This window comes from Anaerospora hongkongensis (assembly GCF_004339805.1).
Taxonomy (GTDB): domain Bacteria; phylum Bacillota; class Negativicutes; order Sporomusales; family DSM-15969; genus Anaerospora; species Anaerospora hongkongensis.
The window spans coordinates 115,343-173,013 of sequence record NZ_SLUI01000007.1; the positions used below are offsets into that span (position 1 = coordinate 115,343).

The following is a 57,671-nucleotide window of genomic DNA, read 5'->3' on the forward strand; positions in this document are numbered from 1 at the left end:
GGAAGTATTGTCCGGCCTGCTCTATGGCAGTGATTCAAAATAGAAAGGAAGTAATGTGAGAATGATAGCCAAACGGAGAAAAAGCAAGATTGCCTTACTGAGCCTCAGCATCATGACCGCTCTCAGCATGCAGGCCTATGCCGAAGAGGAACAGTTCCAACTGAGTGAAGTGGTAGTTACTGCCACAAGAACGGAGCGGGCAATCAAGGATACACCGGCCAGTGTAGAGGTAATTACGCGAAAAGACATGGAAACAATGGGTGCCGATAGTGTTGTTGCAGCCTTGAAGCTTGCAATGAATATTAATCTTTCTGAAGCAGGCATGACAGGGAATCAGGTAAGTGTACGGGGAATGAATACCAATCAGTCTCTAATTTTGATTGATGGGCGGCGTATGGCTGGTGAAGATACGGCAACAACAATGAATTTTTATGAACTAAACCGTATCAATATCAACAATGTCGAGCGGATCGAAATTGTAAGGGGACCTGTTAGTTCTTTGTATGGATCAGATGCTTTAGGTGGAGTCATTAATATCATTACGCGCAAACCGGAGAAACCGGAAACAACGATTGGACTTTCCAATAGCAGCAAGCAGCAGAATGCCGCCTTTCGCTTTGACCTAGGTAAAGAAGGAAAATGGGCATGGGCTGTAGATACTCTTTTTACCGACATTAAGGAAAAGTCCCGAACAGATAGTACCAATATGTATGGGCCCCGCCAATTTTACAATATTAGTGGTACATATGACATGGCTGAAGGTAAGAATCTCGACGTATTTTTTGAAAGAATGAGTGAGCATTTAAAATCTGATTTCGATGACGACAGCAGAGATTTTTATACCAATAAACGTAATTCTTATGGAGTAAATTATCGGGGAACGAATTCTCGCGGTAATTATGAATTACGGGCGTATAGCAATGAACTGGAGAAAAATAACGATACCTTGCTTGCCGATGGGACCTATAGTGATTTCGACCGGGCAAAGTATAAAACATGGGTAATTGACGGCAAGAATACGATGCAATTGTCAGCAGATCATATCTTTACTTTTGGGGGAGAATATCGGTCCGCCGACTACAGGGGAACCCGGCTTGAAGATAACGGGGATCATGCTTCGACTATCATTGAGCATGGGATCAGCAAACCTATATCGGAGAAACAAATTGACTATCAGGCTGCCTATATTCAGGATGAATGGAAAGTGAATGACAAGCTGTTAATAATTCCTTCTTTGCGATATGATGACAGTGATAAGTTTGGTGATAGCATCAGCCCGAAAATTGGCATGACATACAAGCTTGACAATAATTACCGCTTAAAAGCTAATTATGGTAAAGGATTTAAAGCGCCGAGCATTAGTGAATTGTACATGAAGATGACTCATCGTCCTATTCCAAGCATGACCGTTATTGTTATCGGCAATCCCGATCTCAAACCGGAAGAATCAAAAACTTATGAATTTAGTCTCGAAGGAGAGAAGGGCGCTAACTTCGGAAAACTGACGTATTTTCATAACGATGTAACTGACCTGATCAGCACACAAACCACCCGGGTTGGCATGGTTTATACTTCAAAATATATCAATGTTAATAAAGCTAAAATCGAGGGCATTGAGCTGGAGGCCGGTCGCAAGCTAAATAATAGCTTTACATTAAAAACCGCTTATAACTATTTGGATGCGAAGAATGAAATCAGTGGTGAGCGATTGGATAGCCGGGCTAAAAATAAATATTCGGTGCAGCTCCATTATGCAGATCCTGGTAAATCAGGCATCAGCGGGATTCTCTGGCACGAATGGGTGCGGGATTACCGGTATGTAAATAACGATTATAGCTACAACACTCTGAATTTTACAATGAATAAGCAATGGAATGCCAAATACAGCACCTATTTCGGTATCGATAATATGCTCGACAAAAAGATTGATGAGTTGGTACTTGAGGGACGCTTGTGGAAAATCGGCATGAATATTACTTTATGATAAAATGGAATACAATTGTAGTTGCTTTGCTGGTGAGTTCGTCCCTGCTGATCGGCACATCCATAACAGAAGCGGGAAGTAAAGCCGATTATCGGATATACGATAATCGGTCCGGCAAAGACCTTAGTATGAATAACCTAACTAGGACTAGTAAGGACTACGATGTCGTGGTATTCGGTGAATATCACGACAATCCCGTCCTGCATCGTCTGGAGAAGGAACTGTTGACTGCAGTTTACGAGCAGTATCCCAATGTGGCCGTATCTTTAGAAATGTTCGAACGGGATACGCAGCCGAGCTTGAATGCGTATCTGGCAGGCCGCGTGAAGGAAGCGGTTTTTCTGGAACAGTCGCGGCCCTGGAAGAATTATGGCAGTGACTACCGCCCCCTTGTCGAGTTTGCGAAAACCGAAGGGCTGCCAGTCCTTGCCGCTAATATTCCCCGCTTTATAGCTGCTCAGTATGCTCGCACTGGGACGCTGGCGCTTGAGGAACCGATGCGGCAATACCTGCCGCGCATACACAGTGCTCCTGACGGCGAATACCGGCAGCGGTTTTTCGGTCAGATGCAGGCTATGAGCGACAAACACAGTGCAATGCCGGTGACGGAGAAGCAAATGGAAGCCTTTTATCGTGCCCAGTGTCTAAAGGATGATACAATGGCGGAAAGTATTCTCGATCATCACCGCCGCTATCCGGACAGGAAGATTATCCATTATCAGGGAGATTTCCACAGCCGCTACCGGCTAGGCGTTGTGGAAAAGCTGCAGGCGCTGGCACCGGAGTTGAAAACACTGGTCATTACGCCTGTTTATGTGGACGACTTTCAAAGACTGTCCGAAAAAGCGCGGACTTTCCAGGCAGATGGTGACATTGTGGTATTTGTACAGCAAAAGGAACTGTCTCGTTAGTGCTTGAGCTGGGAATAAGCAAAAAGAGGGTGTCGCATGCTTTTTGAAAAAGTAAATGCGACACCCCTTCTTCCTTTGTACGGCTTTCTACTTTTTTCATCGAAACAAAAGTAGAAAAAATCCGAATTTCTTAACGTAAGCATTTCCCATCCTGCGGACCGCATTTTTCCAGAAGGGCCGAAAGGAAACGAAGATAATAGTTACACGTTCTTTTAGCAAACAGCGCTTTTTTACCCAGACAAACTTTGCATGGCTTTGATTTACTGTGGTAAGATATGACTATTACTAAAGAGGTTCTGTCGTCTCTTGGAAATCGGAGGTTTCTTATGTCTATCTGGTCAAAATTCATTCAATATTATAAACCGTACCGCTGGTTGTTTTTTACGGATTTAGCCTGTGCATCAGTCGTTTCCTTAGTGGATATTGCCTTTCCGCAAATTCTCTATTATCTTACTCATGGTGTTTTTACCCGGAGTGCGGTAGAAATCAAACAGGTTTTAGGTACGGTAGCTTTCGGCATGCTTGCCTTGTATCTACTTCGCTACGCCTGTCAGTATTACATTACGACCTGGGGCCATATTATGGGTGCCCGGATGGAAAGCGATATGCGGCAGGATTTATTTGATCATTATCAGCGGCTGTCTTTTTCTTATTATGACCGAAATAATACCGGTGAAATGATGTCCAAGCTGGTTTCCGATCTGTTTGACATTTCTGAGCTGGCTCATCACGGGCCGGAAAACATTTTTATCTGTACCCTGAAGATTGTCGGATCGTTTGCCTTATTAATGTTCTTGAATGTCAAAATGACGCTGATTCTCTTGCTGGTGACTTTGCTGATGGTTTGCTTCAGCATTTATAAGAACAAAAGAATGAAAGCTGTTTTTATGGACAACCGCAAACGGATAGCCGGAGTGAATTCACAGGTACAGGACAGTCTTGCCGGTATTCGTGTTGTCAAATCCTTTGCCAATGAGGAGCTGGAACGGGACAAATTCTGTACTGCTAACCTGCAGTTTCTGGATTCCAAGGTCAGCAGTTATCGCATTATGGGCAGTTTTCATGCCGGCAACGGCCTCTTTCAGGGCTTATTGTATATGGCCGTGCTGGTGAGCGGCGGCTATTTTGTTGCTGAGGGGACACTGCAGGTAACCGATTTAGCGGTATATGCCTTGTATATCGGCATCTTCATGAATCCGATTGATGTACTGATTAATTTTACCGAGCAATTTCAAAAAGGGTATTCCGGCTTTAAGCGATTTATGGAAGTGGTGAGTACGGTGCCGGAAATCCTGGAAAAGCCTCATGCCCTGTCTTTGCAGGCGGTAAAAGGCCACATCGAATACCGCGATGTTTCCTTCCGCTATGATCAGGATACACAAGTGCTGGATGGTGTGAATATTACCATTGAGGCAGGAAAAACAGTTGCGCTGGTAGGCCCTTCCGGGGGTGGTAAAACAACCCTTTGTTCTATTTTGCCCCGTTTCTATGACGTAAGCGGCGGCGCCGTTTTAATCGACGGCCATGATGTAAGGGATGTGACATTGAAGTCGCTGCGCAGTGCGATAGGGATTGTCCAGCAGGATGTATATATGTTTGCCGGAACGGTACGGGATAATATCGCCTATGGCAAGCCGGAGGCAAGTGAGGCAGAGATTATTGAGGCGGCGCAGAACGCTAATATTCATGATTTTATCATGAGTCTGCCTGACGGCTATGACAGTTATGTCGGCGAACGGGGAACCCGTCTTTCCGGCGGGCAAAAGCAGCGTATTGCAATTGCCCGCGTATTCTTAAAGAATCCACAGATTCTCATTTTGGATGAAGCCACTTCCGCATTGGATAATGAGAGTGAACGCTATATTCAGGCCTCGCTGGAGCGCCTCTCTAAGAATCGCACGACAATTGTCGTAGCCCACCGGCTGAGCACGATCCGCAATGCCGATGAGATTATCGTCATTAATCACAACGGCATTCAGGAACGGGGCAGTCACGACGAATTACTGGCCGAAAACGGACTGTACGCCAAATATTATAATATGCAGTTTGAAGGCTTGGACGAGCTGGAATAGAGATTTACCTGCTGAGCAAGACTGCAGTGACCCAAATCTTCAATGTATCGGAAATCACCATTTTGCGCACGGACAGCCTGAAATCTCGGTCTTCTAAACGAATAACCCGGTTATCGATTACGGCAGTTAGTAAATCCGGATTCAGGTTGGTGACTTCTTTGCCGAAGAGCGGGTAGTATTGCTCTTTTACATGGATCATTAAAGCGTCCTTGTCCGCTTGATCCCCTGTCAACTGGAGATCAACCTCAATTTTTTTGATGACCGTTGCTTTCTTCTTTGACGATACTTCTAATTTTTCCAGAAGGGCATCTTTTTCCTTAACCGCTGTTTGCAGAGCATGGATATGCTGATAAGCAGTATCGAGTTCGTGGCCGGTATACGCTGTCACGAGTATAGCTCCTGCACACAGACCGCCTAAAAAGCCGGTCAGAAGAAAAATAAAATAAGATTTGCGGTTGGCCATTATTCGCTCCAGCTCTGACCGCAGCGTTTAATCAGCATGATAAAGCTAAAACCGGCATTGGCTCCGGCCAGCGCTGCCAGCACATAGGCAAGCTCTTTGGCAACGGAGCGGATATTGCCGCGAAAAAACCCCTGGTCTAAGGCCTCAAGTGATTGAAATGTTCCTCCCAAAGCAGCGGCAACAGCCCAGATTTTGAGGGAATCGGCAACTGTCACCATTGTTTTAACCGGCGGATGGTGGCTGATTACTGCTGCCAGTCCGGCAAACAGGCTTGCGCCGACCATTACGCCCAGGGCAATAAAAAAGTTGATGACCAAGGTACTGATAAAGGCAGACATATAAGACCGGTACCTCCTCGATAAAACGGCTATAGTTAATATATAGTCGCCAGGGAAAAATCCATGCTAACTACTCACAGCAAAACTCCTGCCGGTCTTTGTACTGGCAGGAGTTTTGCTGTGAGCTTAGAAGTAGTTTCTTACAGACAATCATTGTTGTTAAGCAGTCCGCACTGAGGAGGAATTGAGGTTGAGTAAAAAATATGTGTTTATCTGTTATCCGAAATGCACTACCTGCCAAAAGGCGCAAAAGTGGCTTGATGCACATGGTATTGCCTATGAGCAGCGCAATATTAAAGAAGAAAAACCAACAGAGGCTGAGTTAAGGGAATGGTGGCGCCAAAGCGGTCTGCCGCTGCGCAAATTTTTTAACACAAGCGGCTTGTTGTATAAATCACTGGAATTGAAAGACAAACTGCCCGGTATGTCTGAAGCCGAACAGCTGTCTCTGCTGGCGACGGACGGGATGCTCGTCAAACGGCCGCTGTTCGTAACAAGCTCAAAAGTCTTAGTGGGATTTAAAGAGCAGGAATGGGAGCATCTGGATACCTAATAGAATAAGAAGCAAGAAATTTGCGGGGTGATTGGCATGGAAATCAAACTTGATGATTTAACCGGAGAGGAAACGGCCGCTTTTATCAGAGGTCATCTACAGGATTTGGCCCGGCATTCCCCTCCGGAAAGCAGGCATGCTTTGGATCTGACAGGTCTGAAACAGCCGGATGTTACATTATGGAGCGCCTGGGAACAGGGCCAGCTGCTGGGCTGCGGAGCGCTGAAAGAACTGAATAGCTGGCATGGGGAAGTGAAATCCATGCGGACGAATACGGCACATTTGCGCAGCGGGGTGGCAAAACGCCTGCTTGCTCACATCATCCAAACAGCGCGGCAGCGGGGCTATAAGCGGCTAAGTCTGGAAACCGGTTCTATGGCCGCTTTTGAACCGGCGCAAAGACTGTACGCTAGCATGGGCTTTCAGTATTGTGAACCTTTCGCCGACTACAAAGAAGATCCTAATAGTGTATTTATGACCAGGGAATTATAAAAGCGAAAGAGCCTGCTCTCCAATCGTGAGAACAGGCCCTTAACAGTTAATGCAGCAGATGCGACAGCTTTTTATAGATAAGGATGGTAATCAGTGATACCAACAGCCCTTTTAGAAGGTTGAACGGGATAATGGCAAATAGGATGAAGGTCTTTAAGTTAATGATAAAGGGATTAACGGCATGTCCCATGTTGACTACCGCTTCGCCGGGAAAATTCAGTACTGCCTGATAAAGCGGAATCAACACCCAGTAGTTTAACGCTGCCGCCGCCACTGTCATGGCAATTGTTCCGGAAAGCAGTGCAGTGATGGCTCCTTGCCGGCTTTTATAGCGCCGGTAAATAAAGCCTGCAGTCAGGACGAAGGCGCTGCCAACCAAAAAATTTGCCAGTTCGCCGATGCCTGCTGTCTGTGAATTGGTCAGGTGCAGCAGGTTTTTCAGCAGCATTACCCACAAACCGGCAAGCGGGCCCATGGAAAAAGCGCCGATGATTGCGGGGATTTCACTTAAATCCATTTTTAAAAAACCGGGCATAAATACGATGGGAAAATCCATGAGCATGAGGATAACGGCAGCACCGGCCAATACGGCAGTCCGGGTCATATACATAAATTGCAGTTGCACAGGTAATTTCCTCCAGGGATCTGAGCTTATAGGGCTCATTATACTTTTTTTTCACCAATAGCGCAATGTCCGGCATAGGCAAATCATAGCCAGTCAGCTTTACAGAGTAATGATTAATTGTTATAATTTGTATAATGAAATTATGAAGATTTTATTATGGCAGAAGCCATAGGTGTGTTTTACATAGGATTGGTAGAAGAATATAGGTACAGGAAACTGTGGTATGAAGCCATTGGGGCGAGTTATTTGCCCAAGGTCTTTTTGCCACTTTTTTTGTGGCAATTCATGGTTATAGAAAAATATAAGCTGGGGGAGAAATGGATGAAGAATAAAAAAATAGCGCTCATGTTACTATTCGTATTTTTAGTTACGCTGGCCGGGTGTGGGAAGGCTGATAAAAGTGCTGCCACGACAGTAAAAGATAGTGTTGTGATTGCCATGGATGCCGAATCAGAGCCGGCGGCCGGCTTTGATCCGATTATGGGCTGGGCTGCCGGTGAGCATACGCATGATCCTTTAATTCAAAGCACCTTGCTCATTACCAAAGATGACATTACCATTGGTTATGACTTGGCGAAAGACTATACCATTTCTCCTGATGGCCTTACCTGGACTTTCAAAATTCGTTCGGATGTGAAGTTTACGGATGGCGTTCCGCTGACCGCCAAAGATGTGGCATTTACTTATAATCATGCAATGCAGCAGGCAACTGAGACGGATTTATCGATGTTACAATCCGTGGAAGCAGTTGATGATACTACTGCTGTTTTTCATTTGAATACGCCTTATTCGGCATTTGCCTATACGGCTGCTGTGGTCGGAATTGTGCCTGCTCATGCCTATAACGCCGCAACGTATGGCAAAAATCCGCTTGGTTCCGGCCGGTACATTCTCAAACAATGGGATAAGGGCCAGCAAGTTATTTTAGAAGCAAACCCGAATTACTATGGCGAAAAGCCCAAAATGAAAAAAGTAACCATCGTGTTTATGTCCGAAGATGCCGCTTATGCAGCGGCTAAAGCCGGGCAGGTCGATGTGGCGCATACGGCTCCGGCCTATACTGTGAACCCGATTAAAGGCTATAACATTCTAGCATTTAATTCTGTAGATATTCGCGGGCTTAATCTCCCTGCGATTCCGGCGGGAAAGCAGACACCTGCCAGGAAAAATGGCGAAACTTATCCTGCCGGCAATGACGTTACTGCCAATTTAGCTATTCGCCAGGCCATTGCCTGTGCGATTGACCGGGAAGCCATTGTCAAGAATGTGCTGTATGGCTATGGTTCGGTAGCTTATACGGACAGCCTTAATGAACCATGGGAAAACGAAGCGATGAAAGTGGCCTATGATCCGGCAAAAGCCAAAGCGATCTTAGAGGCAGACGGCTGGAAATTAAATGGTGAGGGTATTTATGAAAAGCAGGGCTTAAAAGCCGAGTTTGATCTGCTTTATATTTCATCGAATTCTGTGCGAACCGGTATTGCTATGGCAGTCAAAGAAATGCTGCAGCAAGTTGGCATTAAAGTGAATCCCGTAGGATCAAGCTGGGACAAGATTTCGACATTATGCTATGCAACCCCGCATGTATTTGGTGCCGGACTACACTCGCCTACCGGCGTGAGAAGCCATTATTATACCGGTAAAAACTATGCTTCTTATTCCAATCCGACAGTAGATCAATACATTGATCAGGCCTTAGCAGCGAATTCTGTAGAAGGCTCTTATGAATTTTGGAAGAAGGCGCAATGGGATGGGCAGACCGGTGTTACACCGCAGGCTGATTCCCCCTGGGTGTGGCTGGTGGAAATCAAGCACATCTATTTTGCCAAAGAAAACCTAAATGTGGTTGATAACAAGATTCATCCCCATGGCTATGGCTGGACAATTGCGAATCATGTTCATCAGTGGTCTTGGAAGTAATGAGGTATGAATGATGGATATAGGACCGTACTCCGGTATTGCTAAATATATCGGAAAAGGGATCGTTAAAATAGCTACATTGTTAATTGCCGTGAGCATTCTTTCTTTTATCCTGGTTTCCATGTCTCCGGTCGATCCGGTGCGCGCCTATATTGGCGAAGTTGGTATAGCTAATATGAGTGCCGAAAACCTGGCCAGACTAGAGGCCTATTTTGGTTTGGATACGCCTCCGGTTGTGCGGTATTGGAATTGGTTTACCGACTTTTTGCAGGGGAATATGGGAATATCCCTGTTTTACCGTCAGCCGGTTGCCAGTGTTATTCATGTCAAATTTATGAACTCCATGGCCCTAATGGCGGCGGCCTGGATTTTCTCGGGCGTATTGGGCTTTGCATTGGGAATTACGGCTGGTTTTTATCGCGGCCGCTTTATTGACAGAGTAATCAAAGGCTATGCATTACTAATTGCCAGTACGCCAACATTCTGGCTGGCTTTAGTTTTGTTGATGGTGTTCGCTGTATGGCTGCAGCTTTTGCCAATTGGTTTAAGTGTGCCGATTGGGGTAAATGCCGCAGAAGTTTCTGTTTTTGACAGCTTAAAACATTTAATTCTGCCGGCTTTAACCTTAAGTGTCATTGGCATTGCCAATATAACACTGCATACCCGGGAAAAAATGATTGATATTATGGCGGAAGATTATATTCTTTTTGCCAAAGCACGGGGCAAGAGCAGGCTTGCGATTATTCGCAATCATGCGCTCCGCAATATTATGCTGCCTGCAATAACCTTGCAATTTGCCTCGATTAGTGAAATTTTTGGCGGTTCTGTCTTGGTTGAACAGGTTTTTTCTTATCCAGGCCTGGGTAAAGCGGCTGTTGCTGCCGGATTAGGCGGTGATGCACCGCTTTTACTGGGAATTGCGGTAATTAGTGCAGCATTAGTATTTAGCGGCAATTTTATTGCGAATATTTTATATGGGATCATTGACCCTAGGATAAGGCGGGGAAGCACCAATGAATAAACCCGTTTCTGTAACTGTTTTGCAGAGATATCATCGGAACGGCTTCAATCAACGGAGTCGGACGATTGTATATTTGGCTGGTGCCAGTATGTTTTTATTCGCAATTACGGTGCTCGGTACTTTGCTGGGCGATAAAGCGATTACCACAGATTTTACCCAAAAGAATTTGTTACCCCAATTGTCCCACCCGTTCGGTACCGATTGGCTGGGCAGAGACATGTTGTCCCGCACTTTGAAAGGGCTGTCTATCAGTATTTATATTGGTCTTTTTGCTTCCAGTATTAGTGCCGCTATTGCCGCTGTTTTGGGAGCTGCTGCGGCCACCTTAGGAAAAAAAGTAGATGCAGTCATAACCTGGTTTATCGACTTAGTAATGGGGATTCCCCATCTGCTGCTGCTGATATTGATTTCCTATGCTTTAGGGCGAGGCACGTTTGGCGTTGTTGTGGCCGTCTCAATCAGCCACTGGCCGGTTCTGACCCGCATTATCCGGGGGGAAATCCTGCAGCTGAAAGAAGCCAATTATATTAAAATTGCAGAAAAGCTGGGGCAAAGTAAGCTGAAAATTGTGGTGAAGCATATGCTGCCCCATGTTTTTCCCCAGTTTCTGGTTGGGTTAGTACTGCTTTTCCCTCATGCTATTTTACATGAAGCAGCGCTTACTTTTTTAGGCTTTGGTTTGCCGCCGGAGCAGCCCGGTATTGGCATTATTTTATCAGAAAGTATGAAATATCTGGCGCTGGGGATGTGGTGGCTGGCACTTTTTCCAGGCGCATTTTTACTGCTGACCGTCTTTCTCTTTGATAGGATTGGCGAAAGCCTGCGCAAGATAATTGATCCGCATAGTGCCCATGATTGATGAGGGGAATGATTGTCCTATATGCATACTAAACCTATTTTGCAGATCAAAAATTTGTCTGTTTCGTTTACTCAGTATGAACAAGGCTTGCGGCAATGTGAGTTAAATGTGATTCGTGATTTGCAGGTTTCTGTTCATGAGGGTGAGCTTGTTGCCGTAGTAGGAGCCAGCGGTTCGGGGAAGAGTTTACTGGCTCATGCTGTGCTGGGTATTTTACCGCGTAATTGTAATGCTGAGGGCGATATCTGGTTTGAGGACGAGCTATTGTCCCCCCGGCGCATTGAAGAGCTGCGTGGCAAAAAGATTGTGTTGGTACCACAAAGCGTAACATACCTTGATCCGTTAGAAAAAGTCGGCAAGCAAGTGAGGCGGGAGCGCAATGAAGCGGATATTCGCCAAAAACAAGAAGAACTGTTTGCGTTCTATAAACTGCCGCAGCAGACTGCTGAGCTGTACCCTTTTGAATTATCCGGCGGCATGGCACGCAGAGTGCTGCTTACCACCGCTATGATGGAAACTCCCCGCTTGATCATCGCCGATGAGCCTACTCCCGGCCTGCATCTGGAGGCAGCTAAAAAAGCCATGCGCCATTTTCGTGAATTTGCCGACCAAGGCAATGGCGTGCTCCTTGTGACGCATGATATTGAATTAGCGTTGGAAGTAGCCGACCGCATTGCTGTTTTTTACGCAGGGACTACTGTTGAAGAAGCGCCGGTAGCAGATTTTCAGTCTGTTGAAACGCTGCGCCATCCTTACACAAAGGCCTTATGGCACGCTTTGCCTCAGAATGGATTTCAGCCTATTTCCGGTAACCAGCCGTATGCCAAAAATATGCCGCAGGGGTGTCCTTTTGGTCCCCGTTGTCTTAAATTTACAACAGAATGTGAAGGGACCATTCCGGAGCGGATGATACGCCTTGGAAAAGTTCGCTGCCTTCATGCGGAGTAAGGAGTGAATGTAAGAGTGCTAGAAGCCAAAGGTATCTCATTTGGTTATAAAAAGGGAATTCATTTGTTTACTAACGTGCACTTGGCAGTGGAGAGTCATGAACGAGTCGGTATTGTGGCTCCCAGCGGTTTTGGAAAAACCACCCTTTGTCAGATTTTAGCAGGCTATCTTAGACCTGTCAGTGGTCAGGTATTATTGGATGGCCAGGATATTCATGCCAGGAAAGGGTATTGTCCCGTTCAGATGATTTGGCAGCATCCGGAGAAATCCGTCAATCCCCGGCTGCGGATGAGGGATGTCATTGCAGAAGGTGATGAGATTGAGGAACGGATTCTGACGGGGTTAGGAATTGAACGGGATTGGTTTACGCGTTTTCCCGGCGAATTATCAGGCGGAGAACTGCAGCGTTTTTGTATTGCCAGAGCGTTGGGAAAACGGACAAGATTTCTCATTGCAGATGAAATCAGCACGATGCTTGATCTGATTACCCAAAGTCAAATATGGAACTTTTTGTTGGCTGAGGTCGCCCGTAGAAATATTGGTCTTATTGCTGTTACCCATAGCAAGTCATTGCTGGAGCGTATCGCAACCAGGCAGGTTATACTTGAGACAGATGTGACTGAATAAGTTCAGTAATTTTCAGGATGGAATCCTCCTAGCTGGGCAAACTAATCAGAAAAAGCTTTTTTGCAGGCAGGAGTGAGCATATGTGGCTCATTTTGGTATTTAGGATATGTCTTTTGACTGGTTTTCTGGTATCTGTATGGAAATGGGGAGACTGGAAAAACTGGAAAAACTATTACCCATCTGTATTATTTGTCATGGTGGTCAATTTAAGTGTCAGCTACCTGGGGTATCATCATTCTTTCTGGATTTTTAACCCCGATGTTCTTGTCGATACACAGACGGTGGTGGAGCTGTTAAATACGTATATTTCTTTACCGGCAACAACACTGTTGTTTTTATCCTATTGGCCCCGTCAAGGCTGGGGCCGGCAAGGGAAGTATCTTGCATTGTGGGTTTTCCTTTACGGGGCTATTGAAGGAATCGATCATTACTTTATTCATGGAATTTCCTATGGTAATGGCTGGTGCTATGGTTATTCCTTGCTTTTTGACTGTGCCATGTTCACCACAATTGCGGTTCATTATATACGGCCATTATGGGGCTGGATCATGACTTTTACGGCAGTTGCCAGTGTTGTAATCGCCTTTAAAATATTTTTATCGGAAATGAAATAAGCTAAAAAAGCTGCTGCCCGGCAGTTTTTTTTATTTTAGCTGTGGGAACTTTTTCACTTGTGCTGCAGGAATTCCTGGTAATTACACAGAAAATTTGCAATAAATGACAATCCTGCCTGGGAAAATGAAGTGCGGTAAGGTGAGGCGAAAAAATGCTGGATACACAATTGCAGGTTTTTAAATGTGTGGTCGATAAAGGTAGTTTTTCCTTAGCAGCTCAGGAACTATATATGACGCAGTCATCGATCAGTCAGCAAATCCATGCACTGGAATGCCATTACGGCGTAAAACTTTTTGACCGGCTTCACCGCCGGATTGTGATAACCGAGGCGGGACGGGCGCTCTATCCTTATGCGGTGGAATTAGAGCGCCTCTATCAGGATGCCGATAAAAAGCTCCGCGGTCTGATGGATGTAATCAGCGGACGTCTTGCTATTGGCGCCAGCCTTACCATCGGTGAATATCTGCTGCCGGAAAATCTGGTACAATTCAGCCAGCTCTATCCGCTCGTCAATATTTCCATGACCATTGAAAATACAGAAAAGATCATTAGCAAGGTAATGGATGGCAATTTAAGCCTGGGGTTTGTGGAAGGCTTGTATGAACCGGTTGCCGCATTGGCTGATTACTGTTTCAGCGGAGATCAGCTGGTGATTATTGCCTCACCTGACTATGCTGCAGCCGGACACTGTGTATCCCTGGCCGATATATTACGCGAACGCTGGGTATTGAGAGAGACGGATTCGGGTACACGCCGCGTGTTTGAACAGTTTGTTCAGCAGCATGGCAGCCATGTGCCAGACCTCAATATTACGATGGAGCTGAGCAGCACGGAAGCCATTAAAAATGCCGTTAAAGCAGGTATTGGCCTGGGAGTAATGTCCTGTTTGGCGGTGGCTAATGAAGTCAAACGGGGCGAATTAGCGATAATTGACCTGCAAGAAGGCGCGATTAAACGTAATTTTACGATGCTTTGTCACAGAGATAAGTTTCAAACACTGGCTGTGGAGAAGTTCAGTGCCTTTATCACTAAGAAGTAGGACATGTTTATATATTCCGAATTTTCGCATTAAAAAAACCGATGTCAAACATCGGTTTTTTTAATTTTACAGGCCTGGCTCAGCCCCCTAGAATGAACTTAGGTCCTTGGTAAATTTTTCACTATTTGGAGGTGAAAAATGTGTTTATGGTAACCGTTGCGGAGGAGCTTTGCGTTGGCTGCGAAGAATGCGCCAAATCCTGTCCGGCCCATATTTTCATCGTAGAAGGTGGCAAAGCCATTGCCGGTGCAGATGAATGTTTAGGCTGTCAGAGCTGTGCAATGGTATGTCCGGTGGGCGCTATTACTGTAGAGGAATACTAAATCGATTTTATGGAGGTGGACGCTGCATGGATGACAGAAAGACACCCTTGCTGGATGAATTGGAAAAGGGAGACTGGCCGAGTTTTGTAACCGAAATTAAGCGCGCAGCCGCAAAGAACAAAAGTGCCGCGGATCTATTGGCTCAACTGGAATCTTCTTACGAAGAAAATATTGGCCATTGGAAGCATGGCGGGATCGTAGGCGTAAAGGGATATGGCGGCGGCGTGGTGGGCCGTTATTCGGATGAGCCGGAGAAGTTTCCTCATATTAAGGAATTTCATACGATTCGCGTTAACCAGCCTGCCGGTTTTTTCTATACAACCAAGAAACTTCGTCAATTAGCCGATATTTGGGATAAATACGGCAGCGGACTTTATAATTTACACGGCTCCACAGGTGACTGTATTCTGCTTGGGACAACAACGGAAAATCTTCAGCCCTGCGTTGATGAACTGGCGGATATCGGCTTTGATCTTGGCGGCTCCGGCGGGGCCTTGCGGACACTGTCCTGCTGTGTAGGCGCAGCTCGCTGTGAAAAGGCCTGTATAGACAGTATGCAGATTATTCATGACCTGACACTTCATTATCAGGATGCCATCCACAGACCAGCCTGGCCTTATAAGTTCAAAATAAAAGTTTCTGCCTGTCCCAATGACTGTGCGGCAGCTTCTGCCCGGTCCGACTTAGCCATTATCGGCATATGGCGGGATGCGATCCGTATCGATAATGAAGCTGTGCGGGCCGCTGTTGACAACGGCTTTGATATCTTTAACCGGGTTATCCGCAAATGCCCGAGTGAGGCTTTGCTGTGGGACACAGAAAAGAAAGAACTGACTGTCTGCGCCGAAGACTGTGTTCACTGCATGAACTGTATTAATATGATGCCCAAAGCGATCAGTATTGGCCGTGAGCAGGGCGCAGCCCTGATGATCGGTGGTAAAGCGCCTGTAGTAAAAGGTGCTATGCTGGGCTGGGTGCTTGTTCCTTTCATCAAGCTGGAGCCGCCTTATACGGAACTGAAAGAAATTATCGATAAAATTACCGACTGGTGGGCTGATCACGGCAAAAACCGGGAACGGGTCAGTGAACTGATTGTCCGCATGGGTCTGGCTAATTTCCTGGAAGCAGTAGGACTTAAGCCTCTGCCGCAAATGGTGCATGAACCGCGGAGCAATCCCTACATTTTCTGGAATGCAGAGGAGGTAGAAAAACGTGGCTAGAACTGACTTTGGACCACCCGATTACCGTGAAATGGTTCCACCGATTATCAAAGAAAACTACGGTGACTGGAAATACCATACTGTTCCCCGGCCAGGCGTATTAAGGCATGTCAGCAACAGCGGTGCCGTACTGCATTCAGTGCGCGTAGCCTCGCCTCGTCTGGTCAGCAGTGAATGGATTCATGATATTTGTGATATAGCCGAAAAGTACTGTGACGGTTATCTCCGGTTTACTACCCGCAATAATGTGGAGTTTCTCGTAGCTGACGAAACAAAGCTTGAGCCGCTGCTTGCCGAACTGGATGAGAAGGATTACCTGATTGGCGGAGTGGGGCTTTCAATCAGTAATGTGGTGCATACGCAAGGCTGGATACACTGTAAGAGCGCTGTTACCGATGCTTCGGGCATTACCAAAAGCATCATGGATGAAATGACCGGCTACTTCACCGGTAAACAGAAAGTACCGGCCCGGCTGCGGATTGCTGTTGCGTGCTGTGTGAATATGTGCGGTGCCTGTCATTGCTCGGATATTGCCATTGTCGGCATTCACCGCACTGTACCCCGTATTAATGACGAAATGGCCAGCCGGATCTGCGAAATTCCGACTACCGTTGCGTCCTGTCCTACCGGAGCTATCCGTCCGAACCCCAAATTAAAGAGTGTCGAGATTAATCCGGAAAAATGCATGATGTGCGGTAACTGCACAGTTGTCTGCCCAGCCATTAAAATTATGGATCCGGTTAATGACGGCGTTTCTATCTGGGTGGGCGGCAAAGTTTCCAACGCCCGTACGGCGCCAATGTTCTCCAGGCTGGCAATTCCTTTCATTCCGAATGAACCGCCGCGCTGGTCTACCGTAACCGCTGCCGTAAAAAATCTGGTTGAAGTATGGGCGGCGAATGCCCGTGACGGGGAAAGAATGGGTGAGTGGATTGGCCGTATTGGCTGGGAACGCTTCTTTAAGCTGGCGGATCTGCCTTTCACCGATAAGCATATTGATGATTTCACGCACGCTAAGACGACGTTCCGTTCCACTACTCAATTCAAATTCTAGCAATAATGCTGCAAGAACGGCAGGAGGGTTAATATGCTGTTGTTTATCGGCCAAATATTTCCCTACATTGCCATGGCTGTACTCATCTTAGGGATGGCCTGGCGGGTGCGGAGCTGGCTGAAGGTTCCGGTGCCGTTTCCAATTACGATATTTCCCGCCCCTGGTACTTCGCTGGGGCGGATAAGCGCGGTAGGTAAGGAGCTGCTGCTGTTTAGCAGTTTACGCCGTGGGGATACCGGTTTATGGTTTTGGGCCTGGGTTATGCATGTGGCGCTGGCCATGATTATCGCCGGACATATCGTGGGTATTTATTATGTAACACATCAGTTTACTCTGATCGGCTTAACTGAACAGGCGAGTTCTCAAGCTTCTGCGATTATTGGCTCCATAGCCGGTGTCGGTTTGCTGCTGGCCCTTATTGTCCTGTTGTACAGACGGGTAGCTATTCCGGAAGTCAAGCGCCTGTCCGACCCTGCTGATTATTTTGAATTGCTGTTATTACTGGCGATTGTAGTCACTGGCATGCATATGAGAACGGTAAGTGAGATCAACCTGCCAGCTATTCGCGAATATCTGGGCGGACTGATCATGCTGCATCCGGTAGCGATACCGCCGGAACCGATTTTCATGAGTCATTTCTTTCTGGTTAATAGTCTAATGATATACTTACCATTTTCCAAACTGGTACATATGGCAGGCTTTCTTGTCAATCGTGCCATGCTGGTGGAAGCTCCACCCAGCTATCCGGCAAGCTCCGGTGCAGCAGGGAGAAGCTCTCAGCCTGCTCATATCGTAAAGGGGGGCACTGAGCTATGATAAAGCCGCCTATGCATGTTGCTAAAGCAAAAGAGACCGCAGCAATAGGCTTTCCCCTGACCGCGGAGCCGGATCAGCCAGACCGGGCAATCGAGCGGCTGGATCGCTTGCGGGAGTCAATGCGGTCGGTAATGGTCATGCTGGAAACCTGTACGAAATGCGGGCGGTGTGCTGAACAGTGCCATAGCTATCTTGGTACTGAGGATTACTATAACGTTCCTGCCGCCAGGGCGGAGCTTATGCGGCGGGTATATAAGCGTTATTTTACGCTTCAGGGGAGACTGTTTGGCCGCTTTGCCGGCGCTGAGGAATTGGACGGTGCGACGCTAACAAAATGGCTCACGTACTTTTACCAGTGTAATGAATGCCGGCGCTGTGCACTATTTTGCCCCTTTGGCATTGATACGGCTGAAATTACGATTGCCGCACGCCATATTCTGTCCGAGCTCGGTATCATGCCGAAGTTCATGCAGGGCATTGCCGCCAATATGCAAAAAACCGGCAATAATATGGGACTTCCTGCACCGGCGATTGCGGACAATGCTGAATTTATGGAAGACGAGATGCAGGAAGAGACCGGGCTTACTATTAAAATACCGATTGATAAGCCGAATTCGGATGTACTGTATATTCCCTCGTCTGCGGATTTTTTCACGAATGTTGATACGATGATTGGTGCAGCAAAGCTGTTTTATCATTTGGGATTAAACTGGACAATATCGACAGCTATCCTGGAAGCCGCTAATTTTGGCTTGCTGTTTAACCTGGATGTGATGAAAGAACATAATCGCCGCTTAAGCGACGCTGCCCGGCAGCTGGGGGCTAAGCTGGTTATTCAGGGAGAATGCGGCCATGGCTGGCGGGCAGCTAAGATGTACACACAGGGCGCCAACGGACCGGTCGATTTTCAAATCAGGCATATTCTTGATTTTACGGCCGAGTACATTGACCGTCTGCCGCTCCAGAAACTGCCGCTTCGCGCTACGCTGCACGATCCTTGCAATTACGGCAGGGCCGGAGATCTCATTGAGCAGCCGCGGAAGATTCTCCGGGCAGTGGTTACTGATTTCGTGGAAATGACGCCTAACCGGGAGGAAAACTTCTGCTGCGGCGGCGGCTCAGGCTTGCTGATGGAGGAAATGAAAGAGATTCGTATGCAGCTGGGCAAAAAGAAAGCCGAACAGGTGAAAGCAATTGACAATCTGGACTATTTGGTTATTCCCTGCTCGATTTGCAAAGCACAGCTGCCGGCGGTAATGGAGTATTATGGTGCAGATGATTTTAAAATGGGCGGATTAATGGATTTGGTCGGTAAGGCCTTGGTATTGAAATAAGTAGAGGGAAAGTAAGGAATGGAGGAAAAAGTATGAGCTTAGTACAGGTAAAAGGCACGCAAGTCGAGCTTGATGAAGATGGTTTTCTGGTTGATCCTGAGGACTGGAGCGAAGAGATGGCCGCTTATTTTGCCACGGTAGAAGAGGTTGCCGATCTGACAGATAATCACTGGAAGGTTATCAATTATCTCCGCGATTATTTTAAAAAATTCGGTGTTGCTCCCATGATCCGTAAGCTTTGTAAAGATACCGGCTTTTCCCTTAAGGAAATTTACGAGCTGTTCCCCTCAGGCCCGGCAAAAGGAGCGTGCAAACTGGCCGGACTTCCCAAACCAACCGGCTGCGTATGATTGGCTGAAGCTGCGCTGCCTGTACGACAGGTAGCGCGGTTTTCCGTAACAGTAACAATCAGGAAGGGAGGACATGAGAAGAAGACTGAATTTTCATTGAAATTAAGGAGGAGATTAACATGGCCGGTGTTACACAGACACCACTTTCAGCGCAGAGACCAACGGTTCCGGCAGCACCGCTTCCCATGATGAAGCGGGAAGATACCTGGGCGATTATTATTGGACTTGGTTTGATTGTCGTTGCTACTTTGGCGTTTTTCTCCAATACACTGGGATTATTGAAACCGATGGCGGTTAGTTTTACTGCTTGGACTGATTTTAGCAAAGCATTGGGTGATATATCTTCAAAATTCGGTGGTATCGTCTTCTTATATCTATTCTTTATTGTTGTATTCGGATTTGCCGTACGGGTTATGGGTGTTCATGTACCGCATTTTATTGCCGGATTTACCGTATTGTTTGTCCTTTCTGTTTTTATTTCCTTGCTGGGAATCAACAATGCCTGGAAAAACTGGATGGAGGGACCGCTGCTGGCGTTGGCGGTAGGGATTATTGCCGGTAATCTAATCAAACTTCCCACTTGGTTCCGGGCGGCTTTGAAAACGGAATTTTACGTAAAGACAGGCATTATTCTCATGGGAGCTATTTTACCCTTTACGATCATCCTGTCGGCAGGACCGCTGGCTATTATGCAGGCCACAATCGTATCAGTGGTAACGTTTGGCTCCATCTATTTTGCTGCTACCCGCCTGTTTGGTCTTGATCCTCGCTTTGGTGCCTGTCTGGGGGCAGGCGGGTCCATATGCGGTGTCTCAGGGGCAATCGCAATAGGCGGCGCCTGCCGGGCCGAAAAAGAGCATGTTTCTGTAGCAATCTCGATGGTTGTTATTTGGGCAGTCGTTATGATCTTTTTATTACCCATTTGGGCCAAGGCATTGGGGATGGAGGCCGGGCCGGCAGGTGCCTGGATTGGCACATCCGAATTCGCTGATGCGGCCGGATTCGCAGCAGCAGCGGCAGTTGGCGATGAACGGGCAATTAAAACCTTCACCCTCATGAAGGTAGTCGGTCGTGATATGTTTGTCGGTGTCTGGGCCTTGGTAGTCGCGTTCTTGTCTGTTACGGTATGGGAGCGAAAGAAGGCCGATCAGGCAGAGCGCGTCAACGTAAGTGAAATTTGGAACAGATTCCCGAAATTCGTTATCGGCTTCTTTATCGCTTCGTTATTTACTACGGTGGTTATTGCGATGCTCAGTCCCAAAGAGGGCGCGGCATATTCTAAAGAAGTACTTGGTTTAGTAAAGGTGTTAAGAGGCTGGGCCTTTACCTTTACATTCCTCAGCATTGGGTTTACTACCCGGTTTGGGGAATTAACCCGCCTCGGCTGGAAGCCGTTAGCCGCATTTACGATTGGTGTACTGATTAACGTTCCACTCGGTTACTGGCTGTCCAATGTGGTGTTTGCCGGCTATTGGATGGCAATTAAATAAGCTTGTGCATTTTTTGTAGCGTGGCCCGGCTTGCAGTCCGGCCACGCTACGCTAAATAAAGGGTGATGAATGTGAATAAAGAAAAAGCAGCGGTAGTGACACATATAACACGGGTGGCGCTGTCCCTGGTGCCGGAAGCGCAGATATTGGAGGCGCTGTATTCCCATTTACCGACGCCTGCTGCAGTAAGGGCTGTTGGGAAAATCATGGCAGACCGTACGGAGCGCGTGGCTGCCATGATGGAAATGTTAGCGGAAAGGGGTTTCTCTTTTGAGCAGGATAAGCAAACGATTTTTGCTTATTCGAATATGGTGGAGGCCTATGAAGTGAAGCGGGATTTAATCAGTGCCGGCTTTGCCGACCGTGAATTTCAAATTTATCTGGAGTATACCCGCGGCTGGGGCATGTTGTAGTACTTTATATAGGTGGGGTGAATGTGTGTGATTAGCTGGTTTATTGGAGGTCCATTGCTGTATTTTGCAATTGCTTTATTCTGCTATAAAACCATTACCACTATTTTGCGTTTTGTCCGGATGCCCCGCCATTTGCGCTGGGATTTATATCCGGTACCCCATCAGGGACCGGAGGGATCAAAGTATCAGAAGGTAGATTTTGGTGAGTTAAAGCCTCATGTTTCTTTGTATCATGAGCTAAAAGAAATGAGTCAGGAAATGTTGTTCATCAAAAGGGCCTTTATCCATAATCCCAAGGTATGGAAAGGCAGTTTTCCTTTGCATGTGGGTTTGTATCTTGGCACAGGCTGGCTTGTCCTGCTTACGGCAGGAGCTGTGTTGGAGATTATTGGTATTCGAGTAACTGCTGCTTCTGCTTCGACACCGGTAATGCTGCTGCATTATCTAACAGTATTCACTGGTGCAGGCAGCTTCGTGGCCGGACTGTATGGCAGCCTGGTACTGCTCTGGCTGAGAACCTTTGATCCCGATTTACGATACATATCAGACTATATCAGCTTCTTTAATCTGGCGTTAATGCTTTGTTTATTCGGGAGCGGATTGGCAGCCTGGGCGCTGGCTGATGCCTCCTTTGACAATATACGGCTTCATGTTAGTAATCTGCTGCAATTTCAGCCTACTGTGCTGAATTCATCCCTGTCGAGTATTTCGGTGTTCCTGTTTTGCGTATTTTTGATTTATCTGCCTTTCAGCCGAATGATGCATTTTGTTGGCAAGTATTTCTTTTACCATAATATTATGTGGGATGATGCCATGATGAAAGGCAACAGCGAGATGGAAAATGATATCGCCGCCTATTTGGATTACCATCCTACCTGGTCGGCTCCCCACATTCGTCCGGGAGGGTCCTGGGGAGAACAGGCAGTCGGCGGCTTGCCACAGGAGGGAGAGCAGAAATGAAAAAAAATGTGCCTATCTGCGATTTTGGCAAAGAGTGCGAGGTGCTTGCCTCTCTTGATCCAGGGAATATAGCCGCATTGCCTGGTGAGGAAGCAGGTTGCCGGTTTAAAGCAATCAAGCCTGAGCTCAAAGCGAAATATGATTATTCACTCGACGGGTTTTCTGCTCTTAATCTGCCTATTCCCCAGACACCGGAGGAAGAGGCGCAAATCGTTAACCGGTTTTTAAGCGGGCTGGAAAAACTGTTTCAGAAAGAAAATAACTGGGGCTTTCTACTGCCGACGACATTAAGCAATGAATATTGTATGCAGTGCAATACCTGTAATGAAGCCTGCCCCATGTATCTGGAAAGCGGTCGCCACGATATTTACCGGCCCAATTTCCGGCCGGAAGTGCTCAGACGGATTATCCGCCGTTACTTTAGTCTCAGCGGTAAGCTGCTGGGAAAATGGGCTGGTGCCGATCTTGACCTCAACTGGCGTGTCGTCTACCGTCTGGCGGAATTAGCTTATCGCTGCAGTGTCTGCCGCCGCTGTGCGTCAGTATGCCCGATCGGTGTCGATAATGCGTTGATTTCCCGCGAATTGCGCAAAGTGTTCAGTCAGGAAATGGGAATTGCACCGGAACCTGTCCATAAGTCCGGCACGATCCGGCACATGAAAACTGGCTCGTCTACAGGCATGACGCCATTGGCTTTTAAAGACAATATTGAATTCATAGAAGATATTATTGAGGAAAAAACCGGTCGACGTCTGACAATACCTATTGATAAAAAGGGTGCCGATATTCTGCTGATCCATAATGCCGGCGAATATATGGCCTGGCCCGAAAATCCGGCAGCTTTTGCTATTCTGTTTGAGGCGGCAGGGCTTAACTGGACACTATCCAGTGATGTAATGGGCTATGAGGGTGTCAATTACGGCGTCTGGTATGATGATATTCAGTTTTCACGCATCGCCCTGGCCCAGGTTCAGGCTGCCCAAAAGCTGAATGTCAAAAAAATAGTGGTCGGTGAATGCGGGCATGCCACCAAAGCGCTAATCACAATCGCCGACCGGCTGCTGGTCAAGGATCTGGCTATTCCCCGTGAACCCTGTCTGCCGTTGTTGGAGCAGATCGTAACAAGCGGCGCCATACAGTTTGATCCGGCGAAAAATAATTTTCCGGTTACGCTCCATGACCCCTGTAATATGGTGAGGCTTATGGGCATACTGTCGCCGCAGCGCAATATATTAAAAGCGATTATGGCACCGGGCATGTTCCGGGAAATGCCGAATGCCGGTACAAACAATTACTGCTGTGGCGGTGGCAGTGGGTTTGCGATTATGAATTCGCAGAATTTCCCGGAATGGCGTAATAATGTAGCCTCCAGGATGAAGGCCCGCCAGGTATTGGCAGCTTTTGAAGATGTACTGGACCCATCCATACCGAAATACTATTGTGCGCCATGCTCTAATTGTAAAGGCGCGGCCCGTGATTCCCTGCTGGGCCATTTTGGCTTTAAAGATAAATACAACATCATTTATGGCGGGCTGGTGGAACTGATGGTGAATGCAATGTCAGATATGTCTCAGCCCTTTATTTCCTGGGAAGAAGAGTTCTAGGAGGTGTTAGTATGAAAATCGTAATTATCGGTGGGGTGGCGGCAGGATTGAAGGCAGCCGCCAAGGCCAGACGCTGCGACCCGCATGCCGATATCACTGTTGTGGAGAAAGGGAATTTAATATCCTATGGTGCCTGCGGACTGCCTTACTATGTGGAAGCGCAGGTTGATGAGCTTAATGATTTGATGAAAACGCCTGCAGGCGTGCTGCGGACCCCCGAATATTTTGAGCGGGTTAAGGATATCCGTGTCTTACCCCGTATGCTGGCTACTGCCATTGACCGGGAGAATAAGAAGGTGTCTGTTGTTAATTTAGACAATGGAGAAGAAACCGAATTATCTTATGATAAGCTCGTTCTGGCAACAGGTGCTGCTCCGGTAAGACCTGAATTGCCTGGGACTCATTTGGCTAACGTGCTGCAGTTCTGGCATCCACAGGATGCGAAAACCGTTCGGCAGGGACTCGAACAGGGAAAAGTTAATGAGGTCGTGATTATCGGAGCCGGGCTGATTGGTTTAGAGGTGGCGGCGGCATTGACGATCTGGGGAGTCAAAATAACGGTAATCGAACAAAAAGAGCATGTTTTCCCGGCTTTTTTGGATGCAGAAATAGCTGGTAATGTGGAGAAGTATTTGCGGGAGCAGGGTATTGCCCTGTTCCTTAATGAGAAAGTGACCGGTTTTGAAGGTGAGACTGCTGTGACGGCAGTGCGGACCGAGAAGCGGGCTGTTCCGGCTGATCTGGTCATCTTGGCGCTGGGGGTCCGTCCCAATGTTGAACTGGCTAAAGCGGCCGGCATTAAGCTGGGAATAACCGGGGCAATCGCTGTGGACGCAACGCTGCAGACCAGTGATCCCGATATTTATGCCGGCGGGGATTGTATTGAGAGCACCCATATGGTTTCGGGTCGACCAGCTTTTGTCCCGATGGGTTCACTGGCCAACCGGCATGGACGGATTATCGGTGAAAATCTGTTTGGCAGAGAGCGGCAGTTTAAGGGCGTGTTACAGACGGTAATTGTAAAAGTTGCCGATCTGAATGTCGGCAAGACTGGTCTTACCGAGCGTGAGGCAAAAATGCTGGGATATGAGTATATAACCGTTATCACTGCCGGGCATGATAAGCCGCATTATATGGAAGATGCTAGGCTGATTACAGTCAAGCTGATTGCCGAAGTAAAGACCCGCAGACTGCTTGGCGTGCAGGCGATTGGCACCGGAGACATCGCCAAGCGGATTGATGTTGCGGCAGCGCTGTTAACACTGGGCAGCACGGTGGATGACATAACGGATATTGAGTTATCCTATGCGCCGCCGTATAATTCACCGATTGATAATCTGGCAGTAGCAGCGAATTCTTTGCTGAATAAGCTGGAGGGGAAGTTGAAAGGACTGCCGCCGCTGGCAGCACAGGAAATGCTCCGTGATCATAAGACTATTTTCCTTGATGTGCGCACTACTGCTGAATTTAAGGAAGAGCAGCTCAAAGGTTGTTCCAATGTCAAGCATATTCCGCTAGGTGAGCTGCGCAGCCGCTATGAGGAGCTCAACCGGGAAGCTGAGATCGTCACTTTCTGTAAAATCAGTTTGCGCGGCTACGAGGCGGAAGGCATACTGGAAGGTCTCGAATTTAAGAATGTCAAGGTTTTAGAGGGTGGACTGTTCTCCTGGCCTATCGCCGGAGAGAAGTAGCTGCTCGTAAAAAGGGGACAGTCCCCTCACCGACCTTCACTGATGCATAGGGTCATAGACTTTTCATGTATTAGTGGAGGTTTGTTGTTTAAGACAACCAATGAAACGGGGGAGATAAATATGACAAAAATGGTAAAATATAGTATTATGTAGATAAAAGATTTGGAAATACATATTTTATTAGAACTTGCTGGGAGTAAAATCCTATAAATTTAAAAAACCATAGTAAAAATTAGATATAATTTATCTTGAAACTTCAAATTCAAAGTATGGAAGTTCAGTAGCTAGTAGCTGATTTACATTTAAATATTGGACTAAACTGAAAGATCATAAAGTTTGAGCTTTTTAGTAGCTCTAATAGGAGCGAAAGATCGTGAGAATAGCGTTACTTCATTTGGAATTGAGCGAAGGACCGCAAGAAGCTAATATTGCAAAAATTGAATTAGCTATACAACGTGCTGCCAGGTTTGGTGTAAACTGGGTGTTAACTCCGGAAATGGCTGTGCAAGGAGATTCTTTTACTGATAGAAAACCAAAACTTGCGATTCCGGTACAGCCTGAACCAGCTCTACAAGGCATTATTCGGTTAGCTAAGTTGAATAAATTGACAGTTTTTCTATGCTGTGCTGAACAGGAGGAAGGCAACTGCAATCTATATAATAGTTGTTTGGTAATTGGTGTGGAAGGTGAATTGGTGGGACGCCAACACAAGCTGCACTTGCATGAAGAAGGTGAATATTGGGCTACTAAAGGTAATTCGCTGCATTCGATTTCTTGTCAAGGATTAACTGCTGGGATATTGATCTGCGCGGACTCCTGGTATGTTAGAAATGCGCGATTGCTAAAGGAGCAAGGTGCAGAAATTTTAATTGTCCCAGCTGCTTGGCCGCCTGAAATATGCGACCCAACGGATTGTTGGGAACGCTGCTCTACGGAAACGGGCTTAGTATTATGCGTTTGTAATCAAACAGGTCACGCGGGACAATTAAATTATGATAATGCTACAAGCGTTGTAATAGAAAGTGGCGTAACTAAGCTGCTCTACAGCGGTATGAGGGAAGCTATTTTGTTGTTTGAATTCGATGAATTGCGAAGGAAAATATTATCGACTCACTTTACGATAATTTCTGTATAATGGTAGTTATTGACTTGGGCTTTGCAAAGAAAGGTGTTACGGCAATTGACAATGTTATCTAAAAGCGAAAATATGATTTCCTGCAATCAGATTATTAAGCTTACTTATCCGTTAATTCTCAGTATGCTTTCTTTTAATGCTATGGTATTTGTTGACAGGCTGTATGTAGCGCAATATGATCTAACACAATTTGCCGCCATGATGCCAGCTAGTTTTATTGCCATTGGTTTTGCTAGTATTTTTACAGGAATTATTGGGTATATCTCCGTATTTGTAGCGCAATATTACGGGGCTGGACGCTACCGGGACTGTGTAGCTTCCATGTGGCAGGGAATTTATGCAAGCCTGATTTTTGCTGTTTTTTTGCTAGGAATTTCCCCACTAGCTGCCTCCGTATTTGAGATAATGGGGCACAGTGGAAAACTATTAATGTACGAAGTAGAATATTTTTATCTTATTACTATTGCCGAGTGCATTCAACTTTTTTCTACCGCCTTTTACAGCTTCTATTGCGGTATTGGCAGGACAAAAACAACAATGTATGTGGCGCTACTGACAAATATAGTTAATATTATCCTTGCCGGAGTACTTGTATTTGGAAAGTTTGGTATGCCTGAGTTAGGAATGTATGGGTCAGGCCTAGCTGCGATTATTAGTTGTACAGTTGGCTTGCTTTGTTATCTGTTTTTGATGCGACAAACAGCACTTATTCAACAATACCAACTACTACCGTATAGTCGCTTGCATGGACAAAAACTATATAGTTTATTACGATATGGCTTGTTCGCGGGTGTGCAATCTTTTGTTGAAACAGGTTACTTTAGTATTTTTCTTTTGCTTATCGGTGCAATGGGGGAAAGTAATCTGGCTGCAGTGAATGTGGTTTTTGCCATGGAGGCAGTTTTTATTTTGCCGGTAAACGGAATGACGACGGCAATAGGGATTATTGCCAGTCAAGAAAGAGGGGCTAATAGGCTCGGTAATATTCCAGAAGTTCTTAAGAAGGGTATGACCTTAGGGCTTTGTTTTAATATTATTATCTTAATAGCTTGCAATTTTTTCCCTGAGATACTGATTTCCAGTTTTCATGCCGATACTAGTAATGAACAACGACAGTTCATCCAGATCGCTACTCCGTTGCTGAGACTAACTTCTCTGTGGCTGGTATTTGATACGATTCATTTAATGATTGGCACTGTATTAAAATCAATGGGGGATACAAGATTTATGATGATTACTTATGCAATTGTACCTCTTTTATTTTATGCGATAATACCCTATCTGTTTTGCAACTTGTTTTCAATTTCTCTGACTTGGTTGTGGGTTTCTTTGGTTTGTTATAGTGTAGTCATGCTACTTCTGATGGCAAGCCGCTTTCTAAGTGGTAAGTGGAAAGAATTTAATGTGATTGAATAGGCAAATTTAAAACTATATGCATATTAAATGAATTTTATTCCTACTGGTGTCAAATACAATTTAGTTCAAAAAAAGGTAGGAGCTTTCATTGAAAAATCGGGATTCGAGTATTGATAGTATTCGTGGTTTAGCAGTTTTTACAATGGTGGCTGCTAATATGGTCCCAGATACTCTGCAAGCAGACTATCCTGAATGGTTCCGATTTTACGGAACATTTTCTGCACCTATATTTATTTTTTTGTCAGGCATGATGGTTGCGATTACAAGAAGAATAAAGGAATATCATTTTAAATACTATTTGGCTCGAGGGTTTGCCATTTTACTAATCGGTGTCCTGATAGATGTCTTCTTATGGAGAATATATCCATTCATGACGTATGACATATTATATTTGATTGGTTTAGCAATACCATTATGTTATATTTTAGGTAAAATACCCAAATTTGCTCAATATTTAGTGGCCGGTTCCATATTGTTTCTTACACCAATTTTCCACAAAATTATAAAATACAGAGAATTTGTTGATTCGTTTTACATTAAAACCTCTTTCGCTGAGGTGTTAAGTAATAGTTTACCACTAAAAAGTCTTTTTATTGATGGATGGTTTCCAGTATTTCCGTGGCTAGGAATTGCATTCTTAGGTTATTTTTTTGGAAATGTACGACTAAATAAATCTAATTATTTGAATAAGATTACAGGAGTTTCTGCCTTTTTAACCTTAACGATAGGTATAATTTTATGGAATACTATTCCTGTCTCAAGATATACAAGAGCGGGATATATTGAGCTGTTCTATCCGCCTGACTTGTCGTTTGTTTTTATAGCGGTAGGAGTAATTCTTTCTGTATTTCTCATTGTCGATAGGACATATTACTGTAAAGTATATATACCTTTTAGATTATACGGGTGTACTAGTTTGCTGCTGTATATTATTCATTTAATAATTATTAATGTTGTTTTTATTCCTCTAAGTGAACAAGGTATAAAATTCGAATTTAAATACTATTATCTGGTTTATCTAGGAGTAATGATAATCTTACTCGGTGTTGCCTTGGGGGTTAAAATGAGGAAAATAGAGATAAAGTAGTATATTAACAGAGTATCGTAGTGTTTATAGAAATAATGCAAATCACATGGTGTTCCCGCCATTTCTCTGTTGCTCTACGAACAAAAGGGGCTGCAATGCTTTTAAAAAAGCTTGCGGCAGCCTTTTTTTGTTTGGGCATTATCCGGTAGGAATTATGCTCTTGTTAAGCGAAGTGGTGTATAGTTTTTTTGAGCGGGTGCTCAGAGGAAGGCAGGAAGCTGGAAATGGGAACTGCAGATTTACTGGTAGTAAATGCTTGTATCTGGACAGGTAATGCCTCAATGCCATTTGCGGAAGCGATTGCGATACAAGGTGAGCGTATTCTGGCAGTTGGCTCTAACCGAGAGCTGGCAGCCTTACGGGGAGTGAAAACGCAAGTACTTGATGGCGGCGGGCATTTGGTTTTGCCCGGCTTTATTGATAATCACACTCATTTTATGTTAGGCGGCTTTCAGCTTTTGTCGCTGGAGCTTCGCGGCTGCAAAAGCAGGGAGGAGTTTGTTCAGGCGATTGCTATGCGGGCCGGACAAGTTGCGAAAGACGGCTGGATTGTGGGCGGCGGCTGGAATAATGATCAATGGCAGCAGCCTGCGGTACCGGCAAAAGAATGGATCGATGGTTTTACCGCGCATATTCCCGTCTATCTCACGCGCAGTGATTTGCATATTGCTTTTGCCAATAGTGCAGCTCTCCGGCTGGCTGGGATTGACCGGGATACGGTTAGCCCCCAAGGCGGGGTTATTGAAGCCGATCTTGTAACGGGTGAACCTACCGGTATTTTAAAGGATACTGCTATGAAGCTGGTAGAACAGTGTATTCCGGCTCCTTCCGAGCAGCAGTATGATGAGGCACTGACCGCCGCAATGCGCCATGCCGCAAGTTTGGGGATAACTTCTATTCAGGATATTACGGCATGGCGGGACTGGCAGGACTGGGAGGCGTTTGTCCGTTGCCGCCAGCAGGGCAGACTTACGGTACGAATCACTGCCCGTACGCAGATTACCGAATGGGAAAAGCAGGCGGTGCTGCTGGCAGCAGGAGAGGGAAACGATAGCTGGCTTCGCTTCGGGGGAGTAAAAGGCTTTGTGGATGGTTCCCTGGGATCGGCTACGGCGCTGATGGTTGAGCCCTATACAGATCTGCCGCTAAGCTCGGGCTTGCTGGCAGATCAAATGTACCCTGACGGGATTATGTTTGAGCGCATATTGGCTGCTGATCGGGCAGGCCTGCCCGTGTCTGTGCATGCGATCGGTGATAAGGCTAATCAGCTGCTGTTAGATATTTTTGAGGCTGTTGCCAAGGAGAATGGCACAAGGGACCGGCGATTCCGAATTGAGCATGCCCAGCACCTTCTGACTGAAGATATACAGCGAATGGCACGGTTAGATATCCTTGCCTCGGTTCAGCCCGGACATCTATATGAAGACGGCTGCTGGGCCCAAAAGCGGATTGGAGCCGACCGCTGCCGGACAACCTACGCTTTCCGGTCTTTAGTGGAGGCAGGTGTATCGGTTTCGTTTGGCACTGATTGGCCGGTTATCCCGCTGAGCCCTTTTAGGGGAATTTATACTGCGGTAACCAGGCAGACACAGGACGGATTGCATCCCGGTGGCTGGGTGCCTGAACAAAAGCTGCCTGTCAGCGAATGTCTCAAGGCCTATACCGCCAGCAGTGCCTATGCCGAGTTCAGCGAACATGATAAAGGCAGACTTATCCCTGGAATGCTGGCCGATTTGATCCTGGTTTCCCACAATGTGCTGACCTGCCAGCCGGAAGAACTGCTAAACGCAAGGGTGCTTTGGACGATCGCCGGTGGGAAAATCGTTTATGCTGAATAAGAAAACACCTGGAGGGAACTGAGCAATGAAGGAAGTGCAAATTCGGGAAATGCTGCTGGCAGATTATGCAGCGGCAGCCCAATTATGGATGAGAACTCCCGGCTTGGGCTTAAGTGATGCTGACTCTGAGGAGAATATCAGGGGTTTTCTTGAACGGAACAAGGAGATGAGTTTTATTGCCGAGTGCGGTGGTGAGCTTGTTGGTACTGCGTTAAGCGGCCATGATGGCCGGCGGGGCTTTATCTATCATCTTACTGTCCGCCAGGATCATAGGCATAAGCGTATCGGCAGAGAACTGGTACATCGCTGCATAACAGCGCTGGAGCGTGAAGGTATTGCCAAATGCCATGTGTTCGTATTTGCTGATAATGAACAGGGATTGAGGTTCTGGGAGCAAAGCGGTTTTATTCAAAGGAAAGAACTTGCGATTTATTCGCAAGATATAGAGAGAAAATTGTTGGGGGACTAGACTTTGATGCAATAAATTCCGTTCTGCTCCGTCTTACTATACAGAAGGCAGCGCACATAGCGAAGGAGAGGATTTATTGTGTTGGATCCGAAAGTAATTGAAGCATTTCATTTGATGTGGGGGCATTTTCCTGAACCGGCTACACTTGTACATAAAAGCAGAGATGTGTATGCTGTAAACGAAGCTGCTAAAGGGCTTGGCAGGGAAATCGGCACGAACTGTGCAACGCTGGGTAGTCCGGAGGCTCATAAAGGATGTTTGGCAAATCAGGCGCTGGCGACCAGGCAGCCTGTATTTAAAAAAGGCAAGTACGGGGAAAAAGACATCATTTCCTATTGGCTGCCGATTGACGGGTATCCTGAGTTTTTTGTCCATTTCGGTGTGGGAGTAACTATTGATTATGATGCTGTAAAATAAGGCAGGCCGCCCTTTGCAAAAGCCCACCAAACGGCAGAGGGTGGTTTGTTTATTTACCACCGAAGCGAGGATTTTGTATTAGAGGAATGTTTTTCGTGCGCAATCAACAAAATGAGTTCATCAGTGTTTTTCATACAGAACGGAAAAATTTAATTCGTTATGTTCGGCTGAAGCTGCGCGGCATTTCGGATATGGATGCGGAAGATATTGTCGCCGATGTGTTGTTTAATGTTTATAACCGGGTAGCTGCTGATAAGCCTGTAGAGAACCTGGCTGCTTATCTTTACCAAGCGGTAAAGAATAGGATCTGGGATTATTTCCGGCAGCCGCAGCTGCCGGTATCATTGGATGCACCACAGCAGGTTACTGGGCTGCCCAGAGGAGAGCACCTGGCAGACGGCATGCTTGTGGAAGATGTCTTTGAGGAAAAAGAGTTCTTGGTACGCCTGGAAAATGCGCTGCTAAGCCTTGAGCCAAAACAGCGTGCCGTTTGGGTAGCAACTGAATTGCAAGGCTATACCTTCAAGGAATTATCGCTGAAATGGTCGGAACCGATCGGAACGCTGTTGTCGCGCAAGGCAAGGGCAACCAAGGCGCTGCGCAGGCTGCTGAAAAATGAATAACATGCAAGAAAGGTGAAGTGGCATATGCAAGGACAATGTAATTTTTGTGTAACCAAAACAAGGCGGATTCTTATCCAGATTATGCTTGGCCTTATTTTGTCAGGTTTATTTGGGCTTGGCTTCGGCTATTTTGTGATGCTGCTGTGGAATGGTTTGCTGCCTGATATCTGGGGTTGGAAAGAAATTACGTATTGGCAGGGCGTGGGCTTAGTGATTCTTAGTCGGCTGCTGTTTGGCAGTCATGGCTATCATAAAGCGGTAAATCAGCATAAGACCGATGACGGAAAGAGTGACCGGTATTATGAGCAGTGGTGGGAGCGAGAAGGAGCAGGTTCCGTTAACCGGTATGCAAAAAAAATAACAAAAGAAGAAACTTCCGATTAAAGGCTGCAGCTGCGGCCTTTTTTTATTTAGAACGTCAAAAAGAAAACTTTAACACAATATTAACATGGAAATAATAGTTGATTTTCTTTTTTATGGTATAAGTTACATAGACGGATATTTATCGTATGGACTTATTGCACAAGGGGGGAGCCTTTTGAGCTATTTGCATTTGTCGGAGTTGAAAGCAGGAATGACTCTTAATCAGAAAGTGGAAAGTCCTGATGGCAAGATTATTTTTGGTCAGGGCACAGTCGTCAATGATTATTTTCTGTCTTGTTTAAAAGGCTGGAATGTGGAAGGTGCCGAGGTTGCCGAAGAGGCAATGGAATTTGACTTTGCAGAGATTGAAAAAATCATTTCTACTGTTACGCTGGGTTTGTTTGATAATCAGGTACTCACAAAGCAGACACAGACTACTGCCGAACTGCACTCGGAAATAGAGGCGGAATTAAAACGTATTTTTTTGCTTACCCGTTATCATGGCGCAGTTCCTTTGGAGAGCATGATAAGTTTGGTTAATAAGAAAATTTACCCTAGTATCTCCCGGCATGATTCCTTTGAACAACTGCATGTTTATGCTGCTGCAGGCGATTACTTATACAGGCATGCCTTGGACGTTGCTCTTATATCCGGATATCTTGGCCGCTGGCTTGGCTATGGTAATCAGGATATCTGGAACTTAACGTTAGCGGGCTTAGTTCATGATATTGGCAAAACAAGAATCCAGTTTGAAATGATAAGCAAGTCAGGCAGGCTGAATTCCGAGGAATTTAAAATTGCTAAAAATCATGTCACCTGCAGTTATCAATTGCTTGCCCAGACCGAGCTAGTACCGACTGTGGTGCTAAAAGCAGTATTGGAGCATCATGAGAAATTGGATGGCTCTGGTTATCCGTACTGCTTGAGAGGAACTGAGATTACTATGCTTGCCAGGATTATAGCTGTTGCGGATATATACGATGCGCTTATCAGTAACCGGTATTACCGCAAAGGCATCTCGCCGCAGGAAGCAGTCGAAATCATGGTGTTTCAAATGGCAAATCAGCTGGATACCCACGTTTTAGCTTGTCTTATTGAGAAGCTGGCAGATTTCGGCATGATAAAAATCCCTGTATTATACAACTCGGCAATATAAAGGACTAGGAGAGGATTTTTTTGAGCAGACCTTTGAAAGTTTTGATTAGCGATGATTCCCTGTTGTTACGAAAAAAGCTGCGTGATGAATTAGAAATGCTGGGGTGTCAGGTCATCGAGGCCAAGGATGGAAAAGAAGTTGTAGAAGCATATGCTGTACACCGTCCCGCTGGTGTATTTATGGATATTGTGATGCCCAATTCCACTGGTTTGTCTGCATTAAGGGAAATCAAAGAAATCGATAATAAGGCCAGGGTAATCATGCTCTCTTCGACCGGAACGAATGCTAATTTACTGGAGGCTTTGAAGCTGGGAGCAATTGATTTTATTCAGAAGCCCTATAACAGCAGTCAATTAGCGAAGGCCTTGGATGACTTCAGCCGGGAGGAGTACTAAATGATTAGTCAGGTTTTTGCTCAATATTTGGTAAATAAGGGACTGCTTTCTCCGGCTGAGGTTCAGGAGGCACTGGAGAGCAGGCGGACGGTGCAGGCAAAGTTAGGCGTAGTAGCCATTAATCAGGGATATTTGACAGCAGAGCAGGTCAAAGAAATTCACCAGCTGCAATTTAGAATCGATAAACGGTTTGGGGAGATTGCCGTAAGTGAGCATTATTTGTCTCAAGAGCAGCTGGCTGCGCTGCTGGCAGAGCAGGGCAATGATTACCTTAATTTTGGGCAGGCCCTGGTTGATAAAGGTTTTCTATCGTTAGAAACACTGGAGAACGTTATCGCAGCGTACAAGCAGGCAGCCGAGTTAGAGCAGCCGTCTGATTTACTATTAAGTAAAGAATGGCTTTTTCAATACCTTTCTTTTGCAAAAGCGGATGAGGATGCAGTTTTGTATTGTGATTATGTCGCTTTGTTCCTGCGGGCGATTGTCCGTTTCCTAGATGCCAGCCCCCTGCTTGTCGCGGCTGAAGCCGGAGAAGCAAAAGAACGCTGGGCTGCTTGTCAAAGTATGACCGGTGATATTACCTTACATAGCTGTCTTTGGGTTGAGGATAATGTGTTGCTAGAGATTGCCAGCCGTTATAGCGGGGAACGGATGAGCGAAATCAATGAGCTTGCCCTTGACAGCATGGGAGAGTTTTTGAATGTTGCCAACGGACTGTTTTGTATTAATCTTTCTAACCTGGGGCTGGATTCTGATTTACACCCCCAGTCGGTCGAGAAGAGGGATACCCTGGGAACAGAGCTAGGCTGCCAGGTAGTGATTGATACCGGCTTTGGCACTATGACTTTGGTTTTAGGCCGTCAATAAAACAATCAAAAAAACGAATGAATAGAAGAAGCAGGCAATCGCCTGCTTCTTCTATTCATTTTATTTGATCGTTGCTTCAAATAGCTGTACCATCTGGGGATCAAACAACGAGCCGCGGCTGCCGGCTATTTTGATGATAGCCTGTCGGGGGCTGTTGTTTTTCATCATCAGCCTGTCGTAATGATCGGCAACAGTAATCAGGCGGGCAAACTCAGCAATTTGCATTCTGCGGAATCCGAGCGGACCGCTGCCGTCAAAGCATTCATGATGCTGGAGGCATACTAGCGAAATAATCATGTCTATGTCCATATTGGTGCGCAGTTTTTCAAAGCCAAGATGGGTATGCTGTATGTTTTCTTCCTGGAATGCATGACCCATACCACAGTCGTGAATTAGCGCGCACATTCCTAAATATTCGAGGTTAAGAAAATCATAACCACGGGACAGTCCCATATTAAGAGCGAGGAGGGTTGCACGGAGGCTATGAAAAAACAGGGGTTCACATTGCAAAATGGACTCCAGCAAACTCTGAATGGCCGGCCTCTCTAAGATGGCATATATAATTTGCTCAAGCTTAGCCGTGTTGGCCTGGATGTTGATCTTTTTATCTTCCGATAAAGCCTGAAACAATGCGGCAAGTGTGCTGATGGTATGTTTTACGGCAGGTGAATATACAGGAGGAGGGGAAGGATTTGCTTCTACCTCGACCATCAGGCTTTGGATCTTGAAGTTGCGCAAGCGCTTAATATAGGATTCGGTGAGAACTATTCCCCGGGCAATGAGAATAAGTCCCTGAGAATCACAGATGGTGCGGCCCACAACCATACCCGGCTTTAATTCATATAATGAGCATGCATTCACTCCCGGTCACCTACCTGACTAAAGCGCTGGCTTCAGATAATACTTGTAAGGCGGTATCTCTTTTCAGTGGTTTGGCCAGTACGGCAAAGGCGCCGTATTTTATGGCTTCGTCAGAGATATACTGCTGATTGCCTAATGCAGATACCATAATAATCTTCACTTTTTTATCGATAAGCGAAAAAATTTTAAGTGTGCCTAAGCCATCCAGATCGGGCATCGTAATATCCAAAAAAATAATCTCCGGTTGAAAGCTGCGATGCTTTTCCAGTGCTTCAATCCCATTTTCTGCCTCAGCAAATTCAATACCAGAGAATTCTGCTAAGTGGTGTTTTAGTGTAGTCCGTGAGAGTTCTGAATCATCTACCAGAAGTACACGCATGATACCCTCCATAAAAAAAGATATGCCGTGGGGGCATATCTAGCTATTCGTCGCTTTACTGTAGCGGGTTTCAAGGCCCAATAATTGTTCCAGACGGTCAATAAAGGCTCGCTGGGACAATTCAATTTTATTTCTAGCGGCAGAGGCAGTAAAGAAGCCTAACCGGTCTACTTCAGGGAAGAAACACCGTTGGCCGGAGGCCGGCGGCCATTCCATTTCGAACAAATTGCTGTTAACCGGAAGAGCGGGATTGCAATTACCGTAAAATGCCCAGATATAAATTCGTTTTCCGTCTCGTTCGGTAACTTTTCCCAGGGAAAATAATTTTTCTCCGGTATAGGTTCGACCGGTTTCCTCGGTAAATTCCCGCAGCGCTGCCGCCGGGATTGTTTCATGGGGCTCTACATGGCCTTTGGGAATACTCCAATAGCCATTATCCTTGTTGGTATAAAGCGGCCCGCCGGGATGAGCGAGCAAGACTTCCAGGTTTCCCTTATGCCAGCGATACATCATTAGTCCAGCGCTAACCTTAGTAAGCATCTAACCATCCTCACTTTCGCAGCCGACTTTACGTTTAGTGTATCACAGGAAGCGGCTTCCTGTTTTAACAGAATGTAAAGGCTTTGTTAAATTACAGTTTAATAATAGACGCGATTCCCAGAAGAATAATAATCGTGCCTGCCAGCTTGTTAATCCGCGTCAGAGCCCGGGCTGTCACTTTTTTGCGCAAGAGCTGTACGATACAGGTGAGCGTGACCCACCACAACGCTGAGCCGCAAAATACGCCGAAAGCAGCTAGTGCTGCGGAAACTGCATTCGTAACGAGTACGGCAACTCCCAGTGAGGAAAACAGCGCAATAAATGTGAAGAGCGTAATGGGATTGGTTAAAGTTAATAGAAAGATGCCTGCAAAAAGCTTATACAGGCCGGTGGCGGCAGTTTTATCGGCACTATTTTCCTGCACAACGGCATGCAGTGTTCTGAAGCCCAGATAAATGATAAACAATCCGCCTCCCCAACGAAAAGCGGTATGATATTGCAGGATAAAATCAGTAATAAAGCTTAACCCGGCGGCTGCGGCATAGCCATACACCGTGTCGGCGACTGCTGCCCCCAGCCCTACTGTAAGTCCGGCAATATACCCGTCTGTTAATGTGCGCCGGATGCAGATCAGATTCACCGGACCGATAGGTGCTGCAAGAAAAAAACCGCTAAAGATACAGGTAAGTAAGAGGTTGTAGTCCATAAGCGATCTCCTGTAGAGAAATTTCTTTAACAGTGTCGGTGAAAAAACGGTCAATTATACTCTGGTGTTTCAGCAAATGTATAAGGGGGAACAGCCCGGAAATAACTATAAACAAGGGATTGACTTTTAGGGAGAATACAAATGATAACTGAGGTTTTGGATCGAGCCTTACGGCGCTTTGAAGCAAGAAATGTACAGCCGGGAATTATAAAAAAGGCAGGCCCGCTTTTACGGCGCATGGTGCAAAACGGATTGCGTCCCGAATTAATTACGGCGATACAGCAGCAGCGGCTGGGTGATACAATCCGGTACGTCGCTACTCATTCGCCGTTTTACCGCCGTATGTTTACCGAGTCGGGCATACACCCCGATGATATCCGTTCAATCAGCGATTTAGAGAAGCTGCCTTTTACCACTGCGGGAGATTTGCGGCAGTGGGAGGAGTTTCTTTGTGTGCCGGAAGAAAAGCTGGCTGCTGTTTATACTACCTCCGGTACAACCGGCGAACCGAAAAGGGTATATTACACTTTTCGGGAAATACAGGCTTTGTCCAATTTGTATGGAATAGCTGTCCGGCTTGCTCATCAAGGCAGGCTGATTGCGCTGATTGCCATGCCTGTCGGTCACGGACTGTGGATTGGCGGGGCCAGTGTGCAGCGCGCTGTTGAACGGGCAGGTGGTTTGCCGCTCAACGTTGGCGCTGATGATCCCCGGGAAACGATCAAATGGATGCAGCGCTTTGCTCCGAATATCTTGTTTTCCTCAACGTCTTATCTGACCGCACTGACCAGGGAAGCGCAGCAATCCGGTTTTCACATGCCTCTTGATAAAATCATCCTTGCCGGTGAACTAGTCACGGCAGAGCATAAAGCCGTGTTTTCACAATACTGGGGGGCTGCTGTTTTTGACAGCTATGGTTCTACCGAAATTGGCGGTGCCCAGACGATTGCGATGCCGGAGTGTTGTGCCTTTCACCTGAATGATTTTCATCTGATAACGGAGATTATTGATCCTGTTTCCGGTAAGCCGTCCCAGGAGGGAGAACTGGTATTTACTACAATTCGCCGGGAAGGCATGCCCTTGGTGCGCTACCGTTCAGGTGATAAGGCACAATGGGCTGAATGCGGCTGCTGGCTACCACTACAGGCGGTTACGATAAAAGGGCGGACTGATGATATGATTGTTGCCGGCGACATGAATTTTTACGGGCGTGTGATTGCTGATGCCGTAGGACGTGTACCTGGGTCAACCGGCAGGGTAGCCGTAGTGGTGGAAAAAGAGAGGCTGGCTGACAAAATAACGGTAAAAGCAGAAGGGCAGGCAGACCGCACCGTCGTGGAAAACGCTTTGCTCGCAGAATATCCGCAGCTAATGGTCAATACAAAGAATGGGAGTCTGCTTTTGGCTATTGAAATTGTGCAGGATTTGGGTAAGCAAATAAAAAATGTAAAGGTGCATGATTTGCGCTGAATGTAGGATATGAGGGGGCCGCAGGCTTTTAAAAAGCACAATGCGGCCTCTTTTTTATGATTATTTTGTCATCTTAGTGGCAATCCCAGGGTGAATACGGATGGAATGAAATTTGACGCATAATCTCTATGGCCCGGTACATATAGGTATAAAAACTGCCGGAGGAGTAGTCGTGGGCAATAGGGAATTGGCACAGCTTAAAAAATCCTTCTTATGCAAAAATTGCAACAAGATTCGTATTGTGCAATTACAGGCATGTGTGCCGGAATGTGACTGCAGTGAGGAACTTACCTTTACTTCGGTTTTTGATTTTTATGCTAATTTATACTACCATCTTGATAACGTAAATTATGCCGATTACGAAACGATTTGCAATGAATTTAATGATGAACAGATTAAGGATAAAGTAGACAATCTATTATTCCGTCATTTGCCCGAAGGGGAACTGACGGTGTATCCGGTAAATTCCAGCGATTATCTGCAGCTTGTTATTAAGCTGTTTAAGCAGACGGTTGCCAGTTGTCAAACGGCAAATGATATTCTACTGGTGGCAGTGAACTGGCTCTTCTTTTTAAGTAATACGATGAAAGAGCTTAGAAAGCTGCAGCAGCATGATTCTTATTTCGGGAGAAATCTGGCACCGATTCCTACAATCCGGGGACCGCTGCTTTACCGGGTCGATTCATCGATAAAGGCTTATTTAGAGCGCTTTGAAGCAATCGTTGATCCCAATTATATATTGCTGAGGAAGAAGGTCTATTTTTTTCTGGTACGGGAAGAGTACCCCTATTATAATGTAACCCATAAATACATCAGTTTATCAAAGCGCTGGGCAGATATTGATAACTATGTAGGCAACCTTAGTTTTTGCTTCTTCTCTTATAACTTTTCTCTGCTTAACGATTATGTGCTGTCACTGAAAGATAGTGATGATGGAAATTACATTTTTTCCTTTGCCAATATACGGAGCAATAAGCGCAGTGAATACACAAAAAAATTCCGGACGATTATAACTGATAAGACGGAGATCAATTTTATTATGGCGCCCGAGCTGTCTACTCCGATTGATGCGCAAAAAGAAATGATTGCTGTCATTAAGCGGCAAAAGCGAAAGCAGCTTATATTTGCCATAACCGGTTCTTTTCATGTTTGTGAAGGGGATATCAGTTCACAGCCGCAGAATCGGGAACGGATTTATAATTACGCTCAAGTTGTCAATCATGAGGGCAGCACGCTCTATGATCTGTATAAAATGAACCGTTTTATTATTCATAAAAGTGATAAAAACCAGGCTGAGCTGCCTGTGTTTGTGGAGAAGAGCGGGACTGAACAGAATGCATATGATAAAAGAGATATTGTGCTGTTTGATACTTTGCTGGGGCGAATCGCATTTTTAATTTGTGTGGATCTCATTAATTTCAGTATCGATGAAATCTTAATCGACAGGCAGGTTGATGTTGTTTTTGTTATTTCCATGACGCCAAATCCAGCCGGGGGCAAGTTCATACGGAAGATGCAAGAGCTAAGTGAGGGCTGCGGCGCAGTGGTATTCCTGTGCAATAATCCCGGTTCAGCACAAGTTGGCGGTGAAAATTTGCGTGGTCTTGCTCATTTTCCGTTGATAAAGAAAGTATTTAAGACACACGAAACGGCACGAATCTATACGTTGGAAGAAATGCTGCGCGGCCAGACAAGAGCAGACCGGGGTGAATAAAAAGTGAACAATTAGTGAACTATCGGGAGGATGGAACATATACTACAGTGGAGGTGAAGGCAGGTGAGAGCTTTGCGGTTTTCTCAGTGGCAAAGAAGCTATGCAGTTGACCCCGGGGCCGGTAAAATTTTATTTTCCCTCACCCAAGAAGTAGTTGGCGTAAGCCGGAAATTAGCAAATAAAAAACAATTGGTCGAAGCATTAGATGATATCGGCCTGCCGCTGGAGCAAAGTATCGCGGAACAGGAAATTACTCATATTGCTATGTATCATACGGGTATGTGTGTATGGCTGAGTTATGCGATCAGCATTGCGAAGCCTTGTAATGAAGCCGAACTGGCAGAATATATACGGCAATGGCAGGACTGCAGTGATAGTCCTGAGGCTCAGGAGGCTTTGATTGGTATCATTCAGCTGCTTGCCCATTCTATTCATCGTTCAACTCATAAAGAACGGCCTGGCTGGGATGTACGGAACTATACAGCCGGTGCCGGAACACGGGAAACCGAATGGACAAAAGATTATAATATCGGAATGGCACGGGGGCTGCTTGTCCTGATTGAAGAGCTAATTACCTTGTGTCAGCTGGATTTAACGATTATGAATTTAACCGGTCTGGAGAAGTCGGTATTAGCCTGTATTGCTGAGAAGCCGCGGATTACACCGACTGAGATCCTTAAGAGGCTAGAAAAAGATAACCGGCAGCAAATGAGCAATATTCTTCGCAGTTTGAAAGCGCGGCATTTGGTAGATTCTTATGAAGCAGGCCGGCATAACTGGTATAACTTAACCCCGGAAGGCTACCAAATTATCAGCTGCATTCATCAGGATGAAGAAGCAGCTGCGGCTGAAAACAGGGAAAATGCGTTTCCAGAAACTGCAATTGCTGAATTTAACTATAGTGCCTTTGCACTGCCTGCTAAGGCATAGGATAATAAAACTCCTGCCAAGTAAAATCGGGCAGGAGTTTTATCGTGCGGATTCCGAGCGGATAATGACTATCTTATGATAAAACATATCATTGACGAAAAATGGAATATCCACTATAATTTAACTATAATCTAGTGCAAGTTACTGATAATGAAACCCTATTATCTTTTGTACATCTCGGAAATATGAGGGGGATGAAGAACTGGTTATAGAGTGAAAAAGGAGGTAAGTCTTATGCGCTTGGGAATATTTATGAAAGCTTTTCTAGTGGCTATGATCATGCTGAGCATGATGGCCGGCGCTGTCAGTGCAGCGACGGTAGGAGAAAAACGTCAGGCTATCCGCAATATGACGAGAGAAACGCTGGATGAAATTTATCGTGTTCAACCTAAGGCCAGAGATGTGGTTGCTAATGCCGCAGGCTATGCCGCATTTTCCATTACTGATGTTAAACTGGGCTTCTTAGGAGGTGGGGGCGGCAAAGGGATGGCTGTAAACAACAGCACCGGCCAGGAGACTTTTATGAAAACCGGGGCAGTACAAGTTGGCCTGGGGCTGGGAGTAAAAAAATATAACGTACTTTTTGTGTTTGAGACAGAGAAGGCACTTGCTGATTTTGCCGACAGCGGCTGGGACTTGGGTGGACAGGCTACAATTGCGGCAACTGACAGTGTCAATGGGGATTCCCTGGAGGGAGCTGTTTCAGCAGGACCTGATACCTGGATGTATCAATTAACTGATAAAGGCCTTGAAGCCAGCTTAACCGTTAGGGGTATCCGGTATTTTAGGGATAAAGACTTAAATTAACTAACCATCTTTATAGAAAAAGTTTAATCGCTGGGAGGAAGGAAACATGGAAAAAAGACAACTATATATAAAGAAACTGGAAGAAAAACTGCTGGAATATGATGCAAAGCTGACGGAGCTGGAAGCAAAAGCTGCGGATATTCGGGAAGAGATGAAAACGGAGTATTTATCGCAGATCGATAGCCTCGAAACGAAACGGGAAGAGCTTGCCGTAAAATATGAAAAGCTGAAAGTATCTGGCGAGCAGGCCTGGGATGAAATCAAGACTGGAACAGAAAAAGCCTGGGATGAGCTGGAAGAGGCGATTGAAAAGGCTGTTGCTCATTTCAAATAGTTAGATAAGTGTTTTTTAAGCCTAAGAAGCTGCTGGCTTCTTAGGCTTTTTTGATTCCCGCATGTTTTGTGATTACGGACATGCTTTTCTGTTAGGTCTGATTCATGTTAGAATAGCTATAAGGGGTGACTTATGAAAATTGCTATTTTAGTGAGAGAAGAAACCATGCAGCGCTGTACGGGCAAAGGTTGCCTGAACGCATTTTTTCAGAGGAAGGATGCTTTTGACGGATACGGAAATGATGCCGAGCTAGTTACGTTTTCGCATGCCGGTGGTGATATTGAACGTAAAATTGAGATGATGATAAAAAACGGTGTAGAGGTAGTGCATTTATCATCCTGTATGCGGGGCAAAGCAGCAAATTATGAAGAATTGGCGATGCGCCTTTGTGAACATTTTGATGTTGTTGGCTATACTCATGGCGGGGCAGACGGCAAGGAACAGGCAACCATATCGAAAAAGAAACTCACTGTGATTCCTAACGAAAAATAAAGCATACTTACGCGGCCAGCCAATAGGCCGGTTGAATTCGTTTGTTTACACCGATAGCCGGCTTTAAACGAATTTGTCTTACAGAGCTGCCTGTGATAAGATATCTATTGTTGGCAGCAACAATGCCTGGAATGCTCGTAAGAGTTGATATGTCCAACCTACATGAGAAATTTGGGAATCGGATAGTTATGCGGCTGTCGGGCCATCTTGGAATGGATGACAAAAGCAGGCTTATGATACCCACCCTGCGAAAAAAGCAGGTTTGGACATAGAAACGGACGACATTTTGGGTTTAAATTGAAATAGCAAGGACTTACCGAGACGGTAAGTCCTTTTTAGTATTATTAAAGGATTTCACTACTCATATACTGAATATTTTCCAATACATAAGAATAATAAGGAACGGTGAAAATGACCTCAGAATTAACATTGCGTAAAATTGCTAAGCTGCAAAAAGAGTACATCAGACTTAGCGATTTTAACCGGATACAAGAAAAAAGTGCTTTACTAAAATTAGAGGACGTTCGGGCAGAATTAACTGAGCTCCATGGTATTACGATTGTGTCCGGCCATGTAGAACGTTTTTTCCGGCTGGCTTTTCAGCAGCCCGAAAATTTGGCTTGCGCTATGGTGGGAGAAGTCTTGTCCGATGCTCTGAATATGGCGATTTTGCAGTTGTACCATCCCCACTATACGGTTGAGGTGATAGCTAAGGTACAGACTCTTGTTGATGAATATCTTATCAAATTGCTGGCACTGGAAGATGATGCTTTAGTAAAAGTGCTGAAAGACTGGCAGCCTGATCTGCAGTTGAAGGCTCATGTTTTTGATCTGAAAGTATTGCTGGCCGAGTGGTTTGCCAGCGAGGGACAGAGCGGGGATTATTAGAACAAACCGATATTTCCCCAGGTATGCTTCACAAGCAGTACCGCCACAAGCGAGTTTGGTTTGTCTTTAGTTGCTACATAGCCATCTAACTTGACAAAACCGTCTTCAATATCCTTGATGTAGTCATGATCAATATCCACCTGCAGAAGCGGTTTCATTTTGTTCCAGGCTTTTTTGGAGGTTTCCAGACTAGTTTTGGCCTGCTGCCAGTCATCATTTTTGATGCTTGTTTCCACTTGTGCTAAAGCGGAAGTAAAGCCGGTACGGTTATCAAGGGGTTTGGTCAGCAGCGTGCACGAGCAGGAAAGCAGCAAGACACTGAGCAGCACGGCAGTAAGGACGCATTTCTTTAATCTGTTGTGGGTATTGTAAAGCATGGTTTATCTCCTTTTAGGTCAACGTACAACACTCCTGCGGTATCCAATTGGGCTAAAGACACTTCGCTGATATCCTGAATGTTCCGCTTGCCGAGCTGATGTATCAGCCAGGCTTGGCTGATACCAAGAGAATGCAGGGATTCGGGAAGGACTATGCCGTCCAGGACGAGATTGACTGGCATCCCCTGATAGGGGACAGGAATGTTGAGCTGGTTGGGTGTGACTGGCTGATTTTGTGATTTTTTTTGTACACTGATTTTTCCGCCAGCTTCAAACAGGGCGTATTCTACCTCGGCAATGTTAAAGATACCCTGCGTTCGAAGCTCGGATAAGAGCTGCTCAATAGGAATGCGAATTTGATGCAGCTTATCCTCTAAAATCTTTCCATTTGCAATGACAAGGGTTGCGCTGCCGTCTACGATGGTGCGGAACCTTTTGCTGTGCATACTGATAGAGGCCATCAGGATAGCCAGGAGTGCCCAGGTTGCCAGGCCAGCCAATGTTGATAAGAGGTTTTCATTTACTTGTACAGAGAGCGTGGAGGCAATAGAACCGATTGTAATACCGACAACGTAATCAAAAAAGGTTAGCTGCGCAACCTGTTGTTTTCCCATAAGGCGTACGAGCAGCAATAAGGCAAAAAAAGCAACAAATGAGCGTATGACAACGACAACCGCAATGGACAAAGGATCACCTCCTTGACGGGACACTGCTATGTGTACTTCTGTGCTTAGCTTTCGCAAGGGGCTGGCCGGTTATGCAAAAAGTACATAGGATTGGTTCGGTGGTGGGCACAATACTTGGCAGACCACAAACTTACTGCCAAATGAGGTGCATGTTTCATGACGTTACCTTATGTACTGTTTTTTGATCAAGTAGATCGTTCCCACCTATTCCAGGTAGGCGGTAAAGGGGCTAATCTTGGCGAATTGACTCAAAACGGTTTTCCGGTTCCCAGTGGGTTTTGCATTACTACAGAAGCCTATAAAGATTTTCTGGCAACAAGTACTAAAATTGAACAGCTGCTGGCAGAATTGAACGATATTGACGTAAAAGATCAAACACAGCTCAGTCAAGCGGGCGAGCGTATTCGCAGGCATTTGCAGCAGCTTACTATGCCTTTGCCGATAAGGGAGGAAATAACAGAGGCTATAAACCAACAGGGAAGCAGGAAGGCCTATGCCATCCGGTCCAGTGCAACTGCTGAAGATTTGCCGAATGCTTCTTTTGCCGGTCAGCAGGATACGTATTTAAATATTAAAGGCCAGGATGATCTTTTGGCTCATGTGCAAAAATGCTGGGCATCCTTATTTACTGACCGGGCCATCGCTTACCGGGCCAAAAACGGTTTTGATCATCGCAGTGTGTACTTGTCGATTGTGGTACAACAAATGATCATTCCGGAAGTATCCGGCATCCTGTTTACTGCCGATCCACTGAATGGAAACCGGATGGTTGTGTCGATTGATGCCGGGTTTGGCCTGGGTGAGGCATTGGTCTCAGGAATGGTGTCAGCTGATTTGTATAAGGTGAGAGAAGGTAAAATACTGGACAAAAAGATTGCTCAGAAAACGTTAGCTGTGGTTTCCCTGCCGGATGGTGGGACTGTTACTACCGAACTCGAGCCGGACCAGCAAATGGCACAGGCTTTAACGGATGAGCAAATTATCACGCTGGCTGCTTTAGGCAAAAAGATTGAGGAACATTATCAGGTGCCGCAGGATATCGAGTTTTGCCTGGCCCAGGGAGAGTTTTTTATCGTCCAAAGCCGTCCGATTACCACTCTGTATCCATTACCTGATTTATCACCACAACCGCATCGCGTGCTGCTGTCTTTCGGCCATGTTCAAATGATGCCTGATGCAATGAAGCCGTTGGGATTATCGGTACTCAGAACGGTATTTCCCCGGCAGGTATTTGTAGAAGCGGGCAGCAGAATTTTTATTGATGTTACGGATTTTCTGCATTCGCCAATTGTGCGCACCCTTTTTCCCAAAGTACTAACGGCTGCAGATGAAGCAATGAGCAGGGCTTTGACTGCTGTTCTTAAACGACCGGACTTTTTTAAGGGAAATCGGCGTTCAGCTATTACCGGTACTGCCGCAAAGATAGCCGCTTCTATTGTAAAAAAGGCCTGGCGGCTCTTGCGTACGGGAGATCCCCGCCTGGCCGGTCCGGCAATTGAAAGCTATATGGAGCAGCAAGTGGAACAGGCAAGGAAGGCAATAAACGGCGCGCAGGGAGCGGAGCGCTTAAAAACAGTACAGCGGCAATTAGACGGTGTGATCATGGATGTCCTTACTACCATAATGCCCTTTGTGGTGCCCGGTATTATTGCCGGTAAGGTGCTGGAACGGCTGCTTATCCGTTGGCTGGGCGATGCACAGGAACTTGCCAGTCTGAATAAAGCACTTCCCGGCAATGTTACCAGTGAAATGGGGCTGCAGCTTGGAGATTTAGCTGATATGCTGCGGGACCTGCCGGAAGTTAGGGAATATTTGCAAACAGCGGCTGATCCCACCTTTTATACAGGCCTTTCCCAAGCCCAAGGGGGAGCGATGTTCAAACAACAGTTTGAACAATTTATCGGTCGCTACGGCATGCGCTGTCCTGGGGAAATTGATCTGACGAGGCCGCGCTGGCGCGAAAAGCCGACACTGCTGTTAGCAGCCATATTCAGCCATATGCAAAGTGTAAAGCAGGGCGAACACCGTCAGCGTTTTGCCGAAGGCCAGAAGGAAGCGGATGAAGCAGCGGTGCGCATTCTGTCAAAGCTGAGAACAAATCCCCTGCGGTTAAAGCTGGCCAGCCGGCTGATTGTTGTATTTCGCTATATGGGGGGGCTTAGGGAGCATCACAAGTTTTTTATCATCCGCATCCTCGATGAATGCAAGGCGGCAATTATGGCACAAGCCAAGGAACTAGAAAAAGCCGGAAAACTGGCAGCAGCTGAGGATGCCTATTTCTTAAGTCTCGAAGAGCTGATTGAGCTGGCTGCCGGAGAAGGCCCGGGTACACCCGGGGATACGATAAGCAAACGAAAAGCAGAATTTGAGCGAAACCAGAATTTAAAACCGCCCCGTGTCTTTACCAGCGAAGGCGAGATCATCAATGTTCCTCCTGCTAACGGGGATATTCCGGAAGGAATGCTGCTTGGCAGTCCGGTTTCTGCTGGTATTGCAGAAGGCGTGGCGCGTGTTATTCTCAAACCGGAGAATGCAGCGCTTACGGAAGGACAAATATTGGTTGCTCCGCAAACGGATCCGGGCTGGACGCCCTTATTCCAATCAGCAGTTGCAATTGTTACCGAGGTTGGCGGGCTAATGACACATGGTGCCGTTGTTGCCCGTGAATATGGAATACCTGCTGTAGCAGGGGTGGATGATGCGACAATCCGAATCAAGGATGGTGAGCGTATACGGGTTAATGGCGATAGGGGCACAGTAGAAATTTTGTCTGAAATAGGGGAATAGAGACGACAGCCGGACAGTTAATACTGTCCGGCTGTCGTTTTAGTCCTTGGAAATATAATAGGAAATAATAGTAAAATTTAATAATTAAAAATTCAAAATTTAAAAGAGATCTTAATATGGAAATTATACAATAGGACTCAGGTCGTGAAAAAAATACAAATTAATACAAATTTAATCAAAATTCGTACAAGAAAGGAGGAGGAGAATGTCGAGAAACGTTGTGAAATATGCTTTTCTGGTATGCCTGTTATTGCTAATCAATCTCTGGGGAGTTTCTGCAGGTCAATGCTCAAATTTTACAACGGATATCACGGAAGAAACGTTATGGATAAGCCTGGATGTGTCGCCGCAGCAGAAAAAGCAAATTGATGCCATTATTGCCGAATCGTACAGCCAGGTGAAAAAATTTCATAAAAAGCAAGGAAGCAATGATATATACGATTTTAATAATCTTTTCATTCTTTTGCAGTATACAAGCAAAATGAATGATATACGGAAAAGTACTAGTGACCGTATTATGCAAGTTTTAGATACTAAGCAGAAACTGGAGTTTGAAAAACAATTACAGCAGGTAAATGATGCCTCATACAAGTCGACTGTTTTGATGTTGTCGTTGGATCTTACAGATACGCAAAAAAAACTGGTAGTTACGTCCTTATTAAAAACACAGAAGAAAATCTGGGAAATCCTTTCACGAAAATCCAGCTCATGGGAAGAAAAACGCAAAAAGCTGAACCGAATTAATAAACTCCAAATCGTCAGTGCTAAATTATCCAAGGAGCAGCGGACGAGAATGGCTCAATGGAATATTATGTTTTCCTCTGATACTTATTAGGCAATGTATTTTCTGGATACTTGCAGGTGGCGAGCACAATTTTTATAGAAAGAGGTGTTTAGCGGCAATGCAAAGCTACTCCGCAAAAGCAAAACAATCGAAAATACATAAGACTGCAGTCATTTCTTCCCATTGTCAATTAGGGGCAAATGTAGAGGTTGGGCCTTATGCAGTCATTTCAAACAATACGATAATCGGCAGCAATACGGTTATTGGCGCTCATGCAGTTATTAGCCAATCAACTGCTATTGGAGAAGGATGCCGGATTTATCCTTATGCTTCGGTCGGTTCAACTCCTCAGGACAAAAAGTACTCCGGTGAAGAAAGTTATGTGACGATTGGTGATAATACCCAAATCCGTGAGTTCGTTACCATTAATAGAGCCACCGGTCAAGGAGAAGAAACGCGGATTGGATCGGCTTGCCTGCTTTTGGCCTACAGTCATGTTGCGCATAATTGTGTTATCGGCAATGGCGTAGTTTTATCGAATGCTGTGATGCTGGCAGGACATGTCCAGGTGGAAGATGAAGCCATAATTGGCGGTTTGACAGGGGTTCATCAATTTGTCAAAATCGGCCAAAAGGCGATGATCGGCGGTGCCTCGAAAGTTGTCCAGGATGTACCACCTTATATAACGGCAGCCGGAAATCCCGCGCATGCTGCCGGGTTAAATCTTGTCGGCATGCTTCGTTCCGGTGTTGATGAGAGTGCCCGGCAATCTATAAAACAAGCCTATAAGATCTTATATTTATCCGGTCTTGGTCTGGAGCAGGCTATGATCGTAATGAGGCAGCAAGTGCCTGCATGTAATGAGCTGGAACAGTTTATGAGTTTTCTTAAGCAGGCCGACCGGGGAATTTGCCGGGTAAAGCCGAAAGCAAAAAGGAGTTGTTGAGTATGCAGTTTTTTCAAAAAATGCTCATCCTATTTCTGCTTACTGTGGCTAGTACCACGCCGGCCTGGGCTATGCAGGTTAATAATTTAGAGGAAGGAGAGAGTGCTGCCGGAGTATCCTTTGGTGATAAGACTAAGAGTTACTATATTGAAAGTAAAATCGGGGAAGCGTTTACGTTGGGCCTTCAGGGGGCCAACTGGAAAAACGGTTACGATATCACGAATTTGTATGGCCAATTTACTCTTAATGGTTCGGAAGACATGAGAGGAATTTTGGGGACCAAGCATTTGGATGCTTCTTCCCGTGCCTACCTGGGGATAATTGCCCAAAAAGAGCTATCGTCTGAATGGGTAAGTTATACGATAGGGGCAATTGGCCGTGGATTTCAGGAGCTGCAAGTAGGTGTTAACTATCAGATTAATGACCGGAATTATTTAAATGTCTCCTATTTGTTCTTGAATCACAAAGGTGGCAGCAATGATCTCGATATCGGAGTGACGTATAAATTTTAACACTAGCGGGCTCCGTACGGCAGCAAAGGATTTTTGCTGTTGCATATCGTACATAGTAGGATACGCAGCAGCGTGCTGTTAGCGATATTGATGTCATAGGAGTATGCCATATGCAACAACAAGTACACTTTCAACAGGGCAGTGAGAACCAATTTGCTTTTGTTTTTTCCTGCCCCGGCCGCGAAGAAGAAAAGGCGGGGTATCCTGCCGCAAAAATGACGGGGATTAACCTGGCCAAACTGTTTGTCGTGCTGAATGAAATGAAAATGAAGGATTATCATTTTACCAGGGAAAGGGTTACCATAACAAATGCCTGGGCAAATGTGGAATATGATGCGAAGACATGCCGGTCAGAAGCAACAAACGAAGAGGTGTTGTCTCCGGAGAATTTACACCGCCTGGGTGGAGAGCTTAAAACCGTGACCGAATTAATTGTAGGCTGCGGTCAAAAGGCCCGGCTGGCGATTCAGGCCTTAGCTGCTGCCGAGCAGCTGCATGACGGGGTACGGATTGTGTTTATTAATCATTTGGGAATGAAGAGCATTAATCAAATTGCCCGGGATATTCATGGGGAGCCGATCGTAGCAGTCGCCAAACATCCTGACCGATTGACTCTTGCGGCTAAAGAAATCGGTGGTGCAAATACGCGCAAACGGCTGGAAGTAGTGGCGGCCCAGATCAAAAAAGGCCTGCTGGGCAATTAGCTAAAGAAAAGCACATTTCGTGAATGATAAACATATTATGTAATGAATAAGGAAGAAAGGAGGATTTGAAGGTATGTCAGAGAGAGACTGTGGTTGTGAGAAAAAGCATTCTAAGTGGGATTATGAGGAAGAGCATTCTAAGTGCGAATGTGAGGAACATCATTCTGAATGGGACTGTGAGAAAAAGCATTCTCACTGGAAGTGTAAGGAGAAACATTCCCATAAATGCCCGAAATGCTGTCATGAATTTCCTCACGAATGTCCGAAATGTCATCACAAATGTGAAGAAGACTGTCATGTATGTCCTCAATGCTGCTGGGAATTTGAACATGAATGCGAGTGTCCCGATTGTAGCTACCGGTTTAAATATTAGGCAATTCTAAACGGCAGGAATAAGCAATGACCAAAGAATGGGCGACTCCATTTTTTGGTCATTTTGTTTTTTACAGCAGTTTTTCGGTACGTGATATAATAAAGAGATGAAACAGAGATGGGGATGAAGATTAGCGTGAGAGATTATCTAACAGCCTTTTTGTGGAGCTGTGTTGGCGGCAGTCTCTTTTATCTGCTGCACATGCCTTTGCCCTGGACACTGGGACCGTTGGCCGCTGTCGTAATCATGCAGGCCGGTTTCAAAAAACGTGTACGGTGGCCCATCAACATTCGCAATACCGCTATGGTTGTTCTGGGGTATATTATGGGAAGCCCGTTTACTCCTGCCACTGGCTATCAAATTTTGCATCAATTGCCGCTGATGCTGCTTTTAACGCTAACCAGCGTAGGACTTTGCCTTACAGGCGGGTATTTCGTTTCCCGCTTTACCGGCATTGGACTGGGAACCAGTCTGCTCGGAAGCCTGCCGGGCGGATTATCGCAAATGGCAATGGTTTGTGAAGATGTGGAAGGAACCGACCCGGCGGCCGTAACACTGATGCAGACGCTCAGGGTATTGGCAGTGGTCTTCCTTGTGCCGTTTTTGGTGCTTCACGGTCTTGCCGACAAGGTAGATCCGGTAAGTAAAACAGCCAACTACTTTGCCGTCAGTGATTTGCCTGTGCTTGTTTTGTTTGCAGTATGCCTTGGCGGTGCAGTTTTTCTCGGCAAGCGCATCAACATGAGCAATCCTTATTTGCTGGCTCCTGTGGTTGTAACAGCAGCATTGGTGCTTAACGGCATTCATGCACCTGCCCTGCCGCCAGCAGTTATTGCTGTCGCCCAGGTTTGTGTGGGAATCCGGATGGGAATGGCCATTCACGTCGAGAGTCTTGTGGAACAAAAGAAGGCCTTCCTGGCGAGTTTTATCAGTATTGTTTTGGTGATTGGCGCAATATTGGGCATTGATTACCTGATTTCCCGGTACAGCGCACTTGATTTTGTAACGGCGTTCATTAGTACTGCGCCGGGAGGACTGACGGAAATGGGCTTGACGGCGATGATGGTGCATGCCGATTTATCCGCAGTTGTTGCCTTTCAGATCTTTCGTCTCATGTTTGTTTTAATGGTGGCATTGCCGCTTATTAAATGGTGGTTGTGCCGCTCAACTGCCGGAAAGCGCTGTTGTATTGAGATTACAAAATAGAGCAGTTTTTTGCTATTGACCGTTTTGATTTTAATATGCTACTATTGCCGTAGATAACTGTCAAAAATTGCATATGGGGACAGGTGCCCGCAAGGGCTTAAAAGGGAAGTCCGGTATGATGCCGGCGCGGTCCCGCCACTGTATTGGGGAGCAAACCCGAGGTATGCCACTGAGATGAAAAATTTCTTGGGAAGGTTCGGGTAAGTAAGGATCCAGAGCCAGGAGAACTGCCTGTCTAACAATCACCGTTTTACCCACGAGCGATGGGAAGGGGATTATGCTGCTGATGCTGCGTATCGTATCTAAGAGGAGTCTCCATTCGTGGAGGCTCTTTTATTTTCCCCTTAATGTGGAGATCGTGTATCAAGGTATTTAGGAGGGAAAACCATGAATGATTTGTCAAACAGTCCCCGCAAGCTTATGCGGATGGTACAGGTCTATAAGGAAACCCAGATTTTGTTTATGGCGATTAAAATGAATTTGTTTTCTTATCTTACGGACTTTTCTTATGCAGAAAAACTGGCTCAGGACTTGAACTGGGATACAGCCGAAGTAAAAAACTGTTTAGAACGGCTGGTGTTAGCCGGTCTGCTGGAAAAACAGGGCAATACATACCGGAATACGCCGGAAGCAGAGCAGTTTCTTAACTGTAACAGTGCTTCCTATCTGGGATCGTATTTACGCTGTTGGGAAAGAAACGACTGCTCCGTGCAATTAGTTGGCAATAAAATAAAATAACTTGGCACATATTTAGCATAACCAGCGTAGGATTTTGCCTGCGATTTAGGGAAAGTTTTGTATTGCGGTTATGGATGAATGGGGGACAAGGGGGCATCGTCATGGCAGGATATGAAAAGATATACAAACTATATGACTTGATAGAAACGAAAACAGTGGCCGATTTACCGGGACCCTTCAAAGTAGGTGTTGATCTGGGGACTGCGGATATCGTTTTGGTAGTAACTGATCAGGCGGGGAATCCGGTTGCGGGCAGCATGCGGTGGGCCTCTGTCGTTAAGGACGGGCTTGTTGTTGATTTCCGGGGGGCCACAGCAATTGTTGAGGAGTTAAAAGCGGAAGTAGAAGCGCGTTTAGGGGTAAGCCTTGAAAAAGGGGCTACGGCAATTCCACCGGGTACGGTGGGGCGTAATGCCCTGGCCTGCAGCTATGTTATAGCAGGAGCAGGGTTAGAGCCGGTTTGTCAAATTGATGAGCCTGTTGCTGCGGCAAAAGCGCTTAATATCACCCACGGAATTGTCGTGGATATTGGCGGCGGAACGACCGGTATCGCTGTTTTACGAAACGGTGAGTTGGTTTTTACTGCCGATGAACCCACTGGCGGTACACACATATCGCTGGTATTGGCAGGCGCCTATAGAATTTCCTTTGAAGAAGCCGAAGTTCTCAAGCGAAATCCCGCCGAGCAGCGTAAAATAGTTCCGGTTGTTCTGCCGGTTATTGAGAAAATGGCGACAGTTGTAAAAGCAATGCTCGAGGGACAGGATGAGTTTAATGACTATCCGGTTTATGTTGTTGGCGGCACTGCTTATTTGCAGGGATTTGAAAGCGAGTTCGGCAAAGCTTTTGGACGAAAGGTCCACGTGCCGCCGCACCCTTTGCTGGTTACGCCACTGGGAATTGCTATGTTTGGCTGATTGATAGGATCCCTGCAGATTCAAGGCTGCAGGGATTTGCTTGTTTCTTGTGGATGGCGTGAAAAAGGAGGTTGGAAAAATATGTCGAATTTGAAAAGGAAAGATAAAATGGGCCTAACAGGAGGACAGAAATGGGAAGAACTGTTTTTGCAAAACTTGTGACACTAATTTTAGTACTGACACTGGCGGCCACGGGGATTACCGGATTTGTCATGCTTTCCGGGATGGAGGCAAGCTTAATTGCAGGCAGTAACCAAGAGTTACAGAATCAAGTAAATAATTTTGCCGAAAATATTGATGCCATGCTGCAGGAAAAGATTTCGCTTGGGCAGGCAATTGCATCGAATGCGCAGGTCGTTGCCGGTGATACGGCCGGAATTAATGCACTCATTAATTCAATACAACAAAGTAATTCAGTCTTGTATGAAGCAGTGAATATTTCTGATCAGGATGGGCGGTTAACTCATTTTGCACCTGAAGCTAATGCCGGAAAAATGATCGGTGTATCGGTAGCGGAAAGACCGCATTTTAAAGGTGCCAAGGAAACAGGCAAGGCAATTATCAGTGATGTGATGATTTCCAAGGATACAGGCAAACCGATTGTGATTATTGCTGTTCCGATTAAAGATAATACCGGAAAATTTAAAGGAATTGTTACGCAGGCTATCAAGCTGGATGCCCTGGAAAAAATGCGCTCTCAGGTAAAAGCCGGTGAAACCGGATTTGCAAGTGTTGTTACTAACGCAGGCGGCAAGGCGATAACGATCGCACATCAGGATAAGTCTTTTGTGACAGAACAGAAGGATCTAAGCGAAGTCGCAATTATTAAGGCCACAATGAGCGGGCAAAAGCAGCTGATGGCATTTAAAAGCGCTGCCGGTATTGAAATGATTGGGGCCACTTCGATTGTTCCTTCCAGCAATTGGATTACCACCGTTATGGTGCCTGAGCAGGAAGTATATGCCGATGTACACAGCAACCGCATAAAAATGCTGGGGATTATTGCTGTAACGATTGTAATTGTCGTGCTGCTTACCCGTTATTTTGCCAATCAGATTGCCGGCCGTCTAGCCAGGATGGTTCAGCGTGTCGCTCAGGTAGCAGACGGAGATTTGCGGCATCAGGATGTAACCGATCATTCGGCTGATGAAATCGGACAGCTGGGAATTGCCGTTCAGGATATGACCGGTAACCTGCGTGAGGTAATGCGGCAGGTCAACCAGGCTGCCGAACAAGTGGCGTCTTCATCTGAACAACTAACGATCAGTGCCGAGCAGTCGGCACAAGGGGCGACGCAGGTAGCTACTTCCATATTTGAAGTGGCGTCAGGCACAGAGAAGCAAACAGCGGCAGTAGATAAGACCACGACTATTGTTAAGCGTATTTCCAATGAAATAGAGCATACGGCAGCAAATGTGGCCATTGTAGAGCAGACTTCCGGTCAAGCCGCAGATGCCGCTAAAGCGGGTGGCAAAGCCATTGAGGCGGCAGTCAGCCAGATGGCCAATATTGAGACCAAAGTCGTTCATTCCGCCGGAGTTGTCAGCAAACTGGGTGAACGCTCCAAGGAGATTGGACAAATTGTTGATACCATTTCCGGCATTGCCGGCCAGACCAATCTGCTTGCTCTTAATGCGGCAATTGAAGCGGCACGGGCGGGGGAACAGGGGCGCGGCTTTGCAGTAGTTGCTGAAGAGGTTCGCAAGCTGGCGGAACAATCGCAGGAAGCGGCTAAGCAAATCGCCCAATTGATTGGTGAAATTCAAACCGATACAGACAGTGCGGTCTTTGCCATGAATGAAGGAACACAGGAAGTAAAGGTTGGTGCAGCGGTTGTCAATACCGCAGGCAAGTCATTTACCGACATTATTTCGCTGGTTGAGGAGGTATCCAGGCAGGTTAGCAGCATGACTACTGCTATTAGGGGAATTGCCGACAGTGGTGCAGAAATTATCAGTGCAGTTGAAGATATTAATTCCATCACCAAGGATACTGCCGGGCAGACACAAACTGTTTCGGCTGTTACGGAAGAACAATCGGCTTCTATGGAAGAGATTGCCGCTTCCAGTGAAGCGTTGGCAACATTAGCACAAGATTTACAAACGGTTGTGCAGCGTTTTAAAATTTAAGTAAAGTTTTGCGGCCTCAGCCTGGATAAGGGCTGAGGCTTTTTTGTTGGCTGCAATGCAAGGCCCTGAAAAAAAATACAAAATCCTCCGGGTTATGGGGAATGGGTTTGTGGCAATTACACAAAGGGTTGTTTAATGATTTGTTGAAAAATTCAGATAAAAACTATGCGATTTTCTTTGTAACTCACTTTGGAGGTGATGTTCAACAAGATTAGGGGTTACTGACAGTAAAATAAAAGGAAAAGACGGTGAAGAGATGGCCAGAAGGATTATCGATGTAGATGAGCGTCCGCCATTAGCAGAAACAATCCCCTTGAGCCTGCAGCACTTATTTGCCATGTTTGGTGCGACAGTTCTCGTTCCCATTTTATTTAAAGTGAATCCTGCTACAATTCTGTTATTCAACGGTATTGGCACGTTGCTATATATTCTTATCACGAAAGGGCGGATACCCGGGTATCTTGGCTCAAGTTTTGCGTTTTTATCGCCGGTATTTGTTGTACTGCCTCAATATGGCTATGAGGCAGCGCTGGGTGGCTTTATTGTGGCAGGCCTGGTTTTCAGCTTAGTGGCCGTATTGATCGGAGTTGTCGGCATGAAGTGGATTGATGTTGTTTTCCCGCCGGCCGCGATGGGAGCGATTGTTGCCGTTATTGGTCTGGAACTGGCACCGGTAGCTGCCGATATGGCTGGTCTTACCGCTAAAACACTTGATCCACAGGTAATAACCGTATCCTTGTTTACCTTAGCAGTCACAATCTTAGGATCTGTTGTTTTCCGCGGCTTTTTAGCAATTATTCCGATTCTCATTGGCGTCTTGACCGGTTACGCATTGTCACTGTCGCTTGGCCTTGTTGATCTGAGCGGAATTGCCAATGCTGCCTGGTTTGTTGTGCCCACGCT

General features: G+C 46.0%; 61 protein-coding genes, 1 other RNA gene and 1 riboswitch (2 of these 63 running past the window's edge). Of the genes, 53 read left to right on the forward strand and 9 right to left on the reverse strand.

Going from position 1 to position 57,671, the window contains the following annotated elements:
• From EV210_RS11630 to EV210_RS11645, 4 genes are all read left to right on the forward strand, one after another.
• Nucleotides 1–43: the 3' end of an ABC transporter substrate-binding protein gene (locus EV210_RS11630; RefSeq protein ID WP_243650527.1), read on the forward strand. Its footprint begins 920 nt before the window's first position; 43 of the gene's 963 nt are visible here — the last part of the coding sequence; its start codon lies off the left edge, out of view; its stop codon occupies nt 41–43.
• 18 nt (nt 44–61) lie between these two features.
• Nucleotides 62–1,984 (forward strand): TonB-dependent receptor plug domain-containing protein, encoded by a 1,923-nt coding sequence (locus EV210_RS11635; protein ID WP_243650528.1) that lies wholly within the window; start codon nt 62–64, stop codon nt 1,982–1,984.
• Nucleotides 1,954–2,895: a ChaN family lipoprotein gene (locus tag EV210_RS11640; protein WP_243650529.1), complete on the forward strand. Its 942-nt coding sequence runs from the start codon at nt 1,954–1,956 to the stop codon at nt 2,893–2,895. Before EV210_RS11635 ends, EV210_RS11640 begins: the two co-directional genes overlap by 31 nt.
• A 326-nt stretch (nt 2,896–3,221) precedes the next feature.
• Nucleotides 3,222–4,967 (forward strand): ABC transporter ATP-binding protein, encoded by a 1,746-nt coding sequence (locus EV210_RS11645; protein ID WP_132080392.1) that lies wholly within the window; start codon nt 3,222–3,224, stop codon nt 4,965–4,967.
• Between the two features lie 4 nt (nt 4,968–4,971).
• Here the strand turns inward: EV210_RS11645 and EV210_RS11650 are convergent, their stop codons facing one another.
• Nucleotides 4,972–5,430 (reverse strand): sporulation membrane protein YtrI, encoded by a 459-nt coding sequence (locus EV210_RS11650; RefSeq protein ID WP_132080395.1) that lies wholly within the window; start codon nt 5,428–5,430, stop codon nt 4,972–4,974.
• The gene (locus tag EV210_RS11655) at nt 5,430–5,768 is read right to left on the reverse strand and encodes a YtrH family sporulation protein (protein ID WP_132080398.1); all 339 of its coding nucleotides are present in this window, start codon (nt 5,766–5,768) and stop codon (nt 5,430–5,432) included. Before EV210_RS11655 ends, EV210_RS11650 begins: the two co-directional genes overlap by 1 nt.
• A gap of 190 nt (nt 5,769–5,958) precedes the next feature.
• On the opposite strand from EV210_RS11655, the gene EV210_RS11660 reads away from it, so the two are divergent.
• Complete coding sequence (locus tag EV210_RS11660; protein WP_132080401.1) at nt 5,959–6,321, forward strand: arsenate reductase family protein; 363 nt, start codon at nt 5,959–5,961, stop codon at nt 6,319–6,321.
• A 36-nt stretch (nt 6,322–6,357) separates the two neighbouring features.
• Complete coding sequence (locus EV210_RS11665) at nt 6,358–6,813, forward strand: GNAT family N-acetyltransferase (protein ID WP_132080404.1); 456 nt, start codon at nt 6,358–6,360, stop codon at nt 6,811–6,813.
• 46 nt (nt 6,814–6,859) lie between these two features.
• On the opposite strand, the gene EV210_RS11670 is transcribed toward EV210_RS11665, so the two are convergent.
• Nucleotides 6,860–7,438, reverse strand: a complete 579-nt coding sequence (locus EV210_RS11670) for an ECF transporter S component (protein ID WP_243650530.1) — start codon at nt 7,436–7,438, stop codon at nt 6,860–6,862.
• Nucleotides 7,439–7,759: 321 nt separating this feature from the next.
• Here EV210_RS11670 and EV210_RS11675 point away from each other — a divergent pair, with 321 nt between their 5' ends.
• The 29 genes from EV210_RS11675 to EV210_RS11815 all read left to right on the forward strand — a co-directional run bounded on the left by EV210_RS11675 (nt 7,760) and on the right by EV210_RS11815 (nt 35,488).
• A complete protein-coding gene (locus EV210_RS11675) occupies nt 7,760–9,358 on the forward strand; it encodes an ABC transporter substrate-binding protein (protein WP_132080407.1) in 1,599 nt (532 codons plus the stop codon).
• Between the two features lie 13 nt (nt 9,359–9,371).
• Nucleotides 9,372–10,379: an ABC transporter permease gene (locus EV210_RS11680; protein ID WP_132080849.1), complete on the forward strand. Its 1,008-nt coding sequence runs from the start codon at nt 9,372–9,374 to the stop codon at nt 10,377–10,379.
• Complete coding sequence (locus tag EV210_RS11685) at nt 10,372–11,238, forward strand: ABC transporter permease (RefSeq protein ID WP_132080410.1); 867 nt, start codon at nt 10,372–10,374, stop codon at nt 11,236–11,238. Before EV210_RS11680 ends, EV210_RS11685 begins: the two co-directional genes overlap by 8 nt.
• A gap of 12 nt (nt 11,239–11,250) precedes the next feature.
• Nucleotides 11,251–12,186, forward strand: coding sequence for an ABC transporter ATP-binding protein (locus tag EV210_RS11690; RefSeq protein ID WP_132080413.1), 936 nt, complete (start codon nt 11,251–11,253; stop codon nt 12,184–12,186).
• 15 nt (nt 12,187–12,201) lie between these two features.
• Nucleotides 12,202–12,813: an ABC transporter ATP-binding protein gene (locus EV210_RS11695; RefSeq protein WP_132080416.1), complete on the forward strand. Its 612-nt coding sequence runs from the start codon at nt 12,202–12,204 to the stop codon at nt 12,811–12,813.
• 80 nt (nt 12,814–12,893) lie between these two features.
• Entirely contained in the window at nt 12,894–13,427 is a 534-nt protein-coding gene (locus EV210_RS11700; RefSeq protein WP_132080419.1) for a CBO0543 family protein, read from the forward strand.
• A 152-nt stretch (nt 13,428–13,579) separates the two neighbouring features.
• Entirely contained in the window at nt 13,580–14,467 is an 888-nt protein-coding gene (locus EV210_RS11705) for a LysR family transcriptional regulator (RefSeq protein WP_132080422.1), read from the forward strand.
• Between the two features lie 146 nt (nt 14,468–14,613).
• Nucleotides 14,614–14,790: an indolepyruvate ferredoxin oxidoreductase subunit alpha gene (locus tag EV210_RS11710; protein ID WP_243650536.1), complete on the forward strand. Its 177-nt coding sequence runs from the start codon at nt 14,614–14,616 to the stop codon at nt 14,788–14,790.
• 26 nt (nt 14,791–14,816) lie between these two features.
• A complete protein-coding gene (dsrA, locus tag EV210_RS11715; RefSeq protein WP_132080428.1) occupies nt 14,817–16,010 on the forward strand; it encodes a dissimilatory-type sulfite reductase subunit alpha in 1,194 nt (397 codons plus the stop codon).
• Nucleotides 16,003–17,064: a dissimilatory-type sulfite reductase subunit beta gene (gene dsrB / locus EV210_RS11720; protein WP_165898883.1), complete on the forward strand. Its 1,062-nt coding sequence runs from the start codon at nt 16,003–16,005 to the stop codon at nt 17,062–17,064. Before dsrA ends, dsrB begins: the two co-directional genes overlap by 8 nt.
• Nucleotides 17,065–17,097: 33 nt before the next feature.
• Complete coding sequence (locus EV210_RS11725) at nt 17,098–17,880, forward strand: respiratory nitrate reductase subunit gamma (RefSeq protein ID WP_132080431.1); 783 nt, start codon at nt 17,098–17,100, stop codon at nt 17,878–17,880.
• On the forward strand, nt 17,877–19,214 hold the full coding sequence (dsrK, locus tag EV210_RS11730; RefSeq protein ID WP_243650531.1) for a sulfate reduction electron transfer complex DsrMKJOP subunit DsrK: 1,338 nt from the start codon (nt 17,877–17,879) through the stop codon (nt 19,212–19,214). Before EV210_RS11725 ends, dsrK begins: the two co-directional genes overlap by 4 nt.
• Before the next feature lie 32 nt (nt 19,215–19,246).
• Nucleotides 19,247–19,564, forward strand: a complete 318-nt coding sequence (locus tag EV210_RS11735; protein ID WP_132080434.1) for a TusE/DsrC/DsvC family sulfur relay protein — start codon at nt 19,247–19,249, stop codon at nt 19,562–19,564.
• A gap of 119 nt (nt 19,565–19,683) precedes the next feature.
• Nucleotides 19,684–21,054, forward strand: a complete 1,371-nt coding sequence (locus EV210_RS11740) for a YeiH family protein (RefSeq protein ID WP_132080437.1) — start codon at nt 19,684–19,686, stop codon at nt 21,052–21,054.
• 71 nt (nt 21,055–21,125) lie between these two features.
• Nucleotides 21,126–21,467 carry a hypothetical protein gene (locus EV210_RS11745; protein ID WP_132080439.1) on the forward strand — a complete coding sequence of 114 codons (342 nt, stop codon included), beginning with the start codon at nt 21,126–21,128 and terminating at the stop codon, nt 21,465–21,467.
• 27 nt (nt 21,468–21,494) lie between these two features.
• A complete protein-coding gene (locus EV210_RS11750) occupies nt 21,495–22,427 on the forward strand; it encodes a respiratory nitrate reductase subunit gamma (protein WP_165898884.1) in 933 nt (310 codons plus the stop codon).
• Nucleotides 22,424–24,031: a (Fe-S)-binding protein gene (locus tag EV210_RS11755; protein ID WP_132080445.1), complete on the forward strand. Its 1,608-nt coding sequence runs from the start codon at nt 22,424–22,426 to the stop codon at nt 24,029–24,031. Before EV210_RS11750 ends, EV210_RS11755 begins: the two co-directional genes overlap by 4 nt.
• Nucleotides 24,032–24,042: 11 nt before the next feature.
• Nucleotides 24,043–25,722: an FAD-dependent oxidoreductase gene (locus EV210_RS11760; protein WP_132080448.1), complete on the forward strand. Its 1,680-nt coding sequence runs from the start codon at nt 24,043–24,045 to the stop codon at nt 25,720–25,722.
• 373 nt (nt 25,723–26,095) lie between these two features.
• Entirely contained in the window at nt 26,096–26,857 is a 762-nt protein-coding gene (locus tag EV210_RS11765) for a carbon-nitrogen hydrolase family protein (protein WP_165898885.1), read from the forward strand.
• A 51-nt stretch (nt 26,858–26,908) separates the two neighbouring features.
• Nucleotides 26,909–28,273, forward strand: coding sequence for an MATE family efflux transporter (locus EV210_RS11770; protein ID WP_243650537.1), 1,365 nt, complete (start codon nt 26,909–26,911; stop codon nt 28,271–28,273).
• Nucleotides 28,274–28,361: 88 nt separating this feature from the next.
• On the forward strand, nt 28,362–29,360 hold the full coding sequence (locus EV210_RS11775) for a heparan-alpha-glucosaminide N-acetyltransferase domain-containing protein (protein WP_132080457.1): 999 nt from the start codon (nt 28,362–28,364) through the stop codon (nt 29,358–29,360).
• A gap of 224 nt (nt 29,361–29,584) precedes the next feature.
• The gene (locus EV210_RS11780; RefSeq protein WP_132080460.1) at nt 29,585–31,198 is read left to right on the forward strand and encodes an amidohydrolase; all 1,614 of its coding nucleotides are present in this window, start codon (nt 29,585–29,587) and stop codon (nt 31,196–31,198) included.
• A gap of 25 nt (nt 31,199–31,223) precedes the next feature.
• A complete protein-coding gene (locus tag EV210_RS11785; RefSeq protein ID WP_207900713.1) occupies nt 31,224–31,667 on the forward strand; it encodes a GNAT family N-acetyltransferase in 444 nt (147 codons plus the stop codon).
• A gap of 78 nt (nt 31,668–31,745) precedes the next feature.
• Nucleotides 31,746–32,084 (forward strand): hypothetical protein, encoded by a 339-nt coding sequence (locus EV210_RS11790; protein WP_132080463.1) that lies wholly within the window; start codon nt 31,746–31,748, stop codon nt 32,082–32,084.
• 86 nt (nt 32,085–32,170) lie between these two features.
• On the forward strand, nt 32,171–32,707 hold the full coding sequence (locus EV210_RS11795; RefSeq protein ID WP_207900714.1) for an RNA polymerase sigma factor: 537 nt from the start codon (nt 32,171–32,173) through the stop codon (nt 32,705–32,707).
• 24 nt (nt 32,708–32,731) lie between these two features.
• A complete protein-coding gene (locus tag EV210_RS11800) occupies nt 32,732–33,091 on the forward strand; it encodes a hypothetical protein (protein ID WP_132080469.1) in 360 nt (119 codons plus the stop codon).
• 154 nt (nt 33,092–33,245) lie between these two features.
• A complete protein-coding gene (locus EV210_RS11805; protein WP_132080472.1) occupies nt 33,246–34,226 on the forward strand; it encodes an HD-GYP domain-containing protein in 981 nt (326 codons plus the stop codon).
• A gap of 20 nt (nt 34,227–34,246) precedes the next feature.
• Nucleotides 34,247–34,621: a response regulator gene (locus tag EV210_RS11810; protein WP_132080475.1), complete on the forward strand. Its 375-nt coding sequence runs from the start codon at nt 34,247–34,249 to the stop codon at nt 34,619–34,621.
• Complete coding sequence (locus EV210_RS11815) at nt 34,622–35,488, forward strand: cyclic di-GMP-binding domain-containing protein, MshE-related (protein WP_132080478.1); 867 nt, start codon at nt 34,622–34,624, stop codon at nt 35,486–35,488. It begins immediately after the preceding gene.
• A gap of 60 nt (nt 35,489–35,548) precedes the next feature.
• Here the strand turns inward: EV210_RS11815 and EV210_RS11820 are convergent, their stop codons facing one another.
• From EV210_RS11820 to EV210_RS11835, 4 genes are all read right to left on the reverse strand, one after another.
• Nucleotides 35,549–36,349, reverse strand: coding sequence for an HD-GYP domain-containing protein (locus tag EV210_RS11820; RefSeq protein ID WP_132080480.1), 801 nt, complete (start codon nt 36,347–36,349; stop codon nt 35,549–35,551).
• 10 nt (nt 36,350–36,359) lie between these two features.
• Nucleotides 36,360–36,728 (reverse strand): response regulator transcription factor, encoded by a 369-nt coding sequence (locus EV210_RS11825; protein ID WP_165898886.1) that lies wholly within the window; start codon nt 36,726–36,728, stop codon nt 36,360–36,362.
• A 39-nt stretch (nt 36,729–36,767) separates the two neighbouring features.
• Complete coding sequence (locus tag EV210_RS11830) at nt 36,768–37,268, reverse strand: NUDIX hydrolase (protein ID WP_132080486.1); 501 nt, start codon at nt 37,266–37,268, stop codon at nt 36,768–36,770.
• Nucleotides 37,269–37,359: 91 nt separating this feature from the next.
• On the reverse strand, nt 37,360–37,974 hold the full coding sequence (locus tag EV210_RS11835) for a LysE family translocator (RefSeq protein WP_132080489.1): 615 nt from the start codon (nt 37,972–37,974) through the stop codon (nt 37,360–37,362).
• Nucleotides 37,975–38,115: 141 nt separating this feature from the next.
• On the opposite strand from EV210_RS11835, the gene EV210_RS11840 reads away from it, so the two are divergent.
• The 8 genes from EV210_RS11840 to EV210_RS11875 all read left to right on the forward strand — a co-directional run bounded on the left by EV210_RS11840 (nt 38,116) and on the right by EV210_RS11875 (nt 44,609).
• On the forward strand, nt 38,116–39,444 hold the full coding sequence (locus tag EV210_RS11840) for a phenylacetate--CoA ligase family protein (protein WP_132080492.1): 1,329 nt from the start codon (nt 38,116–38,118) through the stop codon (nt 39,442–39,444).
• 172 nt (nt 39,445–39,616) lie between these two features.
• Nucleotides 39,617–41,158 (forward strand): carbon-nitrogen hydrolase family protein, encoded by a 1,542-nt coding sequence (locus EV210_RS11845; RefSeq protein WP_132080495.1) that lies wholly within the window; start codon nt 39,617–39,619, stop codon nt 41,156–41,158.
• A gap of 63 nt (nt 41,159–41,221) precedes the next feature.
• Nucleotides 41,222–42,088 carry a MarR family winged helix-turn-helix transcriptional regulator gene (locus EV210_RS11850; RefSeq protein WP_132080498.1) on the forward strand — a complete coding sequence of 289 codons (867 nt, stop codon included), beginning with the start codon at nt 41,222–41,224 and terminating at the stop codon, nt 42,086–42,088.
• 234 nt (nt 42,089–42,322) lie between these two features.
• The gene (locus EV210_RS11855; RefSeq protein WP_132080501.1) at nt 42,323–42,895 is read left to right on the forward strand and encodes a lipid-binding SYLF domain-containing protein; all 573 of its coding nucleotides are present in this window, start codon (nt 42,323–42,325) and stop codon (nt 42,893–42,895) included.
• A 46-nt stretch (nt 42,896–42,941) separates the two neighbouring features.
• Nucleotides 42,942–43,229, forward strand: coding sequence for a sll1863 family stress response protein (locus EV210_RS11860; protein ID WP_132080504.1), 288 nt, complete (start codon nt 42,942–42,944; stop codon nt 43,227–43,229).
• 132 nt (nt 43,230–43,361) lie between these two features.
• Complete coding sequence (locus EV210_RS11865; RefSeq protein ID WP_132080507.1) at nt 43,362–43,721, forward strand: CGGC domain-containing protein; 360 nt, start codon at nt 43,362–43,364, stop codon at nt 43,719–43,721.
• A 120-nt stretch (nt 43,722–43,841) separates the two neighbouring features.
• Nucleotides 43,842–44,018: non-coding RNA, 6S RNA (gene ssrS / locus EV210_RS11870), on the forward strand.
• Between the two features lie 114 nt (nt 44,019–44,132).
• Nucleotides 44,133–44,609, forward strand: a complete 477-nt coding sequence (locus EV210_RS11875) for a hypothetical protein (RefSeq protein ID WP_132080510.1) — start codon at nt 44,133–44,135, stop codon at nt 44,607–44,609.
• On the opposite strand, the gene EV210_RS11880 is transcribed toward EV210_RS11875, so the two are convergent.
• Nucleotides 44,606–44,986 (reverse strand): DUF4363 family protein, encoded by a 381-nt coding sequence (locus tag EV210_RS11880; protein WP_132080512.1) that lies wholly within the window; start codon nt 44,984–44,986, stop codon nt 44,606–44,608. The two genes, EV210_RS11875 and EV210_RS11880, sit on opposite strands and share 4 nt — an antisense overlap.
• On the reverse strand, nt 44,959–45,672 hold the full coding sequence (locus tag EV210_RS11885) for a DUF421 domain-containing protein (protein ID WP_132080515.1): 714 nt from the start codon (nt 45,670–45,672) through the stop codon (nt 44,959–44,961). The genes EV210_RS11880 and EV210_RS11885 overlap by 28 nt, the downstream gene beginning before the upstream one ends.
• A 156-nt stretch (nt 45,673–45,828) precedes the next feature.
• Between EV210_RS11885 and EV210_RS11890 the strand changes: the two genes are divergently transcribed.
• The 10 genes from EV210_RS11890 to uraA all read left to right on the forward strand — a co-directional run.
• The gene (locus tag EV210_RS11890) at nt 45,829–48,459 is read left to right on the forward strand and encodes a phosphoenolpyruvate synthase (RefSeq protein WP_132080519.1); all 2,631 of its coding nucleotides are present in this window, start codon (nt 45,829–45,831) and stop codon (nt 48,457–48,459) included.
• Nucleotides 48,460–48,664: 205 nt separating this feature from the next.
• Entirely contained in the window at nt 48,665–49,294 is a 630-nt protein-coding gene (locus EV210_RS11895) for a hypothetical protein (protein WP_132080522.1), read from the forward strand.
• A 67-nt stretch (nt 49,295–49,361) separates the two neighbouring features.
• Nucleotides 49,362–50,189, forward strand: a complete 828-nt coding sequence (gene lpxA, locus EV210_RS11900; RefSeq protein WP_132080525.1) for an acyl-ACP--UDP-N-acetylglucosamine O-acyltransferase — start codon at nt 49,362–49,364, stop codon at nt 50,187–50,189.
• Nucleotides 50,190–50,191: 2 nt separating this feature from the next.
• Complete coding sequence (locus EV210_RS11905) at nt 50,192–50,701, forward strand: hypothetical protein (RefSeq protein WP_132080528.1); 510 nt, start codon at nt 50,192–50,194, stop codon at nt 50,699–50,701.
• Between the two features lie 110 nt (nt 50,702–50,811).
• Nucleotides 50,812–51,405, forward strand: a complete 594-nt coding sequence (locus tag EV210_RS11910; protein ID WP_132080531.1) for a hypothetical protein — start codon at nt 50,812–50,814, stop codon at nt 51,403–51,405.
• A 508-nt stretch (nt 51,406–51,913) separates the two neighbouring features.
• Nucleotides 51,914–52,984: an AbrB family transcriptional regulator gene (locus EV210_RS11915; protein ID WP_243650532.1), complete on the forward strand. Its 1,071-nt coding sequence runs from the start codon at nt 51,914–51,916 to the stop codon at nt 52,982–52,984.
• A gap of 64 nt (nt 52,985–53,048) precedes the next feature.
• A riboswitch (cobalamin riboswitch) is annotated at nt 53,049–53,233 on the forward strand.
• Between the two features lie 138 nt (nt 53,234–53,371).
• Complete coding sequence (locus EV210_RS11920) at nt 53,372–53,722, forward strand: methyltransferase family protein (protein WP_132080534.1); 351 nt, start codon at nt 53,372–53,374, stop codon at nt 53,720–53,722.
• Nucleotides 53,723–53,823: 101 nt separating this feature from the next.
• Nucleotides 53,824–54,639 carry an ethanolamine utilization protein EutJ gene (gene eutJ, locus EV210_RS11925; RefSeq protein ID WP_132080537.1) on the forward strand — a complete coding sequence of 272 codons (816 nt, stop codon included), beginning with the start codon at nt 53,824–53,826 and terminating at the stop codon, nt 54,637–54,639.
• 131 nt (nt 54,640–54,770) lie between these two features.
• Entirely contained in the window at nt 54,771–56,768 is a 1,998-nt protein-coding gene (locus tag EV210_RS11930) for a methyl-accepting chemotaxis protein (protein WP_132080540.1), read from the forward strand.
• A gap of 256 nt (nt 56,769–57,024) precedes the next feature.
• Nucleotides 57,025–57,671, forward strand: partial view of a uracil permease gene (uraA, locus tag EV210_RS11935; protein ID WP_132080543.1) — the 5' portion only. The gene runs 637 nt beyond the window's last position; only the first 647 of its 1,284 coding nucleotides appear in the window; the start codon lies at nt 57,025–57,027; its stop codon lies beyond the right edge, outside the window.

Coding starts and splice junctions, on each gene's coding strand:
- EV210_RS11635 (WP_243650528.1), top strand. CDS start 62: ATGATAGCCAAACGGAGAAAAAGCAAGATTGCCTTACTGAGCCTCAGC.
- EV210_RS11645 (WP_132080392.1), top strand. CDS start 3,222: ATGTCTATCTGGTCAAAATTCATTCAATATTATAAACCGTACCGCTGG.
- EV210_RS11650 (WP_132080395.1), bottom strand. CDS start 5,430: ATGGCCAACCGCAAATCTTATTTTATTTTTCTTCTGACCGGCTTTTTA.
- EV210_RS11655 (WP_132080398.1), bottom strand. CDS start 5,768: ATGTCTGCCTTTATCAGTACCTTGGTCATCAACTTTTTTATTGCCCTG.
- EV210_RS11665 (WP_132080404.1), top strand. CDS start 6,358: ATGGAAATCAAACTTGATGATTTAACCGGAGAGGAAACGGCCGCTTTT.
- EV210_RS11675 (WP_132080407.1), top strand. CDS start 7,760: ATGAAGAATAAAAAAATAGCGCTCATGTTACTATTCGTATTTTTAGTT.
- EV210_RS11680 (WP_132080849.1), top strand. CDS start 9,372: ATGGATATAGGACCGTACTCCGGTATTGCTAAATATATCGGAAAAGGG.
- EV210_RS11685 (WP_132080410.1), top strand. CDS start 10,372: ATGAATAAACCCGTTTCTGTAACTGTTTTGCAGAGATATCATCGGAAC.
- EV210_RS11700 (WP_132080419.1), top strand. CDS start 12,894: ATGTGGCTCATTTTGGTATTTAGGATATGTCTTTTGACTGGTTTTCTG.
- EV210_RS11705 (WP_132080422.1), top strand. CDS start 13,580: ATGCTGGATACACAATTGCAGGTTTTTAAATGTGTGGTCGATAAAGGT.
- EV210_RS11710 (WP_243650536.1), top strand. CDS start 14,614: ATGGTAACCGTTGCGGAGGAGCTTTGCGTTGGCTGCGAAGAATGCGCC.
- dsrA (WP_132080428.1), top strand. CDS start 14,817: ATGGATGACAGAAAGACACCCTTGCTGGATGAATTGGAAAAGGGAGAC.
- EV210_RS11725 (WP_132080431.1), top strand. CDS start 17,098: ATGCTGTTGTTTATCGGCCAAATATTTCCCTACATTGCCATGGCTGTA.
- dsrK (WP_243650531.1), top strand. CDS start 17,877: ATGATAAAGCCGCCTATGCATGTTGCTAAAGCAAAAGAGACCGCAGCA.
- EV210_RS11735 (WP_132080434.1), top strand. CDS start 19,247: ATGAGCTTAGTACAGGTAAAAGGCACGCAAGTCGAGCTTGATGAAGAT.
- EV210_RS11740 (WP_132080437.1), top strand. CDS start 19,684: ATGGCCGGTGTTACACAGACACCACTTTCAGCGCAGAGACCAACGGTT.
- EV210_RS11755 (WP_132080445.1), top strand. CDS start 22,424: ATGAAAAAAAATGTGCCTATCTGCGATTTTGGCAAAGAGTGCGAGGTG.
- EV210_RS11760 (WP_132080448.1), top strand. CDS start 24,043: ATGAAAATCGTAATTATCGGTGGGGTGGCGGCAGGATTGAAGGCAGCC.
- EV210_RS11770 (WP_243650537.1), top strand. CDS start 26,909: ATGTTATCTAAAAGCGAAAATATGATTTCCTGCAATCAGATTATTAAG.
- EV210_RS11780 (WP_132080460.1), top strand. CDS start 29,585: ATGGGAACTGCAGATTTACTGGTAGTAAATGCTTGTATCTGGACAGGT.
- EV210_RS11785 (WP_207900713.1), top strand. CDS start 31,224: ATGAAGGAAGTGCAAATTCGGGAAATGCTGCTGGCAGATTATGCAGCG.
- EV210_RS11795 (WP_207900714.1), top strand. CDS start 32,171: ATGTTTTTCGTGCGCAATCAACAAAATGAGTTCATCAGTGTTTTTCAT.
- EV210_RS11800 (WP_132080469.1), top strand. CDS start 32,732: ATGCAAGGACAATGTAATTTTTGTGTAACCAAAACAAGGCGGATTCTT.
- EV210_RS11815 (WP_132080478.1), top strand. CDS start 34,622: ATGATTAGTCAGGTTTTTGCTCAATATTTGGTAAATAAGGGACTGCTT.
- EV210_RS11825 (WP_165898886.1), bottom strand. CDS start 36,728: ATGCGTGTACTTCTGGTAGATGATTCAGAACTCTCACGGACTACACTA.
- EV210_RS11830 (WP_132080486.1), bottom strand. CDS start 37,268: ATGCTTACTAAGGTTAGCGCTGGACTAATGATGTATCGCTGGCATAAG.
- EV210_RS11835 (WP_132080489.1), bottom strand. CDS start 37,974: ATGGACTACAACCTCTTACTTACCTGTATCTTTAGCGGTTTTTTTCTT.
- EV210_RS11840 (WP_132080492.1), top strand. CDS start 38,116: ATGATAACTGAGGTTTTGGATCGAGCCTTACGGCGCTTTGAAGCAAGA.
- EV210_RS11855 (WP_132080501.1), top strand. CDS start 42,323: ATGCGCTTGGGAATATTTATGAAAGCTTTTCTAGTGGCTATGATCATG.
- EV210_RS11860 (WP_132080504.1), top strand. CDS start 42,942: ATGGAAAAAAGACAACTATATATAAAGAAACTGGAAGAAAAACTGCTG.
- EV210_RS11865 (WP_132080507.1), top strand. CDS start 43,362: ATGAAAATTGCTATTTTAGTGAGAGAAGAAACCATGCAGCGCTGTACG.
- EV210_RS11875 (WP_132080510.1), top strand. CDS start 44,133: ATGACCTCAGAATTAACATTGCGTAAAATTGCTAAGCTGCAAAAAGAG.
- EV210_RS11880 (WP_132080512.1), bottom strand. CDS start 44,986: ATGCTTTACAATACCCACAACAGATTAAAGAAATGCGTCCTTACTGCC.
- EV210_RS11890 (WP_132080519.1), top strand. CDS start 45,829: ATGACGTTACCTTATGTACTGTTTTTTGATCAAGTAGATCGTTCCCAC.
- EV210_RS11895 (WP_132080522.1), top strand. CDS start 48,665: ATGTCGAGAAACGTTGTGAAATATGCTTTTCTGGTATGCCTGTTATTG.
- lpxA (WP_132080525.1), top strand. CDS start 49,362: ATGCAAAGCTACTCCGCAAAAGCAAAACAATCGAAAATACATAAGACT.
- EV210_RS11905 (WP_132080528.1), top strand. CDS start 50,192: ATGCAGTTTTTTCAAAAAATGCTCATCCTATTTCTGCTTACTGTGGCT.
- EV210_RS11910 (WP_132080531.1), top strand. CDS start 50,812: ATGCAACAACAAGTACACTTTCAACAGGGCAGTGAGAACCAATTTGCT.
- EV210_RS11920 (WP_132080534.1), top strand. CDS start 53,372: ATGAATGATTTGTCAAACAGTCCCCGCAAGCTTATGCGGATGGTACAG.
- eutJ (WP_132080537.1), top strand. CDS start 53,824: ATGGCAGGATATGAAAAGATATACAAACTATATGACTTGATAGAAACG.
- EV210_RS11930 (WP_132080540.1), top strand. CDS start 54,771: ATGGGAAGAACTGTTTTTGCAAAACTTGTGACACTAATTTTAGTACTG.